Origin of the sequence: Breznakibacter xylanolyticus (genome assembly GCF_003254275.1) — a bacterium.
Classification (GTDB): domain Bacteria; phylum Bacteroidota; class Bacteroidia; order Bacteroidales; family Marinilabiliaceae; genus Breznakibacter; species Breznakibacter xylanolyticus.
The window spans coordinates 173,015-230,685 of record NZ_QKZK01000002.1 but is presented as its reverse complement, the minus strand read 5'-3'; the positions used below and the strand labels follow the sequence as shown (position 1 = coordinate 230,685).

43 protein-coding genes and 2 riboswitches (2 of these 45 running past the window's edge) are annotated in these 57,671 nt (G+C 49.9%); of the genes, 32 read left to right on the top strand and 11 right to left on the bottom strand.

Translation table 11 applies throughout. The features are described from left to right. The 4 genes from abc-f to LX69_RS02095 form a co-directional block, all read left to right on the top strand. Positions 1–789 carry the 3' end of a ribosomal protection-like ABC-F family protein gene (gene abc-f / locus LX69_RS02110; protein WP_111444156.1) on the top strand. It extends 1,161 nt beyond the left edge of the window, so 789 of the gene's 1,950 nt are visible here — the last part of the coding sequence; its start codon lies beyond the left edge, outside the window; its stop codon occupies positions 787–789. A gap of 152 nt (positions 790–941) precedes the next feature. Further along, positions 942–1,697: a 23S rRNA (guanosine(2251)-2'-O)-methyltransferase RlmB gene (rlmB, locus tag LX69_RS02105; RefSeq protein ID WP_111444155.1), complete on the top strand. Its 756-nt coding sequence runs from the start codon at positions 942–944 to the stop codon at positions 1,695–1,697. An 8-nt stretch (positions 1,698–1,705) separates the two neighbouring features. Next, on the top strand, positions 1,706–2,371 hold the full coding sequence (locus tag LX69_RS02100; RefSeq protein ID WP_221621247.1) for a class I SAM-dependent methyltransferase: 666 nt from the start codon (positions 1,706–1,708) through the stop codon (positions 2,369–2,371). Between the two features lie 71 nt (positions 2,372–2,442). Next, positions 2,443–4,677: a patatin-like phospholipase family protein gene (locus LX69_RS02095; protein ID WP_111444153.1), complete on the top strand. Its 2,235-nt coding sequence runs from the start codon at positions 2,443–2,445 to the stop codon at positions 4,675–4,677. A 214-nt stretch (positions 4,678–4,891) separates the two neighbouring features. On the opposite strand, the gene LX69_RS02090 is transcribed toward LX69_RS02095, so the two are convergent. Continuing rightward, a complete protein-coding gene (locus tag LX69_RS02090) occupies positions 4,892–5,284 on the bottom strand; it encodes a hypothetical protein (RefSeq protein WP_111444152.1) in 393 nt (130 codons plus the stop codon). Between the two features lie 236 nt (positions 5,285–5,520). On the opposite strand from LX69_RS02090, the gene LX69_RS02085 reads away from it, so the two are divergent. The 4 genes from LX69_RS02085 to LX69_RS02070 all read left to right on the top strand — a co-directional run bounded on the left by LX69_RS02085 (position 5,521) and on the right by LX69_RS02070 (position 12,595). Further along, positions 5,521–8,415, top strand: a complete 2,895-nt coding sequence (locus tag LX69_RS02085) for a glycosyl hydrolase 115 family protein (RefSeq protein WP_245934916.1) — start codon at positions 5,521–5,523, stop codon at positions 8,413–8,415. Between the two features lie 324 nt (positions 8,416–8,739). Beyond that, positions 8,740–10,029 carry an aminotransferase class I/II-fold pyridoxal phosphate-dependent enzyme gene (locus tag LX69_RS02080; RefSeq protein ID WP_111444151.1) on the top strand — a complete coding sequence of 430 codons (1,290 nt, stop codon included), beginning with the start codon at positions 8,740–8,742 and terminating at the stop codon, positions 10,027–10,029. A gap of 348 nt (positions 10,030–10,377) precedes the next feature. Continuing rightward, the gene (locus tag LX69_RS02075) at positions 10,378–11,409 is read left to right on the top strand and encodes an agmatine deiminase family protein (RefSeq protein ID WP_111444150.1); all 1,032 of its coding nucleotides are present in this window, start codon (positions 10,378–10,380) and stop codon (positions 11,407–11,409) included. A 301-nt stretch (positions 11,410–11,710) separates the two neighbouring features. Then, positions 11,711–12,595 (top strand): carbon-nitrogen hydrolase, encoded by an 885-nt coding sequence (locus tag LX69_RS02070; RefSeq protein WP_111444149.1) that lies wholly within the window; start codon positions 11,711–11,713, stop codon positions 12,593–12,595. A 469-nt stretch (positions 12,596–13,064) separates the two neighbouring features. Here LX69_RS02070 and LX69_RS02065 read toward each other — a convergent pair whose 3' ends face one another. The 6 genes from LX69_RS02065 to LX69_RS02040 all read right to left on the bottom strand — a co-directional run bounded on the left by LX69_RS02065 (position 13,065) and on the right by LX69_RS02040 (position 26,144). Beyond that, on the bottom strand, positions 13,065–14,105 hold the full coding sequence (locus LX69_RS02065; protein WP_111444177.1) for a glycoside hydrolase family 53 protein: 1,041 nt from the start codon (positions 14,103–14,105) through the stop codon (positions 13,065–13,067). A 433-nt stretch (positions 14,106–14,538) separates the two neighbouring features. After that, positions 14,539–16,221, bottom strand: coding sequence for a DUF5114 domain-containing protein (locus tag LX69_RS02060; protein WP_111444148.1), 1,683 nt, complete (start codon positions 16,219–16,221; stop codon positions 14,539–14,541). A gap of 359 nt (positions 16,222–16,580) precedes the next feature. Beyond that, positions 16,581–18,155, bottom strand: coding sequence for a RagB/SusD family nutrient uptake outer membrane protein (locus LX69_RS02055; RefSeq protein ID WP_111444147.1), 1,575 nt, complete (start codon positions 18,153–18,155; stop codon positions 16,581–16,583). Positions 18,156–18,230: 75 nt separating this feature from the next. After that, positions 18,231–21,176, bottom strand: coding sequence for a SusC/RagA family TonB-linked outer membrane protein (locus LX69_RS02050; protein ID WP_111444146.1), 2,946 nt, complete (start codon positions 21,174–21,176; stop codon positions 18,231–18,233). A 34-nt stretch (positions 21,177–21,210) separates the two neighbouring features. Then, on the bottom strand, positions 21,211–23,529 hold the full coding sequence (locus tag LX69_RS02045) for a glycoside hydrolase family 2 TIM barrel-domain containing protein (RefSeq protein WP_170124197.1): 2,319 nt from the start codon (positions 23,527–23,529) through the stop codon (positions 21,211–21,213). A gap of 86 nt (positions 23,530–23,615) precedes the next feature. After that, positions 23,616–26,144 (bottom strand): cellulase family glycosylhydrolase, encoded by a 2,529-nt coding sequence (locus LX69_RS02040; protein WP_111444144.1) that lies wholly within the window; start codon positions 26,142–26,144, stop codon positions 23,616–23,618. A gap of 391 nt (positions 26,145–26,535) precedes the next feature. On the opposite strand from LX69_RS02040, the gene LX69_RS02035 reads away from it, so the two are divergent. After that, positions 26,536–30,477: a hybrid sensor histidine kinase/response regulator transcription factor gene (locus tag LX69_RS02035; RefSeq protein ID WP_170124196.1), complete on the top strand. Its 3,942-nt coding sequence runs from the start codon at positions 26,536–26,538 to the stop codon at positions 30,475–30,477. A gap of 96 nt (positions 30,478–30,573) precedes the next feature. Here the strand turns inward: LX69_RS02035 and LX69_RS02030 are convergent, their stop codons facing one another. Beyond that, positions 30,574–31,500 carry a carboxypeptidase-like regulatory domain-containing protein gene (locus tag LX69_RS02030; RefSeq protein ID WP_111444142.1) on the bottom strand — a complete coding sequence of 309 codons (927 nt, stop codon included), beginning with the start codon at positions 31,498–31,500 and terminating at the stop codon, positions 30,574–30,576. A 1,036-nt stretch (positions 31,501–32,536) separates the two neighbouring features. On the opposite strand from LX69_RS02030, the gene LX69_RS02025 reads away from it, so the two are divergent. The 5 genes from LX69_RS02025 (at position 32,537) to LX69_RS02005 (ending at position 36,652) form a co-directional block, all read left to right on the top strand. Next, positions 32,537–33,082 carry a class I SAM-dependent methyltransferase gene (locus LX69_RS02025; RefSeq protein ID WP_170124195.1) on the top strand — a complete coding sequence of 182 codons (546 nt, stop codon included), beginning with the start codon at positions 32,537–32,539 and terminating at the stop codon, positions 33,080–33,082. Positions 33,083–33,238: 156 nt separating this feature from the next. Further along, a complete protein-coding gene (locus LX69_RS02020; RefSeq protein WP_111444140.1) occupies positions 33,239–33,742 on the top strand; it encodes a pyridoxamine 5'-phosphate oxidase family protein in 504 nt (167 codons plus the stop codon). A gap of 62 nt (positions 33,743–33,804) precedes the next feature. Continuing rightward, positions 33,805–34,890, top strand: coding sequence for an SGNH/GDSL hydrolase family protein (locus LX69_RS02015; RefSeq protein ID WP_111444139.1), 1,086 nt, complete (start codon positions 33,805–33,807; stop codon positions 34,888–34,890). A gap of 155 nt (positions 34,891–35,045) precedes the next feature. Next, on the top strand, positions 35,046–35,969 hold the full coding sequence (locus LX69_RS02010; protein WP_111444138.1) for an alpha/beta hydrolase: 924 nt from the start codon (positions 35,046–35,048) through the stop codon (positions 35,967–35,969). A 164-nt stretch (positions 35,970–36,133) separates the two neighbouring features. Beyond that, positions 36,134–36,652 (top strand): hypothetical protein, encoded by a 519-nt coding sequence (locus LX69_RS02005; protein WP_111444137.1) that lies wholly within the window; start codon positions 36,134–36,136, stop codon positions 36,650–36,652. An 82-nt stretch (positions 36,653–36,734) separates the two neighbouring features. On the opposite strand, the gene LX69_RS02000 is transcribed toward LX69_RS02005, so the two are convergent. After that, positions 36,735–37,556 (bottom strand): nitroreductase family protein, encoded by an 822-nt coding sequence (locus LX69_RS02000; protein ID WP_111444136.1) that lies wholly within the window; start codon positions 37,554–37,556, stop codon positions 36,735–36,737. 141 nt (positions 37,557–37,697) lie between these two features. On the opposite strand from LX69_RS02000, the gene LX69_RS01995 reads away from it, so the two are divergent. The 5 genes from LX69_RS01995 (at position 37,698) to LX69_RS01975 (ending at position 41,630) form a co-directional block, all read left to right on the top strand. Continuing rightward, positions 37,698–38,258 carry a TetR/AcrR family transcriptional regulator gene (locus LX69_RS01995; protein ID WP_111444135.1) on the top strand — a complete coding sequence of 187 codons (561 nt, stop codon included), beginning with the start codon at positions 37,698–37,700 and terminating at the stop codon, positions 38,256–38,258. A gap of 97 nt (positions 38,259–38,355) precedes the next feature. Continuing rightward, positions 38,356–39,492 (top strand): MBL fold metallo-hydrolase, encoded by a 1,137-nt coding sequence (locus LX69_RS01990; RefSeq protein ID WP_221621246.1) that lies wholly within the window; start codon positions 38,356–38,358, stop codon positions 39,490–39,492. Positions 39,493–39,590: 98 nt separating this feature from the next. Beyond that, positions 39,591–39,968 (top strand): hypothetical protein, encoded by a 378-nt coding sequence (locus LX69_RS01985; protein WP_146260608.1) that lies wholly within the window; start codon positions 39,591–39,593, stop codon positions 39,966–39,968. Between the two features lie 101 nt (positions 39,969–40,069). Further along, positions 40,070–41,338 carry a DEAD/DEAH box helicase gene (locus LX69_RS01980; RefSeq protein WP_111444132.1) on the top strand — a complete coding sequence of 423 codons (1,269 nt, stop codon included), beginning with the start codon at positions 40,070–40,072 and terminating at the stop codon, positions 41,336–41,338. Between the two features lie 25 nt (positions 41,339–41,363). Then, on the top strand, positions 41,364–41,630 hold the full coding sequence (locus LX69_RS01975; RefSeq protein WP_111444131.1) for a hypothetical protein: 267 nt from the start codon (positions 41,364–41,366) through the stop codon (positions 41,628–41,630). A gap of 14 nt (positions 41,631–41,644) precedes the next feature. Here LX69_RS01975 and sfsA read toward each other — a convergent pair whose 3' ends face one another. Continuing rightward, complete coding sequence (gene sfsA / locus LX69_RS01970) at positions 41,645–42,340, bottom strand: DNA/RNA nuclease SfsA (RefSeq protein WP_111444130.1); 696 nt, start codon at positions 42,338–42,340, stop codon at positions 41,645–41,647. Between the two features lie 193 nt (positions 42,341–42,533). On the opposite strand from sfsA, the gene LX69_RS01965 reads away from it, so the two are divergent. After that, positions 42,534–42,845, top strand: coding sequence for a YkgJ family cysteine cluster protein (locus tag LX69_RS01965; RefSeq protein WP_245934915.1), 312 nt, complete (start codon positions 42,534–42,536; stop codon positions 42,843–42,845). A 73-nt stretch (positions 42,846–42,918) separates the two neighbouring features. Here LX69_RS01965 and LX69_RS01960 read toward each other — a convergent pair whose 3' ends face one another. Further along, positions 42,919–44,328: a glycoside hydrolase family 28 protein gene (locus tag LX69_RS01960; RefSeq protein WP_111444129.1), complete on the bottom strand. Its 1,410-nt coding sequence runs from the start codon at positions 44,326–44,328 to the stop codon at positions 42,919–42,921. 316 nt (positions 44,329–44,644) lie between these two features. On the opposite strand from LX69_RS01960, the gene LX69_RS01955 reads away from it, so the two are divergent. The 12 genes from LX69_RS01955 to LX69_RS01905 all read left to right on the top strand — a co-directional run. Beyond that, positions 44,645–45,118, top strand: a complete 474-nt coding sequence (locus LX69_RS01955; RefSeq protein ID WP_111444128.1) for a phosphate-starvation-inducible PsiE family protein — start codon at positions 44,645–44,647, stop codon at positions 45,116–45,118. 263 nt (positions 45,119–45,381) lie between these two features. Beyond that, positions 45,382–45,589, top strand: a riboswitch (cobalamin riboswitch). 120 nt (positions 45,590–45,709) lie between these two features. Continuing rightward, the gene (locus LX69_RS01950) at positions 45,710–47,623 is read left to right on the top strand and encodes a TonB-dependent receptor plug domain-containing protein (protein ID WP_111444127.1); all 1,914 of its coding nucleotides are present in this window, start codon (positions 45,710–45,712) and stop codon (positions 47,621–47,623) included. Positions 47,624–47,692: 69 nt separating this feature from the next. Further along, the gene (locus LX69_RS01945; protein WP_111444126.1) at positions 47,693–48,703 is read left to right on the top strand and encodes a FecCD family ABC transporter permease; all 1,011 of its coding nucleotides are present in this window, start codon (positions 47,693–47,695) and stop codon (positions 48,701–48,703) included. After that, positions 48,700–49,527, top strand: a complete 828-nt coding sequence (locus tag LX69_RS01940; RefSeq protein WP_111444125.1) for an ABC transporter ATP-binding protein — start codon at positions 48,700–48,702, stop codon at positions 49,525–49,527. Before LX69_RS01945 ends, LX69_RS01940 begins: the two co-directional genes overlap by 4 nt. 269 nt (positions 49,528–49,796) lie before the next feature. Beyond that, positions 49,797–50,330, top strand: a complete 534-nt coding sequence (gene cobO, locus LX69_RS01935; protein ID WP_111444124.1) for a cob(I)yrinic acid a,c-diamide adenosyltransferase — start codon at positions 49,797–49,799, stop codon at positions 50,328–50,330. Between the two features lie 297 nt (positions 50,331–50,627). Beyond that, positions 50,628–51,503, top strand: a complete 876-nt coding sequence (locus LX69_RS01930) for an ABC transporter substrate-binding protein (RefSeq protein ID WP_111444123.1) — start codon at positions 50,628–50,630, stop codon at positions 51,501–51,503. 140 nt (positions 51,504–51,643) lie between these two features. After that, positions 51,644–51,799 (top strand): hypothetical protein, encoded by a 156-nt coding sequence (locus LX69_RS17935; RefSeq protein WP_221621245.1) that lies wholly within the window; start codon positions 51,644–51,646, stop codon positions 51,797–51,799. Positions 51,800–52,027: 228 nt separating this feature from the next. Continuing rightward, positions 52,028–52,783 (top strand): DUF6261 family protein, encoded by a 756-nt coding sequence (locus LX69_RS01925; RefSeq protein ID WP_111444122.1) that lies wholly within the window; start codon positions 52,028–52,030, stop codon positions 52,781–52,783. 212 nt (positions 52,784–52,995) lie between these two features. Continuing rightward, a riboswitch (cobalamin riboswitch) is annotated at positions 52,996–53,200 on the top strand. Positions 53,201–53,332: 132 nt separating this feature from the next. Further along, on the top strand, positions 53,333–54,250 hold the full coding sequence (locus LX69_RS01920; protein WP_111444121.1) for a sirohydrochlorin cobaltochelatase: 918 nt from the start codon (positions 53,333–53,335) through the stop codon (positions 54,248–54,250). Between the two features lie 278 nt (positions 54,251–54,528). Then, on the top strand, positions 54,529–55,644 hold the full coding sequence (locus LX69_RS01915) for an ABC transporter substrate-binding protein (protein WP_111444120.1): 1,116 nt from the start codon (positions 54,529–54,531) through the stop codon (positions 55,642–55,644). A gap of 3 nt (positions 55,645–55,647) precedes the next feature. Beyond that, the gene (locus LX69_RS01910; protein WP_111444119.1) at positions 55,648–56,709 is read left to right on the top strand and encodes an iron ABC transporter permease; all 1,062 of its coding nucleotides are present in this window, start codon (positions 55,648–55,650) and stop codon (positions 56,707–56,709) included. Between the two features lie 172 nt (positions 56,710–56,881). Continuing rightward, positions 56,882–57,671, top strand: the 5' portion of a protein-coding gene (locus LX69_RS01905; protein WP_111444118.1) for an ABC transporter ATP-binding protein. The gene runs 269 nt beyond the window's last position; only the first 790 of its 1,059 coding nucleotides appear in the window; it begins with the start codon at positions 56,882–56,884; the stop codon falls past the right edge of the window.

The following is a 57,671-nucleotide window of genomic DNA, read 5'->3' as shown; positions in this document are numbered from 1 at the left end:
AACGTCACCATTGGATATTTTGCGCAAAACCAGGCCGAGCGTCTCGATCCCAATCTGACGGTGCTCGATACCATCGATCGGGTGGCTGTTGGCGATATCCGCACCAAAATTCGTGACCTGTTGGGGGCTTTCCTCTTTAGTGGCGAAGATGTGGAGAAAAAGGTGGGCGTGCTTTCGGGGGGCGAAAAAACCCGTCTGGCCATGGTGATGCTCTTGCTAAAACCGGCCAACCTGCTCATCCTCGATGAGCCAACCAACCACCTGGATATGCGTTCCAAGGAGTTGCTTAAGCAGGCGCTCATCGATTTTGACGGAACGGTGCTGTTGGTGTCGCACGATCGTGAATTTTTAGATGGCTTGGTCAATAAGCTTTTTGAGTTCCGGGATAAAAAAATTAAACAACACCTGGGTGGGGTTTATGACTTCTTGCAACGCAAAAAAATGGAATCGTTTGCCGAGCTGGAGGTAAAACAAACCGAGCGTAAAGAGCAAAACGCTCAGGCGGCACCTTCGCAGGGCAAAATCAGCTTTGAAGAGCGGAAGGAGTTGAGCCGTAAGATCAAAAAGGCACAAAAGACCGTTGACGAGAGCGAGCAGGCCATTGCCCGTATCGAAAAGGAGATGGCCGTTTTGCATCATCAGATGGAACAGCCCGAGCATGCTGCCGACATGGCTTTGTTCAATCAATACGATGCCCTACAGAAATCCCTCGATCGGGAAATGGAAAGCTGGGAGGTTGCTCACGGCGAACTGGAGGAGCTTGAAAAACTGCGATTGGAGATGGATTGATGATTGGGGCAATCCATTTGCGTTGTCTGGTTATCGTGCTTATTGGGATTTGAACATTCCAAATCATCCATTCGAAAAAGATAGAACAACGAACTTTGCAGTAAACAGATACATCTACACATTATTGCTATATCACAACACAAATAAAACACATGGAACAACACCCTTCAAAATCAACCGCCACCCTGTTATTTGGCCTTCGTGCCATTATCGAAGCCATCCACGCCGGCAAAGAGGTGGATAAAGTATTGTTGAAGAAAGGTCTGGAGGGCGACTTGTTCAAAGAGCTGTTTGCCCTGATTAAGCAGCGTGGCATCCCATACCAGATGGTGCCCATTGAGCGCATTAACCGCGTGACGACTAAAAATCATCAGGGAGCGTTGGCATTTGTGTCGCCCATCGAGTATCAGCACATCGAAGATGTGTTGATGAATGTTTTTGAACGTGGTGAAAGCCCGTTGGTGGTGGTGCTCGATGGCATCACCGATGTGCGCAACCTGGGTGCCATTGCCCGTTCGGCATACTGTGCCGGGGCGCATGCCCTGGTGGTGCCCGAAAAGGGTGCAGCGCTGATCACCCCCGATGCCATCAAAACCTCGGCCGGTGCTTTGCTCGAGATCCCGGTTTGCAAGGCCAAGCATTTGCCCCGCATGGTCGATTACCTCAAAGAGAGTGGTTTGACCATTGCCTGTGCCACCGAAAAGGGAGCGCGCAACTATTTTGAGTGTAATTTTTCAGGGCCGTTGGCTTTGGTGATGGGCGCTGAAGATGTGGGCATTTCTCCATCCATCTTGCGCGTGGGCGATGAGATGTGTAAGATTCCCGTGACAGGTGCCATCGGGTCGTTGAACGTGTCAGTTGCCGCCGGGGTGTTGTTGTTTGAAGCCGTGAAGCAGCGTTTGGCCTGATGATGTCCATGGGTGATTTGCACAACGCCTTGCATGGGGTGGTTTGCCCACTTTGTCAATATGCTGGGGATGCAGTTCGTGTGTCGGGTCCCGACACACGACACTATTATGAGTGTTCGCGTTGCCGACTGATATTCGTACTTCCCGGCGAATACCCCGATGCCGACCGTGAGAAACAGCGTTATTTGGCACATCAAAATACCGAAACCAATCGAGGGTATGTTCAGTTTCTGGAGCAGGCCATTGATCCTGCTTTGCCGTTTTTGAGAGCCGGCGATCACGGCCTTGACTACGGTTGTGGCCCTCATCCCACGCTGAGTGGGTTGATGGGCGAACGCGGCTGGATGTGCGACAATTACGATCCCTTTTTTTATCCCGAGCTTCCGGCGGTGAGTTATGATTATATTTTTGCCACCGAGTGCATCGAACATTTCTTTTTTCCTCATCGCGACTTTGGGCAAATGTTGCAATGGCTTAAACCGGGAGGCATTCTCACCCTGCTCACGGGCATGTGGCAGTCGCACGCGCAGTTCGCCACGTGGAGTTACGCCCGCGACTTTACCCATGTTTGTTTTTATCATCCCCAAACCATGCGGCACCTGGCCGAAAGTCTGCATCTGACGATGCTCTACAATGATGAGCGGCGGGTGTGCGTGTTAAAAAAGAAGGTATAAAGTTGTGAGAATCCCTTGAGGTGGTTATTTTAGATGCCGTTTGCATTGTTTCGCATCAATAACCTTCCTCTATGTCGTTTCGCTCCCTTGTCATCACCTTGCTTTTTTGTGTGGTTGTATTGTTACCTCCCATGTGGGGGCAACGTCCCAAAATCGGTTTGGCGCTCAGCGGCGGTGGCGCCAAGGGGCTGGCGCACATTGGTGTGCTCAAGGCCATTGACAGTGCGGGTTTGCAGGTCGATTACATTACCGGCACCAGTATGGGAGCTATCATTGGCGCCATGTATGCAGCCGGTTATTCGGGCAATGAAATTGAAGCCCGGGTGAAAGCCCTCGATTGGGACAAACTGCTCAACGGCCGGCCCAATTACAGTCAGGTGAGTTTGGACGAAAAGGACGAGCTGGATAATTACACGGCCGAATTGCCCGTTCGTCATGGAAAGCCGGTGCTTTCGACCGGTTTTTTGGAGTCGGAAGAGGTGTGGCTTACTTTTTCCGAGATATTTTTTCCCGTTCATCACATCAAGGATTTTTCGCAATTTGATATTCCCTTTAGTTGCATCGCCACCGATTTATCCACGGGGCAGCCGGTGGTGATTAATCAAGGTGAAATTGTGTGGGCCATTCGCAGCAGCATGGCGCTTCCTTCGGTATTTGCTGCCACTACGTGGGGCGACACCAAACTGGTGGACGGGGGCATCGTGCGTAATTTCCCCGTGAGTGATCTCAAAGCCATGGGCGCCGATTATTTCATTGGGGTGAACCTTTATTCGGGACTTTCGCAGGCCAAGGATTTGAAAACCATGCTCGATGTGATGTATCAAATCACCAACTTTCGCGATGCCGAATATCTTCAGTTCGAGCGGGGATTGTGCAACATCCTCATCGAACCTGCCATGACCACTTATTCGGCTGCCAGCTTTAATAATGCAACAGAAATCATCGATATCGGCAACCAAACGGGGCAGGATTACTACCCCGTGTTTAAGCAATTGGCCGATTCGCTAAATCGTCTTTATCCCCCATCGGCTCAATCACGCCCCAAGCGCGTGAAATACGACAGGGTGGTGATTGACGGTATCAGCATCGAGGGGCAGGTGTACACCAGTCGCACCATGTTGTTGCAAACCCTCGATGTGGAAACCGGCAAGTCCTACACACCCGAGGAGTTGAGTGCCCGCTTTCGAAAGGCCTATGCATCGCTTTACTACCAGTATGTCTATTACGAGCTGGAGCCGACCACGCCCGGACATTGCCGTTTGCATTGCATCTTACGCGAAAATGAGATGCAGCATGTGAAGTTTGCTTTGGGCTATCACTCCTTTTATAATGCGTCGATGACGCTGAATTATACCTGGCGCAACCTCTTGCTCGACAAATCGGTATCGTCGGTAAAGGTGGCCATTGGTCAAAACTGGAAAACACGCATTCAGCACAAGCAGTTTTTTGGCAATCAACTCAATAATCTGGCCGATTTCTCAGCCCGGTTGGAGCGGCTCAAGATGCCCATCTACAACAAAAACCTTTTGTACGATATTTACCAGGGCTACGACTTGCGTTTGAACCTTGAATATCTTCGGTTAAAAGGCATTCATTGGGGCTATGGTGGCGGTGTTGGTGCCGGTTTTACCTATTTTGAGCCCGATGTGATGACGGCCAATCATTTTGAAGGGTCGCTAGTGATGCCCTACACATATATTACCGTGCGGCACAACTCGCTCGACCGACGTTTTCTGCCCACCTCGGGTAAGCTGCTTAATATTAAGTTTTCTGCCGGCATCTCCCGACAGATTGATTACATGACCCTCTCGGGTGGACAACGCGTCGATACCCTCTACTATCCGCCCAATCCCTTGTTTTCGTTTGCGATGCAATACGAGAGTTATCGGCAAACCGGCAGTCGAACCACCCTTTTTGCGCAAATGCATGGTGGTTACACGCAAAACAACGAGAATCTCATTTTCGATCGCATTGTGTTGGGAGGCATTCAAACGCATCTTGCCAATCAAATCCCCTTTGCCGGCCTGCTGGATGCCCAATTGACTTCCACGTCGGTGCTGGCCGCTTCCATTGGATGTCATTATCGCATGTTTGGCGACCTTTTCCTGATAGGACGAGCCAATGCTGCTGCCCATGGCTTTCGGTTTCCCATGGGAAATGAAAAGCCGGTGGCTCCTAAATTCATCAGTGGGTTTAGTTTGGGGACGGCTCTCAATTTCTCACTGTTGCCCATGGAGTTTAATCTCATGTATTCGCCCTACATCAATAGCATCTACTCGCATTTGCGGGTGGGATTTTTGTTCTGACAGGATGCAAATCGGGGCTGTGGCAGCGCTGATCTCAAATTTATATTCCAATGTCGTTCAGTTAGTGCGATTCACAAAAGAGACAAGAAGATGATTAGACTAAAGACAGATAGATTAGACTGAAGAGACGAAGAGAACGGATCTAAACATCTGTTTTCATCTCATCATCTGTCTCTTAGTCTGACATCTTTTCTCTTAACTAAACGACATTGATTTATATTCCCAACTCTTCTTTAATCCGGTTGATGATAACCATGCGATTGAACGAGTACGTGCTGCTTTGTGCTTCGGCTTCGCTGAGCAGGTGCAGAGCTTTCAATTTCAGGTTTTCGGCAATGTCGTGTCGATGGTGTTGATGGGCGATGTCGGCCGCAGTGTTCAGGAACTCCCCCATGCTGTCGGCAATGCCCGACGATGCTGGCCAGTCGGGTTGCTGCAGTTCATTGTCGGGCAGGTTTAGGAATTCATCCAACGTCATTTTATAGACTGATTCAAGCGTGCGCGTCATCTCGTCAAACGCCTGATGGGGTTGTTGTATTTTGAGTAGTCGAGCCAAGGCTTCGGCCAGGTCGGCCAGTAAACGGAGGATGTAGTCTTTTTGAATCATGGGGCGTGATGGTGTGGGGTTTGTGGCGTAAACTTATTTGTAATAAGTGATTTGTTTGCTGGCTTTGAAGGATTTTATTGGGAATGACGTGATGGGGCAGGTGCCAGCTTTATCGTCCCTTTTGACGATTTTAATGACCCATACTCCTGTCAAATGCGTGTAAATTGTGAACTGTTTTGACACTCATAAAAATGATGAAATTTTGATGGTGTCACAAACTTTAAAACGCTTAAAATATGACAAGAAAAAAAAGGAATGTTTCGTTCGTTCAAACCATGATGATGGTTTGGGGGATGATGTGGTTGTTTCCGCTGACAATGGGAGCCATCAATCGTCTCGATTATGTGTCGACCACCGCATCGGCGGGGGATTTCCCGTTAATTGTCAATGGGGTGCCGGCCGCCATTGTTGCTTCGCAAGACGATGAAGCCGGTGTGAAACGCGTGGTGGGATTGTTACAAAATGATGTGGCCATGGTGGCCGGTCAAAAGCCCGAGTTGATGTGGGACAAAACCGGCAATCATACGCACGTGATATTGGCCGGAACCCTTGGGAGCAATCCCATGATTGACCGCCTGGTGGCCGAAGGCAAGCTCGATGGGGCGATGCTTCGCGGTAAGTGGGAAGCTTATGTGGTGCAGGTGGTTCCACAACCGATGCCGGGCGTTGAACAGGCTTTGGTGATTGCCGGCAGTGACAAACGAGGTACCATCTTCGGCATTTTTGACCTTTCGGCGCAGATGGGCGTGTCGCCCTGGTATTTCTGGGCCGACGTTCCGGTGGTGGCTCAGCGGAATTTATATGTGAAACCCGGCGTGCATACCATGGGTGAACCGTCCGTGAAGTATCGCGGCATCTTTATCAACGATGAGGCGCCTGCTCTGGCCGGTTGGGCTCATAAATATCATGGTGGTTTCACCCATACCTTTTATGAAAAAGTGTTCGAATTGATTCTTCGCCTCAAGGGTAACTACCTGTGGCCGGCCATGTGGGGGCGTTCCCTGTTTGACGACGATCCGCTTAATGCTCCCCTGGCGCACGAGATGGGGGTGGTGATTGGCACATCGCACCACGAACCCATGATGCGTGCGCACGATGAGTGGCGACGGTATGGTTCCGGAAAGTGGGATTATACCACCAATGCACCGGCTTTGGAGCGTTTCTGGCGCGACGGGCTTACCCGCATGGGCAACCACGAGAGCCTGGTGACCATTGGCATGCGTGGCGACGGCGATGAACCCATGACCGAGGGCACGGCCATTGATTTGCTCGAAAATATTGTGGCTTCACAGCGAAATATCATCGAGGAGCTGACCGGCCAAGCGGCCGCGCAAACGCCTCAGGTGTGGGCATTGTATAAAGAGGTGCAGGATTATTACGACCATGGCATGCGTGTGCCCGATGATGTGACCCTGCTGTTGTGCGACGATAACTGGGGCAACCTCCGTAAATTGCCACAACCCGGCGAGGCCAAGCGTGCCGGGGGATACGGCATTTACTACCATTACGATTATGTGGGAGGGCCTCGCAATTACAAATGGATCAACACCAATCAGATTTCGCGCGTGTGGGAGCAAATGCACATGGCCTGGGAACATGGCGTGGATCGACTGTGGATTATCAACGTGGGCGACATCAAACCCATGGAGTTTCCCACCGAGTTTTTCCTCGATTATGCCTGGAACCCCGATGCCATCACCGCCGCTATGTTGCCCGATTACACCCGTCGATGGGCGCGTCAATACTTTGGCGGTCATCACACCGATGACATTGCCCGCATTGTAGATGACTATTCGCGCTTCAATTCACGCCGAAAGCCCGAATTGCTCGATTGGACGACCTACAGTCTGGTCAATTACCGCGAATTTGAACGCGTGGTGGAGGACTACAACCAACTGGCTGCATTGGCCACCAAGGTGGGAGAGCAAATGCCTGCTGCATACAAGGATGCCTATTTTCAATTGGTGTGGTATCCGGCCGTGGCCAGTGCCACCATCAATGAGTTGTATTTGCGCGTGGCTCAAAACCATTTGTTTGCCCGTCAGGGACGTTCAACCACCAATGCCATGGCCAAGGCAGCCTTCGAACTCTTTAACCGCGATGCCGAGTTGTCGCGTCAGTACAACGAAGATTTGGCCGGCGGCAAGTGGAGCCACATGATGGATCAAACCCGCATTGGTTATACCTATTGGCAACAGCCCGACTCGAACCGCATGCCCGATGTGAAAACCATTGAGCTGCCCAATGAGGTATTGCTGGGGGTAGCTGTCGATGGTTCCGATCAATGCTGGCCCGTGGATGTGACAACTTTGCGCTTGCCCGCTTTTTATACGTCTTACCCGCAGAAACACTACATCGATGTGTTCAATCGCGGCAGTCGCGATGCGATGTACTTCATTAAAAACAAGGCACCATGGGTAAAGCTGAGTCAAACACAGGGCGAGGTGGGTGACGGTGTGCGCGTGTGGGTTGAGATTGATCCGGCCCGAGTGCCGAAAAAGGGTGGGGTGACCACGCTTGACATCTCCGGACCTCAGGGGCAGCAAACTACCGTAACTGTCGAGGCAATTCAGTCGTTACCCGCGATTCCGGCCGATTTCAAAGGGGCTGTGCAGGTGAATGGATATGCAGCCATGGAGGCTGAACAGTTTACCCGCAAAACCGAAACACCCGGCATGCGTTGGGAAGTGGTGCCCGGTTTGGGGCGGACACTTTCGGGCGTGACGCCACAGCCGTCGACCCTGCCATCGCAAAAGGCTGCACTAGCCAATAATGCTGCTTTGCATTACGATGTGTGGATGCACGAGGCCGGCGATGTGGAGGTGCATGCTTATGTGTCGCCCACGCTCGATTATCTGTCGCGTGGCGGCATTCGTTACGCGGTGTCGGTCGATGGCGGCGCCCCCGTTGAGGCGGTGATTCACCCGCTCAAATCGGAACGTGAATGGGAAAAGGCTGTGGCCGACAACATCGTGGTGACCACCACGCGTCACCGCATCGCCAAGCCCGGCAAGCACACGGTGACCATTCACCTGATTGACCCCGGCGTGGTGCTGCAAAAGGTGGTGATGGCTTCCAGGCCGTTGCCGCAGTTGTATCTGGGGCCCGATGCAACAGTGAGGGGCAAGTGATGTGTGCGATTCTGGAATATCGCTTTTTATCAATAGCCGTCTGCTTTAGTGGATGGGTATCATGAACTGCATCAGTCGGGCTTTAGCCCATTGTCATTCGTATCGGGCTATGCCCTACGTCAATTCTAATCATTGTCGATGAGGTTGAGTGTTTTTCATTCATCATTCGTTGTACTTATAAATCCACAGGCGGTCATCTTTTTGCGAAGGTGGCCGCCTTTGCTATTTCGGTGAGCTTAAATGAGCGAAAAACTGTTTTTGGGGCTGTTGCGGGTTGTGCGAAAAAGCGTATTTTTGCCCCGTTTGAACATTAAACACTTTACAATGAACCCACAGGCACAGGAACTCAACAACATTATTCAGTCAAAAAATCCGGTCGTATTAGAACTGCTGTCGCAGAAAGGAAAAAATATTTTCTTCCCCAAGAAAGGGATTCTAGGGCAAGGCGCCGAAGCCAAAGGCACGCGCATCAATGCCACCATTGGCGCGGCCATTGAGGACGACGGGACGCCCATGCGCCTGAACTCCATCGACGAAAAAATCAATCTCGATCCCATCTTTTCATTTCCCTACGCGCCCAGCTTTGGTCGTCCTGACATTCGCAAGCGCTGGCAAGAGATGCAAGTGGAGAAGAACCCCGATTTGAAGGGCAAAACTTTCAGCTTGCCTGTGGTGACCAACGCCCTGACGCATGGCATCAGCATGGCCGGTTATTTGTTTGCCGATCCCGGTCAGGAAATTTTGGTGCCCAATCTGTTTTGGGGCAACTACAATCTGGCGTTGATCAATGGTTACGATGCCCGCATTGTGACTTACAACCTCTTCAGGGGCAACGGGCTCGATGTGGAATCGATGTATGAGTCGTTGATGACCGCCGGTGAGAAAAAAGTGTTGTTGCTCAACTTCCCCAATAACCCCAGTGGCTATTCACCCACCTTTGATGAGATGAAGGCTTTGGTATCGGCCATCAAACAGGCCGCTGAGAAGGGTAAAAAGATTGTGGTGATTTGTGATGATGCCTACTTCGGACTGGTATTCGAGAAGGGCATCGATGGTCAGTCGCCTTTTGCCTACCTGGCCGATATTCACGAAAACGTGTTGGCCGTTAAAGTCGATGGCCCTACCAAGGAAGATTACGTGTGGGGATTTCGCGTGGGATTCATCACCTTTGCCGTGAAAGGTGGCGATGCCTCACTGTACGAAGCGCTGGAAAACAAGGCGGCGGGTGCTGTGCGTGGAAATATCTCCAATGCATCTAACCTTTCGCAGTCGTTGTTGCTCAAGGCATTTGATTCACCCACTTACAAGCAGGAAAAACAGGCGAAGTTCGAGATCATGCAGCAGCGTTACGAGGCTGTGAAAGAGGTGTTGAAGGATACTCGTTATCAGGAGTTTTTCACCACATTGCCTTACAATTCGGGCTATTTCATGTGCGTGAAACTGCGCGAAGGTCTCGATGGGGAAGCCGTGCGTCATCTCTTGATTGAGAAATACAGCATCGGGGTCATCAACCTGAATAACATGTTACGTGTGGCCTTTGCCGCCGTGGCTGCTTCGGACATGAAAGCCCTGTTTGATGGCATGTACAATGCCTGCAAGGAACTGAGTAAATAATCCCAAAGTCCCTCACTACCTCTCCGAGGGGGAGGGGACTGTACGATATTTTAATGAGAAAATGAAAAGGGAGCTTGTTTCCCTTTTTTTTTGTAAATCCTAAATCAATGTCGTTAAGTTAAGCCCTGAAAGGGCGATAAGCAGCAGCGTTGGGCATCGCCCAACGATGAATGCAGACTCAATCTTAGAGCCCTGAAGGGGCGTAAGCTTACGCCCCTTCAGGGCTTGAGTTTGTTTTTTAATTTAAACAGGGCTTTGCCCTGCTCTGTTGCTGGCGCCCCATTGGGGCTTAACTAAACGATATTGAAACACAAAACACTCAAGTCAACGTCCCAAAACATTATCGTCATGCCAACCACACACACCATATTTCCGGCAGAATGGGCACCCCAAAGTGGGGTGATGCTCACCTGGCCGCACATCAACACCGATTGGGCCGATATTCTCAACGAAGCTGAGCATTGCTTCATCAACATTGCCCGTGAGATTCTCAAACGCGAAAAATTGTTGATTGTGTGTCACGATGTGTCGCATGTGCGGGCGTTGTTTCCCGAGGTGGATGACCATCGGTTGATGGTGGAACACGTGGAGAGCAACGATACCTGGGCGCGTGATCATGGGCCGCTCACGTTGATGCGGAATGGCCGTCCGGTGTTGCTCGATTTTAAGTTCAACGGTTGGGGATTGAAGTTCGCTTCGGGAAAAGACAACCTGATTACGTCTCGATTGTTCGACCGCGAGGTGTTTGCCGAGGGGGTGGGTTACGAAAATCATCGCAACATGGTGCTCGAAGGGGGCAGTTTGGAGTCGGATGGCGAGGGAACCTTGCTGACCACCTCGGAATGTTTGCTTTCGCCCAATCGCAACGATGAGTGGAACCGTCACGATGTGGAGCAACAATTGATTGAACGCCTGGGCGTGAAGCGGGTCCTGTGGCTCAACCATGGTTACCTGGCCGGCGACGATACCGACAGTCATGTGGACACTCTGGCGCGTTTTTGCTCGGTCGATACCATTGCTTACGTCAAGTGCGACGACCCCAACGATGAGCATTTTACCGAGTTGGATGCCATGGAAAAGGAGCTGATGGCCTTAAAGCAGCTCAACGGGCAACCCTACAAACTGGTGCCATTGCCCATGGCTGATGCTGTGTTTTACGAAGAGGAGCGCATTCCTGCCACCTATGCCAATTTCCTAATCATCAACGGCGCTGTGTTGTTGCCCGTGTATGGCAGCGCAAAGGATCGGGAGGCTGTGGATGCGTTGCAGGTCGCCTTTCCCGATCGCGAGATTGTTTCCATCGACTGCATTACCCTAATCAAGCAACATGGATCGCTGCATTGCGTGACCATGCAGTTCCCCGAAGGGGTGTTGGGGTGAGGGGATGGAAAGTAGCAAAGCGGCAAAGTAGCAAAGTGCCTGAGTGAAGAGAGTGGAAGAGTGGAAGAGTGGAGGAGTGGAAGAGTGCAAAAGTAAGAAAGTAGCTAAGCAGGAGAGTGCAAGAGTGCAAGAGTACAAAAGTGCAAAAGTGCAAAAGCAAGAAAGTAGCTAAGCATGAGAGTGCAAAAGTACATGAGTGCAGAAGTGCAAGAGGGAGTGAAGGTGAGGTTACTCCACAATAATAAAATCGAAACATTCCAAAGTCCCCCTTTGGGGGATTAGGGGGCTAAATTATAATCACATGAAAACCTTAAAAGTCGGATTGGTACAACAAGCCATCACTGCTGATGTGGAGGCCAACAAGAAAAAGCTGGCATCCAATGTGCGTCAATTGGCGCAACAGGGGGCGCAGTTGGTGGTGTTGCAGGAGTTGCACAACAGTTTGTACTTTTGCCAAACCGAAGATACCTCCCTGTTCGATCTGGCTGAACCCATCCCGGGGCCTTCGACTCAGTTTTATGGAGCCTTGGCTGCCGAATTGAAAATTGTGCTGGTGACATCGCTCTTTGAACGACGGGCACCGGGGCTGTATCACAACACGGCCGTGGTGTTTGAAACCGATGGGACAATCGCCGGCAAGTATCGTAAGATGCACATTCCCGACGATCCGGCTTATTACGAGAAGTTTTATTTCACGCCTGGCGATTTGGGGTTTGAACCCATTGCCACATCGGTGGGTAAACTGGGCGTATTGGTGTGCTGGGATCAGTGGTATCCCGAAGCTGCCCGCCTGATGGCTTTGCGTGGTGCCGACATGCTCATTTATCCCACTGCCATTGGCTGGGAGAGTTCCGATACCGACGACGAGAAGTCGCGTCAACTCAATGCCTGGATCATCTCGCAACGCGGACATGCCGTGGCCAACGGTTTGCCTGTTATTTCGGTCAACCGAACCGGTCATGAGCCCGACCCATCGGCGCAAACCAATGGCATTCAGTTTTGGGGCAACAGCTTTGTGGCCGGCCCGCAAGGCGAAATGGTGGCATCGGCTCCCCATCACGACGAAGTGAATTTGCTGGTTGAGGTTGACATGGCTCGCAGCGAAGATGTGCGCCGCATCTGGCCTTTTTTGCGCGACCGACGCATCGATGCTTATGGGAATATGGTAGAACGGTTCATTGATTAACGGCTTTTAAGGTGAGTATCTGTGTCGGGTCAAACGGCGACCGTTTGAGCCCAATCATTTTTACTTGAGCCTAAACGGCGACCGTTTGAGCCCAATCGTTTTTACTTGAGCCTAAACGGCGGCCGTTTGAGCTCAATCTTTTTTACTTGAGCCTAAACGGCGGCCGTTTGAGCCCAATCATTTTTACTTGAGCCTAAACGGCGGCCGTTTGAGCCCAATCATTTTTACTTGAGCCTAAACGGCGGCCGTTTGAGCTCAATCGTTTTTACTTGAGCCTAAACAGTGGCCGTTTGACCTGAATCTGTCTTGTTGAAACAGTCTTGTATCTTGCGTCTTGAGACTCACATCCGATCTCAATAATATTGAAACAGCGGCATTGATTGTCGTTTCAATATAAAAAGACGGGAGGTTGATGGTGTAAAATCCATCAACCTCCCGTCTTTTTTATGTGCATTTGTGGCTTCGGGCGTTATTTGAATGCATCCATGGCCGCAGTGGGTTGGCCATTGGTGTCGAACGCCCCCATGTTGTAACCATTCCAGCTGTTGTAGGCCTGAGGTTCCCAGTAAAACACACCCAGACACTTGTCGTTGGCGATGGCCTTGGTGCGGCCGATGAGGTCGCTCAGGAATGCCTTTGCCGTCAGGGGATCCGACACGTCGTAACCCACTTCGCAAATCATGACTTCGCTGTTGTAACGGCTTATCATGTCCTCAATATTGGTGACACAGTTGTCGTTGGTGGTTTTCCAGGGGGTGTCGGCAAGCAGATTGGGGTACAGCGACATGCCAATGACATCCCATTTGCCTCCATTGTTCTTCAGACCGTCAAAGAGCCATCGAAACAGGTTGTTGTTGTGCCCGTTTTGCAAATGCACAATCACCTTGGCGGAAGGGAACACGGCCTTCACGGCATCATAGCCGGCATTGTTGAGGGCAGCATATTGTGCCATGTTTTCCGATGCTTTCCCATCGCTCCACAACATGCCGTTACCGGTTTCGTTGCCCACCTGCACCCATTCGGGGGTGATGTTGTGTGTTTTGAGCAGGGTGAGCACCTGGGTGGTGTGAGTGGCCACGGCTGTTTTGAGCTCATCAAAGGTGAGCGATGCCCAAGCGGCAGGTTTGTCTTGCTTGGCGGGGTCGGCCCACGAGTCGCTGTAATGAAAATCAATCATCAATCGCAAACCCAGTTCGTTGGCACGGATGGCTTTCACCAACATGTCGCCCGCATTGCACCAGCCGTCGGCGGGGTTCACCCACACGCGCAGGCGAATGGCATTCATGCCCAGCTCCTGCATCAGTTGCATGCCTTCGGTTTGACGGCCGTTGACATTGTAGAACTTCATGCCTTGTTTTTCCATTTGGGTGAGCCAGCTCACGTCGGCTCCCTTGGCGAATTTTTCGACCACCGGAACTTCGGGCGTCACCGGGGTGTCGTTGTCATTGTCACTGCAGGCGGTGATGCCCAGGGCGATGACGGCTGCAAGATATATGTTGCGTAGTTTCATAAAGGTTTTTTTGCCCCTCATCCCCCCGAAGGGGGATGTCGGGAAATTGTTTTTTGGATGTTGATGATTTGAAAACCGATTGAAGTTTTCCCCGTGGGGAGAACAACCGTTTGTCATCAAATCAAAGTTGTTTAAAAAATGGTATATCTCCTCGGTGACCCTCTGTGCCATCTCAGTGTTTCTACTATATAACTCTTTTGAGTTATCAGCTTTTTTATTTGAACACAGGTGTAATCGTATCTCTAACGCACAACACAACTTTAAAAAAAAACTCTGTGCCTCTGTGTTCATTAAAAACTACTATATGACTCTTTGAGTTATCTGCTTTGTTATTTAAACGCATGGCGCAATAAAATAACTCAGCGCCTTTGAGTCTCTGCGTTTATTCTTACTCTGTGAAACAATGAATCACACCGGGAATCACCGGGCTGAATTATTGCAATGTCATTTGATAGGTGCCATTGATGAGGTCAACGTTGATGGTGTAGGTTCCCGGGGTGGCATCATCGGTGATGTTGCCTCCCTTAAAGTAAAGCGTTCCTTCATAGCCCCCAAAGAAATCATCCCAGTTGCCGTTCTCAATGGCCAGTTTGAAACCCCATTCCGATTTTTGAGTGACCACTGCGGTGCCCGAATAGGTGCCGTTGCCTGTTTTGGCAATGGTGGTGTTGAAATTCCATGCATCATTAAGGCCGTAAAGATACAACACATCTCCTAGTGCCTTAAAGGAGTATGTCAATGTGTTGAGGTTGACGGTGAGGATGTAGGTGCCGGCGGCCGGAGCGGTGATGCTCTTCTTGGGAGAACCGTTTTTCACCAGCGTGCCTTCGGTTTCGCCCATCGAGAAATAGGTGCTGCTCCAGTCGTCTTTCACTGTGTGCATGATGAAGCCTTCGTTTGAGTCAACATAGACCACACCAATGAAGATGCCTTCGTCCGACGATTGGTTGATAAAGCTGTCAAACACCCATCCGCCTTTTGTTTTGTCGTCAATACCGGGCAAATACAGGGTGGTGATAACCTCTTCCTCTTCTTCTTCGATGCCCGAGGTGAGTTCATACGTCCATTGGGTGGGGTTGTTCAGGTCAATTTTCAGGGTGTAAGTTCCGGCTTTGGCAACAGCAATGTTGCCGGCTGCTTCGGCAAGGGTGAGCACGCCGGTTGAGCTTTCGGCAAAGAAGAGATGGCTTTCGGTCGATTGCGAAGCACCCGTTGTAACATCGTATTTGTCTCCTTTGCTGCTGAGGGTGATGTTGGCGTTGTCGGCAGTGGTGATCACGGTGCCTTTCCACAGGTTGTCTTTGGTGTCGAAGGCCAGGGTTGCGCTCACGTCACCCCCCACGGTGATGTCGGGCATGAAGGTCGCTGTCCACGCTTTGTTATTGGTGCTCATGGTGATGTAGTAGCACCCCTTGGAACCCGGGAACCAGCAGTTCCAATGTGTTTTGGTGTCCGACGAGAGGGCAAAGTCTTTGCCGGTGACGCCATCATTTCCCCACAGGGTATCGTCTCCTTCCATCATGTAAACGTTCATCCATCCGGTTGCCGATATAAAGCCGGCGTATTCGCCGTTGGCCGTGGGCGATGAGAGGGTGGCCAACGTGGTGGATTGATCTTTACTCAATACGAACAACTTGGTCATGTCGATAAAATACGGGGTCACGCTCACTTTTATCACCTGGCTGATGGCGGGCGCCAGGTTGTTGCCCAGTTGGGTGAGCATGCGAAAGTAGAGGGGCGAGGCCACATCGACGGGCAAGCCGGCAGTGTTGGCCAGGGTGTTGAGCTCGGCACCGGTAAAGCTGTGCGAGAGCGACGCCTCGGGATAGGCAATGACCTTGCTGAAATCTTCGGAGGCCGATGCTTGTAGGGTGTAAATGGGAAATCCTGACGGGATGGCCGCTGACTCATCACTGACGGTGAGGTCACTGCTGCTCCACACCAGTGAAAGCACCTGCTGATTGCGCAACGATTTGTTGAGCACCAAATTGTCGGTGGTGGCAGTGAGTTGTGAGGCCTCCAGCCCCGACACCACCATCTGATCGCCCTCTTTATCGCAGGCTGCTATGGTGAGCAGCAGGCTTAGGGCGGCTATGTAGCTTTTTATATGTCTCATGTGATTATTTTTTTGCCCCCTTATCCCCCAATTGGGGGACTTAAGGATGCTGATTTTAAACGTTTATTGGTTCTTTATGCATGAATGGCCATGAGCCTTTTGTCTTTGATTGTCCGCCGATTTCGCAGATGATTCGGTTCTCATTTGCAGTTAGCATTCAATGTTGTGTCGTCAAAGGAAGAAGGCGATAAATGATGTGATGAAGAACGGTTTTAAATCTGTTGCCTTTGTTTCTTCAGTCTCATCTATCTGTCAGATGTCTGCAAATCTTCTTGTCTGACATTCACTAAACGACAATGAGTGATCATTTCCAATTTCATGCGTTGCAATTTTGGTACGATATCCCTTAGTCACTTTTTTTAATAATTCTCATTCTTCAAATTGGGGTTGGCACTCAGTTCTGTGGCCGGGATGGGGTAGATATTGTATTTCTTGTCCACCGCTTTCCCTTCTTTGATGCCGCCTTTCCATTGCCAGATGTAATCGGCAGTGGTAAACATCCCGAAACGAATCAGGTCGGTGCGTCGCACGCCTTCCCAATAGAGTTCGCGGGCACGTTCGTCGATGAGAAATGGCAGGGTGAGGGCGCTTTTGGTAATTTGGCCTTTGGTGGCATAGTTGTCACCGTAAGCACGTTCGCGCAATTGGTTCACGTAGCCGGTGGCAATGTCGAGCGAGGTTCCTGCTCCGCCGCGTACATGAGCTTCGGCCAGCATCAAATACACATCTGCCAGGCGAAACATCGGATAGTCGGTACTCACGCCGTCTTTGGCGGTGTTCGACACGGCTTCGCCGGCATCGTTCAGGTTGGTCCATTTCAGGCTTAAATACCCGTGCACCTGGTTATCCATGGCTTCAATGAATTGGGTTTGTCCCTGCGTGTAGAACATGCCCCGGCGATCGTCGTCGTCAAACTTGTTGGTGAGTTCGCCACGTGTGCGGAACGAGTTCCATTCGCTGCTCACGCCCAACAATGTTTTTGAATCGGCGTTGGATGCGCCGCAAATGATGCTGGTAGAGGCACCCCAGCTCGAGGTGAGGGTGGCATCGACCACCAATGGGAAGATGATTTCGTTGGTGCGAAGGTGGTTGTCAGCATTGAACAGTTTGGCATAATCGCCTTCAATGGTATAACCGGCTGCAATCACCTTGTTACACCAAGTGATGCACTGAGTGTAATAAGCAGCATCTTCTTTTTCGAGATACACCTTGTGGTTGAGGTAAAGACGGCTCAGCAACGTCCATGCAGCAGCCTGCGGAGCATGACCATATTCGACCGTTTGGCGCGCGGGAAGGCTCTCGTTGATGGCCAGTAGTTCCGATTCGATGTATTGAAACAGCTTTTCGGCTGTGTATCGCGGGGGAATAAAGGCGCCCACAGGGTCGTTTTCCGTCACAAAGGGGGCATTGCGGTAAAGATCGAGCACATGATAGTAAGCCAATGCTCGCAGAAAACGTGCTTCGGTACGATAGGTGCGCAAAGAGGCCTGCTCGGCGTCGCTAAAACCACTGATTTTGCTGTCGGTGGCGTTGCGGATCAACTCATTGGCCAGCGCAATGGTGTAATAAGCCCGGTAATACATGTCCGAAACCCAAGGGTCGTTGGCATCCCAGTTCAAAAAAGTGACATCACGCAGTTTGTCGCCTTCCAGCCAGGTGGAAGCCACTTCATCGGTGCCACACTCCTGAAGGTTAAAGTAATAACGCATGTAATCGAAGCCCAGGTTGCTCGAAAGGTCTTTGTTGCCGTCTTTCTCTTGTCCTGCAATCACAAAAGAGGCGTAGAGTTTGCCCAGCACGGCTTTGTAATTGGCTGCCGTGGTGTAAACCTGTGACGACGTGGTGCTCGTGTTGGGCATCTGATCCAAATCGTCGGTGCATGCGCTCAGCGAAGTGGCGAGCACAATGGCGGCGAGATATAGTGTTTTTTTCATTGTTGTATATTTTATGGGCACAGGATGTTTCTGTTGTATGGATCAATGAAACCTGCTGTGCGATGATTGAAATGATTAAAAATCCAATCCCAGGCTCAGTGAGAAAATGCGCGGGCGCGGGTAGAACGAGCGATCCATTCCCTGGGGAACCTCGGGATCCACACCGCTGTAGTTGGTAATGGTAAACACATTCTGCACCATGGCCGTGGCGTTAAGGTTGAACCAGTTGTTGATGCGTCCAAAGTTGTAGCCCAGTGTGAGGTTATCCATCTTCAGGAACGATGCATTTTCCACATAGTAATCCGATAGGTATTGACGACTGGTGAAGCGTGTATCAAGATAACTTGCCGACAGGTTGTTGAGCTGGGCGCTGTTGTACGACATGGTGTTGAATGCGCCTGTGTTCATGGCCATGCCATTGTACACATAGTTGCCCACATTGGCACGCAGGCTCATGCCCAGGTTCCATTGTTTGTAGCGCAGCGTGCTGCTCAACCCGAAGATGTAGTCGGGAGCCGGCGAGTGGTAGCGGTACAAGTCGGATGAGTTGATGGTGCCATCGTTGTTAAGGTCGGCATAGGCTCCTTCGATGGGTTTGCCCTGCGGATCGTACAGTTGATGGTAAACGTAGAACATATAAGGCTCGTAACCTTCGGTGAGAACCTGAAAATTATAGCTGTCGATGGTGGGCCCCACCGGCGTGTTGGTGATTTCGGCGTTCTTGACCAGCGAAAGATTCTTAACCTTCATGCTTTGTGTGCTGGCATTTACGGTCAGGTTCCATGTCCAGTTATCATTGTCCACCGGTGTGGCGTTGATCACCATCTCCCAACCTTCGCTGTCAACATTTCCAACGTTGGTCATGATGGTTTTATCAAAATTGGTACCTGCTGCCGATGGCACACGCGCTAATAAGTCCTCGGTTTGACGGGTGTAGTAATCGATGCTTCCCGACAGGCGGTTGTTGAAGAATCCAAAGTCGAGACCCCAGTTGTAGGCAGTGGTGGTTTCCCACTTCAGGTTGGCGTCATAAGCCTGCGGACGATAGGTGTAACTGTTGAAATAGCCGGCACCGTTTTGGCTGATGGTATAAACGGGCAGATAAGCATAATTCCCAATGCCATCCTGTTGGCCGGTGACGCCATAGCTGCCTCGCAGCTTTAAATTGGTGAGAGCATCCCATTCATTCAGAAAGGCTTCTTCCGATAAGCGCCATCCCAATGCCACCGAAGGGAAAGTACCCCAGCGGTTATCCTGGCTGAAACGCGAGGTGCCGTCCTGACGTACGGTAGCCGTGAGCATGTATCGCGACATCAGGGTGTAGTTCAATCGGCCATAGTACGAGAGCAATACGTGGCGCTGGTCGTTGGCTGCCGTTGAGGTTTGCGATTCACCGGCCACGTTGGTTTGTTCGTATGCGCCGGTGTAGCTTTTCCAGTATTGATAGTCGTAACCGGCAATGGCGTCAATGGCGTGCATGCCGATGGTTTTGTTGTAGTTCAGATAGGTGGTGAGCAGACGGTTGGTGTTTTCCTGTGGACCATACGAATAGTCGCGACCGCCCGACATGAAGTACTGAGCGGCTGTGGCAGGCACTTCAATGTCGCCCTGACCCTTGGCATAATCGTATCCCAGTGTGGCATGGAATCGCATGTCGGGCAACACATGCAGTTTGTAATCCACATCAAAGTTCCCAATCACCCGATTGATGGTGCTGGTTGAATGATGTTGCTTGAGTAAGCCCACGGGATTGATTACTGCTCCGGTAACGGGCTCTCCGTTTGATTCAAGCGCTTCGTTGTATCCGCCATAGGCCGAAACGCCCGAATAGATGGGCTGCGTGGGGTTCCAGGTCGAGGCTCCCCAAATGGCATCGTTGATCGCAAATCGGTTGCTGTTGTGCGATGCCTTTACATTGATGTTCAATTTCAAAAAATCGTTTAACAGCGAGGGTGATAGCGACAGGTTGCCGGTGGCACGTTGGGCGTTGTCGGTCATCAGGATGCCATCCTGATTGTAGTAACCCACCGAAACGCGATAGGGTAGTTTGTTGTATGTGCCCGAGAGACTCACGTTGTTGTCGGTGCCATAGGCCATTTGAAAAATTTCGTCGTTCATATCGGTTTGTGCACTTCCCAACAGGTTTTTTTGTGCGTCCGAACCGTTTTGATTCACCACCTGAACGAATTCATCTCTCGACAACATCTCGGCCAGCTTGGTCTTGGTTTGGATCGAATTGGTGGAACTCACGTTGATTTTCATCTTGTCGGCCGCACCTTTCTTGGTGGTGATGATGATGACCCCGTTGGAGGCACGCGACCCATAGATGGCTGTTGACGAAGCGTCCTTCAGTACGGTCATGCTCTCGATGTCGTTGGGGTTGATCAGGCTCAAAAAGTTGTTGCTGTTGCCGCTGATGCCGCCAATCTCCAGGGGCACCCCATCGAGCACAATGAGCGGATCGTTGTTGGCATTGAGCGAAGCGCCGCCACGGATGCGTATGGAGCTGCCCGCTGTGGGCGAACCGCCATTGCTCATGATTTGCACCCCGGCAATTTTCCCGTTGATGAGCTGCTCGGGTGAGCCAATCATCCCTTGGTTGAAGTCCTTGCTGTTCACATTGGCTATGGAACCGGTGAGATCGCCTTTGCGTTGCGTCCCATAACCAATGACCACAACGTCGCCAAGCGAATGTGTTTCTTCATTGAGCTGCGCATTGAGTACCCGGTTGGCCGGAATGTCACTCACCACTGTTTCGTAACCCATGAAGGAGATTTGCAGTTGGGTAAACTCAGCGGGTACCGACAGTGAGTATTGTCCATCATTGTTGGTGATGGTGCCCAGGGTGGTGCCCGGAACCATGATGGTGACCCCTATCATGGGAATATTGTCCTGGTCGGTGATGGTTCCGGTGACAGTGCGGCTTTGTTGCGCCTGCATCGGACTCATCCATCCGACCAATGTCATGCACAGCATCAAACAGAGTGTGCACCAGCGTCGATTGAGAACGTTTAAATTCATAACGGATTTTTTTGATTTGATAGACCTTGGATTTTTATTGAACATTGATTTGAATTGGTTTCGCAGTGATGTGCCCTGTGGTGGCTTTGATGGTGATTTTTCCCGGAATGTTGCCGGTACGGATGATGATGGATGCAATGCCGGCGCGTGCCGGTGTGTGTGCCGGGCCAATGACTTGTGCACCCTCTACGTCGAAGGTCACATTTTCGTTGTATAAATGTGCCTGCATATTGTTGGCGTCTGCAACGGTGGCATGAACGATGATCACATCGTTGCGTTGGGGTGCCTTGCCGCTTTCATCAATGATGATGGTGAGTTGTTGTGGTTCCCCGGCTGTGGTAACGGTGTGTTCAGCCACGGCTTTGCCCTTCAGGTATCCAATGGCTTTGATGGTGCCGGGTTGTGTGCAGGCCACATCAAAGGTAAAGGGAGGGTGGTGCAGATGATTGGAGATGTTATTCTGGTCGGGCTTTTGTCGTCCCATGGAACGGTTGTCTACCAGTAGCTCTACTTCATCACAATTGCTAAACACCCTCACGCTGTTGCTGATGCCCGGTTGCCAATAGGTGGCAGCAAACACCATGGGGGCGCTCATAACCCGATTGGCATCGACACTGCGTTGGCTTTGGAAGAAATAGTAGCTGAATTTGGGCAGACGGAAGATATCCATGATGCCCGAGTATTCGTGATCGGGTGCCATGCCCCGGTTGTAGTCGTACATCACCCAATAACCATCGCCAAAAGCATGTGTGGAGAGGTTGTCGTTATGGGCTTCCTGGATGTTGATGGCTTGTTGCAGCATGCGTTTCTCGCCTGATTCGCGAGGTTGGCGACTGGTGCGCTCTTCTTCGAGCAAGTCTTGCCAATCTTCCTGATTGAACCCGGCATTTTGGGCATAATATTCCCAATCGCCGTATTCGCTCACCAATAATGGCTTGTCGGGATAAAGGCCATGGCGATGTTGGCGGGCTTCGATGTAAATATCGTAGGCCTGACGCACCCATCCGGCCGAATAGCAGCTGTTAAAGGGATATTCACGATGTGCGATGATGGATGCGCTGTCCATGAAACTGGCCGGCATGGTGGTTTCGTTGATTGAAAGTTCCCACGCCAGCACACACGGATGGTTACGGTCGCGTCGAATGAGCTCGCGGCTCGATTGCAGCGCCAGTTTCTCAAATGCATCGTCGCCAAAATATTGCCAGCCCAGGATGGCGTCCAACACCATGATGCCCAATTCGTCGCAGGCATGCATAAATGCGGGTGACATGGGGTAGTGCGATGCACGCACATAGTCGAATCCGGCTTGTTTGATTTTGTATGCATCGCGATATTGTGCCGCATCGCTTAAGGCATATCCCACATGGGGGTATTCCTGGTGACGATTCACCCCGCGCAAAAAGGTTTTCTCGCCATTGATCCACAATCCTTCGTTGGTAATTTTGATGGTGCGGATGCCCACACGGGTCATTTGCTCATCGCTGAGGATGCCATTGGCAAACACCTGTGTTTTGAGGGTGTAAAGCGCGGGTTGGGAGGGAGACCATAACCGGGGGTGTTGCAGAGATCCGACTACCGGCAGCTCGCCAATGGCTCCCGAAGCCAGTGTGATGGTTTCGGAAGGGTAGGAACCAACGGTTTGACCCTTGTCGTCTATCAGGAGATTAACCACGTGAATATTAACATTGGTAGATCCGGCGTTTTTCACCTGTGATTTGATGTGGAACTGTGCTGCATCCGTACTTGCCTGTGTGGTGGCAAAGAATACGCCTCCGCCGGCTTCGGTGTTGGCGGTGATTGGATTGGTGAGATGAACGGGATTTTTTACCAACAGATGCACATTGCGGTAAATTCCGCCGTACATGTTAAAGTCGAGGATATCCATGGGCTTGGGGCCGGTCACCGGATTGTCGCGATTGTCCAGGCGCACACGAATGGTGTTGATCGTATCAAAGCGAATGACGTCGTTCAGTTGGATGACAAAGGGAAGGTAGCCACCCAGGTGACGGGTCATGTGTTGGTCGTTTACCCACACATCAGCCACATTCATGGCTGCATCAAATTGAAGGGACAATGTTTTGTCGCGATCGTCAGGGGAGACCTTAAATTGTTTTTCGTAATAACAGATGCCTTGCCATTGTTTCATAATGACCAAAGGCTCCACGTTGGCTGTGTGAGGCAGGCTCACCGAATCCCATGTGGCATCCACGGGGGGATGCATCAGTGTGTCGTCGCTTTTGTGGAAACGCCATCCGTGATTGAAGTTGACGTTTTGGGGCAAACCGGGTGGTGTGTTGCAGGCTCCCAGGAGCAACCCGGTCGCGGCAATTATCCCGAAAAATGATTGTCTCATGTTGTTGCTTTTAAAATATGATGTGTGTGATGTGGATGTCATTGAGAGTGGATTGAGCGGGACTTCACCGCAATCATCATCTGTTCTTATTCCATCCATATTTTTTCAATGTCAATATTAACAATGGGTGATTCACCGGGCATCACTTCCAGTTGCAGTGTTTCAGTTTGCGAAAGGTCAATGGGATTTTGGTTTGAATTGGTTTCATAGGGCAGGAAATCGGGATATGGTCGTGGAATGATGAGATATTTCGCCGGCTGCAACGCCGAAAGGGGAAGACTGTAAACCGATTGCCCCGGCTTGAGTGTCACCCGAGCTGCCGCCACGCTGCCATTTTTGTCCGAAAGACCCACTTCGATGGGCTGAGCTGTTGGTTGGTTGTTGGTTACTTTCAGCATCAGGTGTTTTTTCTCTGTTATTTCATGTTGACGACCATTTAGACGATGCCCCGAGAAGAATTTGAAGGCATAACTTTTTTTGTCAGGGTTTATAACGTCGGGAGCAGGCAGTTCCGGAAAGGCAATGTTGAGGCTCACGGTGTGTTGTGCTGTGGGCATCAGGTTCACCGTTGGATACCATGTTTTATAGGAGTGTTCCCAATCATTTTCGGCTTCCCAAAGAACCAGTTGACTTGCTTTGGGAGAGAGGCGTAGTGTGTAGACGGGATTGTGAATGTTGTCCCAGCGCCATGGATCGCCCTGCTCTCCTGATGGAAATGTATATGTGCCAGTGGTGGTCTCGATGATGATGCGATATTGCAATAATCCAACCCTGGGCATGTCATTGGGCAGGTCAATGCGGTAACTGTTGGCTCCCGTGCTGTTTGCGGTGAGGGTTTCCCAGCGTTCGTTGAGGGTCGTTACGCATTTAACCGCAAGAATGGAATCGGGGCTGACAGCCGTGAATTGGATGTTGACGGATTGACCGGCGATCTGTTCGGCGGGTGTGTGGTTCCATAATGCGGTGTTTGGCAGGTCGCTGGCCGGTGCTACATATTCGTTGAGGCGGATGTGACGATATGTTTGGGTGATATCCATGTTCAGTGATTCGGCGCGGTTGCTGAGCAGGTAAACACCCGGACGGATGGTAAAGGCTCCTTCTTTTACTGTGGCTGAAAAGTGGTTGCCATCATTGATGGCACGCATGGTGAATTGCTTTCCCAGCGTGGGTAGCTCGATGCACATGTTGCGGGTCGCATGCATCACGGCTGCTTTTTGAGCCGAAGGGCTTGCTTTGCTGTAAGGATCGTCAATCCACCAGGCATCGGGCATCACTTCCAGGCGCCACACGTCATTGCTGATTCGATCGAGAAAGTAGCTGCCGGTGCCATCATATTGTATTACGGGCGAGGAGCCACATCCGGCAATCTCTTGTAATGCGGTGACATTAATGGGATGATGTGATGTGGTGTTGCTATAAAAGAATTTTTCGGGTGTGTTCCATTGTGTCAGGTCGTTGGGGTAGTCAATCAGCAGTGCATCCGGTTGTTTTTGGGAGCCCATGGGCATGTTGTGGAATACTGCGGATGCAATTTTCAGGCTAATGGCCTTAGCCGGAGCGTATGCCAGATTCATAAAATGGGTGCCGTAATTGGTGTTGAATGGAGCCCAGTCGATGGCGTCGTAAGCAAATTGGTTGGCCAACTGCATGCCTGCTTTGCGAAACGCTATGGCCATGGCTGGATACATCACGTTGGTTCCCACATCGGCCGGGTCGAATTCATAAACAATCTTGGCCATCTTACCGAACTTGGGATGGTTGGCAAATGGAATGACATAGTCGGCCACATGAGGTAAAAAGTTACCGTCAATTTGGTGATTGGCCACCAGGTTAGTGGGATACCATTGAAATGTACCGCCCTGTATGTTGGCATTCATATAAGCATCTGCCAAATGAATGCTGTGGCTCATGTTATAAAAGATGGGTGTTTGGGTTCCGCTTTTGCGCATGGCCTTCACCATGGTGTTAATGTATTGTGTGACCTCTTTTGCTGTTCCTTTATGATGCGGCTCATTGGATATTTCCAGAGCCACAATGTCTGTTTCATCTTTATAAGCAATGCCGGTGTATGCATTGACATGATTGAGGAACTGGAACAAATAATTGGCTTGCGCCTTGATGGCTTCGGGGTGTGTAAGGCAGTCGGCTTTGCCATATTTGTGAGAGAATCCTGGCGTGGGTTCATCATTTTCGGGCCATCCGTTTCCCCAAAACGCAATGGGGGTGATGATGAAACGCATGCCACGTTTTTTCATTTGATGAATGGTGTAGTCGAACAGACGCAGATGGTCATTTTGGATGAGGTTGCCCAACGAGTCGGAAATCTCGGTGTCCCATACATGTACCCGATACAAATCAATGTCTAAGCGAGTCATGTGGTACACATCGCGGTCAATGGCCTCTTCGATGCGGATGCCGCGTTGTTTCACCATTCGGTATTCATGTGCAAAAGGCAGAGAATAGTTCACTCCAAAGCCGTGGAGCTCGGAGCCATCTGTCGCTTTGCGCATGACGCCGCGGGAGTCGATGACCACATGTGGCTTTTTTCCTTGAGCTGGTGAAGAAACGAACAGGGTTGTCAGCAATAGCAGTGATAAAAGGCGTGTGTATGACATATATTGGATGTTTATTTATTTCGATTTTGTAACTGGTGCAAATTTTAGCTTATGGCTGGTGATATAATGTGTTCTTTCGTATGGCTTGCACTTTTTAAAATTACAAACTGGGCAAGGAAATGTCCTGTCGAGGCTTGTCAAAGCATGACATAAATCGGACATGGTGGATATATTTTGGACAAAACAAGCCACAAAATAGACAAGGATGGTGATGAAGGGGAAAATACTGTTGAGAAAGGTTAACAGGTGTGATGGATAGTGTATTTTTGTTTGATGTATATGAGGCGTCAGTATCTTGTTTGATGTCTTGATACTCACATTTGATATTTATTGCCAAATGAAATGTTTTCGTTCTAATACTATAAAAATAATTCGATCCTGGTTATCGTTGATGGTGATGTTTGTAATGGGGACGCCGTGGTTGTGGTCACATGGTTTGCGTTCCCATGAATTTACATCTGTGGATCGGCGGCAGGGGCTGAATGCTTCGGTGGTACACAGTATGGTTCAGGATTATTGGGGAATGATGTGGCTGGGTACCAATAATGGTTTGTATGGTTACGATGGCTACATGGCGCGTCGTTACGGGCAGGCTGATACCATGGGCACTGGTGCGGTTGATGGGGTTATTAATACCATGTTTATGCCGGACTCTATTCATCTGTGGTTGGGCGCGGAGACCGGATTGCTGGTGTACAATATTCAAGACGATCGAATAGAAACCATGCCTGCGGGATTGCCCGATAATATTCGTGCCATCGAGCACCTCGATGGATCTCACTATTGGTTAGGTAGTATGAACGGGTTGTTTCGTTATGATGCCCTTACGGGCAAGGCGCTGCGCGTTGCTGAAAGTTTGTTGCCTCATCAGGCTATTTATACCATCATGCGATATAGCGCCAATAGTTATTACATGGGGACTTACAACGGGTTGTGTCGTTATCAAAAAGACGAGGATCGTTTTGAGATGATACCTCTGGGCAGTGATAATGACACATCCAATCGTTTAATTCTTTCGTTATTGGTCGATGATGCCCGATCGTGTATCTGGGTGGGGGTTGAAGGTGGGCTGTGGGCTTATTATCCGGCCACGGGGCAGTCGCATGAGGTGGCTTTGTTGCGTGGTAACTCGGTTAAGTCGTTGTTTCTCGATAATCAGGGATGTCTTTGGACGGGAACGGACAATGGTTTGTTTGTGTATGATCCTGTGAGTGGGGAGCATCGCTTAATTCGTCACAATGCGCTGAATAATCGTTCTTTGATTAATAATATTGTATGGTCGGTGTATGCCGATCGCGATGCGAATATCTGGTTGGGGACAGATGGGGGAGTATCGTTGTATGTGCATCACGATCATATTGTGCGACAGTCGGTGAATGAACTGACCGGCTCGACCGAGGGAAATCAGATCATTTCTTTGTTGACCGACACGAAAGGACGACTATGGTTGGGGGGTACCAACGGACTCATAATGACGGATCGCAAAATTGGGCGAAGCGTATGGTTTCAGCAAAACAGTAAGGAGCATCCCTTGCCCCACAATAAAGTGAGGCATATTTATGAAGACCGAGACGGAGAGATTTGGATTGCCACCGATGGCAGCATTTGCCGTTATGATGAGACATCGTCGGAATTTGAGCGTTATCGGATTGAAGACACTTCGGGCATGCGTAATGCTAACTGGGCGTATGCCATTACACAAGACGATACCGGTGCTTTATGGATTGCCACTTGTTTGGGTGGGGTGTTTGTGGTGGATAAACAGCAGTTGAAACAATCGAGGGGGCGACCGGTCACGGCACTTCGAAACTATCATTCGCATGGCGGAGCCAGTGCCTTATCAGGAACGATGCCACAAAGTGTCGCAGCTGATGTGTATGGTCATATGTGGGTGGCTGTATATCGAGGCGGGGTGAATAAAATTGACCATTTCACCGGGCGGGTGATTCAATTCACAACTCAATCGTCCACTAATGCATTGCCATCGGATGATGTAACGGCCATGTTGGTTGACAAAGATGTTTATGTGTGGGTGGCTTTGGGGAATCAAGTGGTACGCATGCGTGTGGATGATTATACACAGGAACAAATCACAGATGCCCGATTGAGTCAAGCCTCCATTAATGGATTGGCTGATGACGATAATCAAGTATGGGTCAGTTCTACAGCCGGGTTGTTTGTCATTGATAAGCATACATTGGCTGTCAGACAGATTAGCGCCGGTATCAATTATTTCTCATCGGTAAGCTATCATGCTGCATCACGCGCAGTGGTGGCGGGAGGGATTAATGAATTGGTGACTCTGACCACTGAAGGTGCCTTGGGATATCTTAAATATCGCCCTGTTTATTTGACCGGTTTGTGGGTCAATGATGAGCTGGTTGATGGTATTGGTGCTCAGAATTTGGGAGTGTTGGGGAGTCTTCGGTTTGCCCGTGATTTGGAGCTCAGGGCTCATGAGAACAATGTGTCGTTTGCTTTTTCGGGGTTTCAATATGGTGAATCAGCCGCGATACAATATGCTTATCGGCTGCAAGGCGTAGATGCACAGTGGCGTTTTTTGGAACCGGGTGCTTGTCGTATTTCATACACGGATTTACGTCCGGGTAAATATTTATTAGAGGTGTCGTATGTGGGCAGCGATGGGCAGCCGGTTGGAGACGCTTATTTGATGAATGTGACTGTTCGTCATCCCTGGTATCTCACATGGTGGTCCAAATTATTTTATTCGGTGATCTTTGTTTTATTGGTTTTCGCATTGGTGAATTATTGGTTGGTGTTAAACCGTTTGCGATACGAGCGGTTGGAGAAAATAAAAACCATGGAACTGACGGCACACAAAATCGACTTTCTGACTAATATCTCGCACGAGTTGAAAACGCCGTTAAGCCTCATTATTGGGCCATTGGGCAAATTAATGGAGCAGGTAAAGTCGCCTGAGTTGAAGGAAGCCCTGGCTGATGTTCGACAGAATGCTCGTAAAATGGGTGATTTAATTCGTCAATTGGTTGATGCTGGTCGCCAAGAGGGTGGAAGTGCCGGATTAATGGTATCCTCCATAGATGTCGTGGCTCTGCTCCGAGGGCTCATCGCCGTATTCGATAAATCATTGTCCATGCGGCAGGTTACCATTGCTGTTCAAAGCGTTTGTGATGTTTTGCCTATTGAAGGGGATGTGTTGAAGTTGGAGGCTGTATTCAATAATATCTTGTCGAATGCGGCCAAATTTGCCCCTGATGGTTCTAAGATTCAAGTCGTGATTGAAGCGATGGGCGATGACGTGATGGTTCGCATCATCGATCAGGGGCCGGGCATTCATCCGGACGACTTGCCCCACGTGTTTGATCGTTTTTTCCGTTCGGAGCACACTTTGGCGCAGAACAGGGAAGGAAGTGGTGTGGGTATGTCCATCGTAAGGGAGTATGTGACGCAGCATCGAGGGCGTGTGACCGCTTTGTCAGATGGTGTGCGCGGCACCACCATCGAGGTGGTATTACCCCTCCGTCAGTTGGTTCACGATGAAGAGCATGAGACTCACCCCTTGTTGGCAGTGAGTATTCAAGATGAGAATCGAACAGACAGGCCTTTGTTGCTCATCGTGGAGGACAATCAGGAGATTCTTTCTTTTTTGTCGACACAATTGTCGCGCGAATATCGTTGCCTGACAGCACAAAATGGTCTGGAAGGGTTGGATGCAGCCATGAGTGAGTTGCCCGATATCATTGTAACCGATCTTATGATGCCGGTGATGGATGGGTTGACGATGTGCCGCAAACTGAAAGAAAACATCACCACCTCGCACATTCCCGTAGTGATGCTCACAGCACGCGATGATAGAGGGACGGAACTGACGGGTTATCGTACGGGGGCTGATGCTTTTATTGCTAAGCCATTTGAAATTGGTTATTTGGCCGATCGGCTTCATCAAGTGTTGCGAGCTCGACGATTGATGGTGCAGAAGGTACGGCAGCAGGCCATCATTGAGCCCACGACACCAGAGGTTGTATCGGGGGATGAAAAGTTTTTGCAAACCATTACTGCCATTATTGAAGAGGAGTTGACCAACCCGGAATTAAATGTGAATCGACTTAGCGAAAAGTCGGGCTACAGTGCCAAACAGGTGTATCGGCGTATTAAAGCGCTTACAGGACAAACGGCCGTTGATTATATTCGCAGTGTTCGGCTTAAGAAAGCAGCCACACTATTGTCGAAAAGGACTTTTACTGTGGCAGAGGTGATGTATTTGGTCGGGTTTAGTAATCATTCGTATTTTGCCAAACGTTTTCAAGAGATGTACGGGAAATCACCAAAACAATTTATGGAAGGGGAGTGAATGGTTGTGTTGTCTGTAGTGGCTCTTAAATAAGTAAAAGCCCGAAGACGAAAGTCTTCGGGCTTTGGTGTTATTGTTCCAATTTTGAATTCTACATCAATTAGAGGAGAGTTTGATGTTGAGTTCATTTTTTGTGCCATCCGTGATCACCACGCTCGAGACCTGTTCGGTATAGCCTTCTTTTTGAGCGGAAACGTTGTAGGTTCCATTGGCCATATTGCGGATGTAAAAACCACCTTTGTTGGCACTCTTTTTTACCAAAACGCGATTGGCTTTGGTGCGCGAGTTTGGTGATACTTCTGAAAAGGTGATGGTGACTCCTTTAATGGGTTCACCTGTGAGAGAGTCAATTACTTGTCCTCGCAAATCAAGTTTGCTACTGCCCAGATCCACCACGTGGCGAGCCTGTTTGTAGGCCGAATAAAAATCGGATTGACTATTGCGAACAATTTCCACCACAGTGTCCATGGCTATCAGAATTTTATCGGCTTCTTTGAAACAAGAGTGGAGCAGTCGCGTGTTTTGAGTGCTCATGTTTCGGTTCATGTGCGTGCTGTTGAGCGACTCCCAAAAGCGGTCAATCGCAGCTTGCAAGTCTTGTTGGCTTTGTTCGGAGACTTGAAAAGAGCGAAGATCGTTCATGTTTTCCTGAGCACGACTATACATAAGGCTTGCAAAGTCGCGCAGACGAATCGCTGACATCGTAGAGATGCGGCTGGGTGAAATGCTGCAGTCGCTCATGAGTTGCACATTTCCAGTAAGCTTGGCGCACGCTTTAATTTTGAATAGTTGCTCAACGATGAGCCTCTCAAGGATGCTTCGTACCTCTTTTTGTGAGGCTGTGAGACCTTTTCGGTTTTCCATTTGCCGGCTCGAATGCGCCGAAATGTTGTTGATGCACTCTTTTAGCATCATTCGGTTGTTGGTAAATTGCGGCAATGAATCGGTGACCGATTGATATTGATCGCATGTGGAGCATACCACACCATACATCTTCAGTTTATTCTCTTGAAGATTGTTCATGGCATTAAGTTTTAGTTAATAATTAAGTTAAAATTAATATAGTGGAACAATAACTTCTTTGTTGTGAGTGTTTGTGTTTGTTTCTATTGTGTTGATTGTATGTGTCAATTAACCTGTTGTTTGCATCATATTGTTAATGCAGGTTGTAATTGATGGTGATATATGTTTCTCAATTTAAAACAGTTTTTGGAATGTGCAACAAATAAATTGACGAATGTTATTTAATCATTGATTTTTTTTGGGTCTTTCATCTTTTGGAGTGAGTGACTGAAATCAAAAACCTTGTGGTTAGGGCGGTTTTGTGATTTGCATCATGTCATTCGCAATGATTGGCAGTGCCTGAATCGATGTTCTAATCGTTCTCATCGTATTCCGAAACAGGTTTGTCGATCTCCGAATGACATAAATCATGCATTTGCAGGCTGCTAATGATGTATTGAAGCGCTTGCATCATCCTGTTGCAAGCTCGTGATTGAGTATTTACAATCCAACATGAATGTTTGCAGGTGTCGAATGATGCGTCGAAATGGTCTCATCGAGGTATTGCAGTACCCGGAATTGCTAGCTAACACATCGAAATAGGGTGTTGAAACGAAAGAGACATTGATCGAAGGGAGATGATTGGTGTGCGAATGCTGAAAAATGGTAAGTGATACGTTCATCGACATGTGCGATGGCAGATACATAGGCATGATGAGGTTGTGATTGTTGCAGATGAAGCTGTTTTCTGCATCGAGTATTGTAAATCAATGTCGTTTATTTTTGAGGTAAAGACGTAAGACGATTTGACGGATGATGTGCTGAAGAAACGAGCCATGAGAATCTCTGCTCGGCAAAGCCAAATTGATGTTGTTTAACATGTTTATATTACGGAATTGTTTTATGATTATATTCGATGCTGATTGATTAAAGGAGGCAGAAGGCTTATAGCCATCTTTTTTTTAGTCAATTTAAATCATGAGACTACATCTCGCTTTTAAAGATTTCAATTTATTAAGGTTTTAACTTGAACTGTATAATGCCCATTGAATCAAGAATGCAAGAAACCGTCACCACCTATCACAACGCGGCGAAGCGTTATGAAGAAAAAATGATGGAGATGGATTTATATCACGACACGTACGATCAGTTTTGCAGCCTGGTAGCACGGCGAGGCGCTCATATATTTGAAATTACCACCGGGCCGGGCAATGTAACGCGTTACATGGGGGTGAAGCGGCCTGATTTTAGGATTTCCGGAATCGATTTGGCTCCCAATATGATTGATCTGGCTCGGAAGAATTATCCGCAAGGCGATTTTGAGGTGATGGATTGTCGATCCATTGGTTGCATTCATCGCACATTTGACGGGGTGATGTGCGGGTTTTGCGCTCCTTATTTGTCTAAAGCCGAATTAAAAGCATTGATCGAAGATGTTGCCAATTTGTTGGAGCCATCGGGCGTGTTTTATCTGAGCACGATGGAAGATGACAATGAAAAATCAGGCTTTGAGACCACCAGTTTCAGTGACGGAGAGCGTGTGTATGTCTTATTATCATCAGGCGGATTATTTGATGGGCTGTTTGACGGAAGCCGGTTTTGAGGTGTTGACCGTTGAGCGGAAGGCTTATCCGGAACCCGATGGTTCTTTTCTGACGGATTTGATCATCATTGCCAGAAAAATGGGCACTGTTTGAGACTCGGGATCATGAGGATTAAAGGCGTGTGCTATCTTTACCACAGAAAAATGAACTGTTGAATGATGGAAGTAACGAATTATCATAACGATAAGGTGCGTCGGCAGGATCGGTTGTTAGATGAGGCGAAGGCAACAGAGCTTCTCCGGAGTGGGGAGTATGGCACGTTGTCGATGAGTTGTCCGGACGAGGGTGCTTATGGTATTCCTGTGAACTATGTGTGGGATGGCGATCAAAGTTTATACGTGCATTGTGCCCCGGTTGGGCGCAAATTGCAATGTATGGAAAAGGAGCCTCGCGTGTCATTTTGCGTGGTGGGCAAGACAAACGTGCTCTCCGATAAGTTTACCACCGAGTACGAAAGTATTGTTTTGCAGTGTACGGCTCATCGTGGCTTGTCGGATGCCGAGCGCATGAAGGCATTGTCTTTATTGTTGGATAAATATTCGCCTCACGACAAAGCTGTGGGGATGAAATATGCTGAAAAATCGTTTCATCGTACCGAAATCATTCGGTTGCAAGTGACGGAATGGTCGGGGAAGTGTAAAAGAATGATGGTTGAATGATTGATGATATCAATTTGTTGCCGGATGTCGTTTGTGTTAATTAATTTACATATTGAAATAGAATGCTTAATAAATCACTGTTTGTAGCCGCCTGTATGTTATTGGGGGTTGCGCAAGCCCAAAAACCAACGATTGGTTTTGATCATGCTCAAATACGTTATGAAGGTCGTATTGTCAATCGCGCCGATGCGGCGGAATTGTCGTGGCCGGGCACTTCGGTGACCATTCGTTTTAAGGGCACCGGAGTGTCGGCAACGTTGCAGGATTTGGATACTGCCAACTATTACAATGTCATTGTTGACAATAAAGTTGTAGGCAAAATTCACCCGGATAACGAAAAGCGAAGCTATACCTTGGTTGCGGGGTTAAAAAAGGGGGAACATGAGGTGACGTTGTTCAAACGAACCGAATGGGATAAGGGAAAGACGCTTTTTTATGGTTTTGATGTGACCCGGGGAGGAAAAGTGTTGCCGCCTGCACCGGCCAAACAGCGCCGGATTGAGTTTTACGGTAACTCTATCACCTGTGGTTATGCCAACGAAGATTTTGCGGGAGAGGATAGATGGTATGGTTATTTTCAAAACAACTATGAGACTTATGCTGCCATCACCGCACGTCATTTTGATGCTGCTTACCATTGCATCGGAAAGAGTGGAATTGGTATCACGGTGAGTTGGTTTCCCATGGTGATGGGGGAGATGTACCATCGAGCCGACCCAACTGATTCGCTTTCGCAGTGGGATTTTTCGCAATATGTACCTGATGTGGTGGTGATTAATCTGTTTCAAAACGATTCATGGCTTGTCAATAAACCCGAACATGAGCAGTTTGTGGCGCGATTTGGTAGTCAGGCACCCGATTCTTCTGCAATCATCGCAGCGTATGGTCGTTTTGTGGGTGACATTCGTGCCCGATATCCGAAAGCCAATATCATTTGTGCCCTCGGTAGCATGGATGCGACTCGTGAAGGATCCTTCTGGCCGGGGTATATTGCTTCGGCCGTGAATTCACTAGGCGATGATAAGATTTACACGTTGTTTTTTCCCTTTAAAAACTCGTATGGTCATCCCAGTGTCAGTGAACAACAGGCAATGGCCAAACAGTTGATTGGCTTTATTGAGGATAAGGGCTTGTTTGGAGGGAAGTGAGCCGTTGCCAGTGGTTTGAAAGTACGAAAGAATAAAAGTGCAAAAGTGCGAAAGGACCAGAATACAGGAGTTCAAGCGAAGATAAGTATAGAAGTAGATCAGTGCCACTCATTCAAAGTTCCACTTTAGTGGATTAGGGTGCTTAATAAAGGCTTATGAAAACCATTTTATCATTCAGTATCATGTGCCTGCTGGCGGGTATAACGATGCTGACAGGTCAGACGCATCACGAGCCTTTGTGGCCCGATGGTGTGCCGGGAAGTAAAGATGTGCCGGGATATGAGGCAATTGTTGATTCAAGCGACAATTGGGTGAAGATGATGCGAGTGGCACATCCTGTGATGGATTATTATCCGGCACCGGGTGATGGGCGTCGTCATGCAGCGGTGGTGGTATGTCCCGGAGGTGCCTATGGTTTGTTGGCCATCGGGCATGAGGGTGTTGAAATTGCGCGTTGGCTCAATGGATTGGGTGTGACGGTTTTTGTGTTGAAATATCGGTTGCCCAACGATGCCATCATGAGTGATAAAAGCATCGGGCCATTGCAGGATGTGCAGCGAGCCATTCGTTTGGTGCGACAGCATGCCATTGAATGGAACATTGATGCAGCTCATGTGGGGGTGATGGGATTTTCGGCAGGTGGCCATTTGGCCGCTTCAGCCTCCACGCGATACGATGAGGTGGTTTATGAGGCTACAGAAGGTGTGAGTGCTCGTCCTGATTTCTCACTGCTGATTTATCCGGTAATCTCGATGGATGCTGCCATTACCCATGCCGGCTCGCGAGAGAATTTGTTGGGGGCAAATCCGACCGAACAACAGGTTCGTTTGTTTTCTAATGAGGTGCAGGTGAATGCGACTACGCCGCCTGCCTTTTTGGTGCATTCGATGAACGATGGCGCAGTTTCTGTTCAAAACAGTGTGCGTTATGCGATGGCTCTGCAACAACATGATGTGGCCTGTGAACTGCATTTGTATGAAACGGGAGGTCATGGTTATGGCTTGGGGCGTTCAACGAATACCGAATCGACCTGGCCGATGGCTTGTGAGAAGTGGATGAAGGCGCATGGGATTTTTTGAGACGTGCTTTGGTGAGTTATTGGGACGAATGCGATGAGCGAAGAAACTAATCAGCAAAGTATCAACGGTGCAAAGTGACAACGGAAATCAATGCTTGACTCTAAAAATATTGCGAAACACCCCTCAAGTCCTTTTTATGGGGATTAGGGGCTTAAAAACAGACGATGAAGAACGAACAAATGAAGAAAATCGGGAATTGGTTGAATCCAATTTTTGAACGAATTGAAATGGTTGTCCTGGTGTTTTTCCTGCTGGGAATGGCGTTGAAAACCTTTTTTGATATCAACGTGTTGTTGATGGTGTCCCTATCGGTACTGGGGCTGCTCTATTTTGTGAAAGCGTTTGCCGACCCGGAGGGCGAGAATATAACGGCATTTGATCGATTCATGCATCGGGTGGTTTTTTATTTGATGAGTGTTTCTGTCTTTGGCATCCTGTTTAATCTAAATCATTTTCCGGGGGCATCCATCATGAGTTTGGTGGGCGGCGTTGGTTTAATTATAGCTTTAATCGTGGTGTTCATCATCAAAGCGCGTCATGGTGATGCTTCGGTATACGACACGCGTTTTGTACGGCGGATGATTTATGTGGCAGCGCTAGCTTTGGTTTTGGTGGTGTCAACTTTATTCCTGCGAGCCAAGGAACGTGCTTCGAATGCACCCGTGCAAGTGGAGGCTGAGTAAGTGGTTCTGGGTTACTGAGAGAGGAACATTATAATCCGATTAATGAAACGGGTCGCTCACGATGGGCGACCCGTTTCGTTTTTTATAACCAGATGACTTTGGCTGCATCACGAGCGGGGATGCGTTTGTATTTGTACTTTGGATACCCCAGCATGAGGGCAGCATGCACAGTATGGTCGGCTGTGAGGCCAAGGCGTTGTTTTAGTAGCGGCATTTGCTCAATGGCAATCATTAAAAAGCCAGCCCAACAGCTACCAATACCCACTGAAGGCAGGAACAATTCGAGGTGAGCCGTGGCGATGACAGCATCTTTGGAACCGACAGGGTGTGCTGTGGGGGTGTAGCAGATGGCCAAATGGGGAGCATGGCGACAGATGCGGTCGATACCGGCTTCCCAATTGGCGATGATGGCTGAAAAATTGTAACGGGCACCCATCTCGGGGGCACCAGCAACCACCTGACGCATCCATTGAATGGTTCCATCTGCCAGATCATGAATCAGTGCATCGTCATTGATGAGAATCCAATGGTTGAGTTGTCTGTTGGTGCCGGTGGGGGCGTAGCGTACCGCATCCATGGCTTGTTGCAATGTGTCGGGGGTGATTTTTTGTGCCTTAAACTGTCGAATGGAACGGCGTTGTTGCATATATTGCCCCAATTGATGGGCTGAAATAGAGTGTTCACTCTGTTTGACGTCGCTCATTCCCTGTGTTGCGGCAGGATGAGAGAGTGCTTGCGTGGGGCAAACGGCTTCGCAATGGAAACATTGAATGCAATAGGCATTGCGTTGGGCGGTAAGGAGCGGGAAGCGGTTGTCGTCGGCTTCGATGATGTTTACCGGGCAAGAGTCAATGCAAGCCCCGCATCGAGTGCAGGCATCGTTGTTGATGTTCAGTTGGTTCATGTCGTTTTAATGAGGTGAGTTTTATCGATCATTCTGTTAATGGTATGCCTGTGGTGTGAAATAAATCAGGAGTGCATCATCTGAATGATGCGATAAAAGTACTATTTTTGTGGAGTGATTAGTCAATCTTAAATAAAATAAATGGATAAACAGGAACAGATATTGCAGGCTGCGTTGAAACTCTTTGTGGAATATGGATTTCACGGAACACCCACGAGCAAAATAGCTCAGTCGGCAGGCGTTTCTAACGGAACGTTGTTTCATTATTACAAAACGAAGGACGAATTGGTGGTTGCAGTTTATATCTATATTAAAGAGCATTTGGCATCGTGTACACATCTGTTGCCACAAGAGGAGATGACGCTTCGTCAATACTTTAAGCAGTTGTATATGGCGTGGTTGAAGTGGGCTTTAAGCCATCCGTGTGAGTATCAGTTTACCCGTCAGTTTGTGACTTCTCCCTATTTGATGAAGGTGTCACAAGGGGTGAGGGAAAAATACTCAGCCCCGCTTCTTGATTGTTTAAAACAGGCCATAGACGGTCGTGTGGTGAAACCGTTGCCGTTGTCGTTGCTTTTGTCGCTGATTTCGTCGCATATTGATGGTGTTTATCTTTATTTGGAATCATCCGATTTGGATGAGACACAAAGGGATGAATTGGTGAATCGTACTTTTGATTTGATGTGGGACATGATTGGTTGATTTGATGAGTTAATCATTTATTGTCTGAATTGAATCCAGTGGGTGGATCGCAGGGCATTGTCAAGTGAGTATCTGTTGCACGTGCTTAAATCGGTTTATGAAATTAGAAAAAGGAAATCGGATGTTGTACATCGTTGTATTATTGATGTGTGGGTTAATTTTTTCGGGGTGGATGTTTGTACGGATGCCCAAGTTTGGTCAGTTGCCAGAGGGGGAAAGATTGGAGCGCATCCGAAAGTCGCCGCATTACGACGGTCAACAGTTTATGAATTTGAGTCCGACTCCGGCTTTTGCCGAAGATGCCAGTGTGTGGAAGACGATGGTTGAGTTTTTCATCAAAGGGAATCCCCGTCGTGAGCCGGATGCTCCGGTGCCGTCGGTCAAGATTGATTTGCGGGGTCTCCATAAGGCAACCGATTGCTTTGTGTGGCTGGGACATGGGGCATATTATTTTCAATCGGGAGGGCGACGATTTTTGGTGGATCCGGTATTATCGGATCATGCATCGCCGGTATCGTTTACCACGCGCAGTTTTCCGGGCAGTGATGTGTATCAGCCCGATGATTTGCCCGATATCGATTACCTGCTCATTACGCACGATCACTGGGATCACCTCGACTTCGCTACTCTAAGGACGCTGAGGCCGCGCATTGGGAAAGTGATCACCGGATTGGGTGTTGGGGCTCACCTGGAACATTGGGGGTTTTCGCCGGAACAAATCATTGAAGGTGATTGGTACGACGGATATGAGTTGGAATCCGGATTTAAAGTGGTGTTGACGCCGGCACGTCATTTCTCGGGGCGTTTATTTAAGCGCAATCAGACGCTTTGGGTGTCGTTTGTGGTAAAGACACCTACGCTGAATCTGTTTTTGAGTGGGGATGGTGGCTATGATTCGCATTTTGAAGCCATCGGGCGTGAACATGGCCCTTTTGATTATGCGGTTTTGGAGTGCGGGCAGTACAATGAGAGCTGGCGATATATTCACATGATGCCGCATCAGGTGATAAAGGCTGCCATTGAATTGCAAACGGCTTGTTTCGTTCCCGTTCATTGGGGGAAATTTCAGTTAGCCAATCACGACTGGGATGAACCGATTCGTCGGGTCTCGGCTATGGCCGTGGAGCAATCACTTCCAATGATATCACCCGTCATTGGCGCATCGGTACCGATGATGCGTGCGGGCAATGTGCAGGAAAATACGTTGGCATTTGAATGTGATGCTACGCAATAATGAACCGTTTTGGGTGTCGGGTTGTTTAATGATTTCAAGAGAGACGAGTTGTTTGTCGCATTGGGTTTATGATAAGTTAAAATCGTTATTAAAAGATCGTGAAAAAATATAAATGGCTTCTGTATGCGGGCATGGTCAATATCTGGGCCGGCTTAATGTTGCGTATTTTTGGCGTGGAATTTCCGCCACCCGCACTCTTCTTTTCGTTGGGTGGTACGTTAAAAGTGAGTTATTTGGTTGTGGCCATTCGCCAGGGGCGTTTCAAGCCCGGCATTGAACTGGTGTATCTGGCTGCCGGGTTGGTGATGCTGGCGTTGGGGATATATGTACGCAAGGTCAATCCGGCTTCGGCCATCGGGATTGCTTTGGTCGTGAAGGCGGTATTGCTGAAAGCCACTTTTTTGTTTCTGATGTTACGGAAGATGCGTGCCGCACGTTTGCAGCCGATTGAGGTGACGGTGAAGGACGATAATTGAATCAATCACGTTATTATTGAATAGATATGTGTACCTTGCGCCACTTTTGGTGCGAGGTTTTATTTTTTTAAGCACCTTATTTTTCAATTTTATTATCATACATGCAATTCGAATCATTAAACCTGATTGACCCCATTTTAAAAGCTTTAAAAGAAGAAGGTTATTCAACTCCCACTCCCATTCAGGCGCAAGCGATACCACAAATACTGTCTGGCAAAGACCTATTGGGTTGTGCACAAACCGGAACCGGAAAAACGGCAGCATTTGCCATTCCCATCCTGCAGTTAGCGGTTCAAAATCATCCAAACGAAAAGAAACGTAAGATACGCGCACTGATTGTTACACCCACGCGCGAGCTGGCCATTCAAATAGACGAGAGTTTCAAAGCCTACGGTCGTTACACCGGTTTGAAGGCAGCCGTTATTTTTGGGGGCGTGAATGCAAAGCCGCAAATTGACACGCTGCGTGCCGGAGTGGACATTTTGGTGGCTACTCCCGGTCGTTTACTCGATCTGATGAATCAAGGCTGCCTGTCGCTTAGTGATGTGAAATACTTTGTGCTGGATGAAGCCGACCGTATGCTCGATATGGGGTTCATTCATGACATCCGACGGTTGCTGGCGGTGTTGCCGGCCAAGCGTCAGTCGTTGTTTTTCTCAGCCACCATGCCTCCTGAAATTGTAAAGCTGTCGGGAACCATCCTCAATCAGCCAGCCCGGGTGACAGTGACTCCGGTGTCGTCAACGGCCGATATTATCAATCAGCAAATCTATTTTGTCGATAAAGGCAACAAGAATGCCTTGTTGGTACATCTGCTTCAAAGTGATAAAATTCGTACGGTGCTGGTGTTTTCGCGCACCAAGCATGGTGCTGACAAAGTGGTGAAGGTATTGCGTCGTTATAATATTACCGCAGAAGCCATTCATGGCAACAAGGCACAAAATGCCCGTCAGAATGCGTTGAATAATTTTAAATCACAGGTGACACGAGTGTTGGTGGCAACCGATATTGCTGCGCGAGGCATTGATGTGGATGAGCTGGAGCATGTGATTAACTTTGATTTGCCCAATGTGCCTGAAACATATGTGCATCGTATCGGGCGTACGGGACGAGCCGGTGCGAAAGGAACTGCCATCTCGTTTTGTGATGGAGAGGAGAAGGCTTATCTGCGTGATATCGAAAAATTGATTGCTAAACGGATTCCTGTTGTGGAGGAACATCCTTTTCCCATGGCTGAGGGTGAGATAACACCACAAAAGACCACACCACAACGCTCGTCGGTATCTGCAAAACAAAAAGGGGGGCATCCTAATCCTCCCAAAGCTGTTGTTCAAAAGAAAATCATCACTCGGGGGCATGCCTCCCGATGATCTGTTGGCTTAAACTTACCGTTCTATGACCATGATGACCCAAGACGAGGAGCCTGACGCCACGTTGCAATCGAAACTGAATGATTTGTTGTTGCTGGCCGGCTGCCTGGTGTTGGGTGGCGCTATGCTTTTGTATCCGCACCTGTTCGACGATGTGCATGTGCACGGTCGACGGTCGCTCATGAAGCTGATATTTAAGTTCATTTGGGGGATTCCGGTGGGCATCATCGTTATCGCGATTGCCGGATGGCTAGGGTATCGGTTTTATGCCGATTATGTCAAAAGGAAGTGAGCTGTTGGTGGCGGTCATTGGGTGACAAACGGGAGTAATGCCCCTAATTCAATTCCTTCAGGAGACACAACGGCCTGAATGGGAAACACCTCAACCCCAGCAGCCATGGCTTCCTTTAAGCCATTGGCATAATCAGGGTCAATGCTATCGGCGGTACCAAAGACAGTGACATCCGTGCGTTGAATCACATACACCATCACGGCTCGCAGTCCTTGCGACTTGAGGCGTATGAGTGTATGCAGGTGTTTGAGGCCTCTTTCGGTGCGCGCATCGGGGAAGAGGGCAGCATCGCCATCTTTCATGGTGACGTTTTTGACTTCGATGGCGCAACGTTCGGTGTCGTTTTCGGCCAGCACATCAAGCCGACTTTCATCAAATTTTACCTCCCGGGTAACGCGATCGTACTTATTAAGACCGGCAATGCTTCGGTTTTTGATGGCTTCATACACCAACAGGTTGGGGTTAGAGGTGTTGATACCGACCCATTTCCCGTTGATGCGAATCATCTCCCAGGTAAACGGTGTTTTGCGTTTGGGATCAGCAGCCGGCGACAGGTATACCTCGGCATCTTCTTCGATACAGCACTTCATGGAACCGCTGTTGGTGCAATGTGCCGTGACGATGGTGCCATCATCGAGCCGAACATCGGCCAAAAAGCGTTTGTAGCGCCGGATGAGTGTGCCATGGGTGAGGGGGGAAGTAAATTGCATTGTTTGTCCTTTTAAGAAGGGTTGTTACTTTTGTGCCCGAAAATAAAGATTAGTTTCGGGTTTTCTCGGTGAGGGTAATTGTTTCTTGTTTCATGTTATGGATTAAATGGGACTTACTTGTTGTTTTATTTAATCCTTAGCAAGTTCATATAAGATACCCTGCCACCAGAGATGACTGACCATAACGAGAAGCATGAAATCAGAAACCATTACAATGGATTGTAGAGAAAACTGTGGCGCATGTTGCATCATGCCATCCATCTCATCGCCCATCCCGGGCATGCCCCATGGAAAACCGGGGGGTGTAAAGTGTATTCATTTGACCGATGACTTACGGTGTGGCATCTTTCATTCGCCGGATCGGCCATCGGTGTGCGACGGGTTTAAGGCTGATCCTCTGGTGTGCGGCAGTTGCCGCGAAGAGGCGCTGACCATTCTGGGTGAGTTGGAAGGGGTGAATGCATTGCGCATCAAAGAGGTGGTCGGGTGTATACGCAAAGCTTAATGACATAAAAAAGCAGATGCTTTCACTTTTCATCCATGAAAGCATCTGCTTGTAGTTGTTGCGCGATTGGACTTTACTTGGCCACCTTCACCTCGCTTAGGTTAAGGTTGAAGTTTTCGAACACAATGTTTTTAGCGCCCGATATTTTGGTGGGAATCTGCACGTTTTCGAAGTGGCAATCCACAAATTTCACGTCCGAGATCTGGATGCTCTCATCGAGCCCTTCGATGTAAACACCATATTTACTTTTGTGGCTGGTGACATTGCGCATCTCCACGTTGCGCACCACGGGCAGGAATGGTCCGGTGCCTTCTTTTTTCTCATATTTAAATTCCACACGGAACACCGCTTCGACGCACAGTCCCACTTCAACGTTTCGCACAAAAATGTTTTCAATCACACCGCCGCGCACGGTGTTCGATTTGATGCGAATCACCCGGTCGAGGTTTGGACTGTCCATTTTGCAGTTTTCAACAAACACATTGCGTACCCCGGCCGATATTTCGCTGCCCATGACCACGCCACCGTGGCCGTCTTTCATCTCGCAATTGCGCACAATGATGTTTTCGGATGGGATGGGAGTGTTGCGGCCGTCGTTGTTACGACCCGATTTGATGGCAATGCAGTCGTCGCCGGTGTCGAAGGAGCAGCCTTCAATCAATACGTTTTTGCATGACTCGGGGTCGCATCCGTCATTATTGGGGCCATGGCTGTTGATGTGCACGTCACGCACCGTCACATTGTTGCAGAACAAAGGGTGAACTACCCAGAATGGTGCGCGAATGATGCTCACTCCTTCGATAAGCACGTTGTTGCACTTGGTGGGGCTTACGAATTGTGGGCGCAGGCAGTCGGCTTCGGTCATCACGCGCTGAGCCAGCGGGGTATCGCTGAGCACCATTTGCATGAGCCGGTCGCGGCCACCGCCATGCTCTTGACTGTTGAGGCCATCTTTCCAACCGTATTCCTTTTTTCCTTTCATATACCACCAGGTTTCGTCGGTGGCTTGTCCGTCGAGAGTGCCTTTGCCGGTGATGGCAATGTTATCTTGTTGATAAGCATAAATGAGCGGACGGTAGTTGATGCAGTCCATGCCTTCCCATCGGGTCTCTACAAATGGATGATAATCCATGGGGTTGTTTGAGAACTTTAGCACGGCGCCTTCGGAGATATGCAGGTTGACGTTACTTTTGAGGGTGATGGGGCCGGTGAACCATTCGCCGGCAGGCACCACCACGCGGCCGCCTCCTTGTTTGGAGCAGGCATCAATGACTTTGGCAATAGCCTTGGTGTTGGCTTTCATGGCTGCGCTACCCGGTTTGGCGCCATAACGGGTGATGAGAAAATCTTTGTTGGGAAATGTGGGGGCTTTGATGTTCGAAAGAATGGTTTGAGCTTCGTCCCACGGGGTGCTTGTTGATTGTGCCGATGTGTTCACCCCAATGAGCATGCATATCAAGACAATAAGCGATTTTGTTTTCATCTTTTATGTTTGTTATTTGTTTTTTGCTTTTGCGATTAGTCTGTGTTTAAACAAATATAGTGTGTCCGAATGATATCTCTATCGGGGAGAAATGTTCATGTTGAGGGCGATGGTTTGTCATGGGTTTATTTATGAGTGTGTTATAAGGTCGTATTGTCGGCTTTGTGACGGTCTGGTATCTTAAATAGGTCAATTTTTACACCATTTTTTCGTATGTTTAATGGGCTCAATCCTCCGTTGTTGTGTTGTGGTATGCAACAAAGAAGTGTGAGAGGGTGTTATGATACTATATATGATCAATTAATCATTCAGACTCATGATCCATCGTTTGGCCAAACAACTTGAACGTTTTATTTTGTGGACCCTCATTGCGATGATGGCCATTGTGTTGGTGATTGCCACCATTGAATTGGGATATCATTTGCTGAAGAGTTTTCAGTCAAATGGCTATTTGTTGCTCGATTTGAATACATTGCCCGATTTGTTTGGCGCATTCCTGCTCATCCTTATTGGCATTGAGTTGCTGGAGACCATCAAGATTTATTTTCGTGAGAGCATTGTGCATGTCGAGGTGGTGGTGTTGGTGGCCATCATTGCCATTGCCCGCAAGGTCGTAGTGATTAAGATTGAGGATTTGTCGGGTGTGATGCTGATGGGCATTGGGGTGTTGATTGCGGCATTGGCATTGGCTTATTTCTTAATCAAGAAAGCCGGGCTGTTGCGGTATGACCTTAAACGGGGACTGCCTGAGAAGAAGGAATGTCCTAATACGCCCAAAAAAAATGATTGAGTGTCGATTTAAAGAGTGACATTGGTTATAATTAAACGCAAAAGCGAAGTGAAGCTGAGCAATATCGGGTTATATCTTGGATGTTCAAGCGAATTCGTTGCAATCATCATCCCGATTGTCGGTGTGGCATTTTAACAAGAATCTTTGTACCATCGTGTTTTAGCGTTTCTGATAGATATTGCGTTGGTCGAAAGCCTTCCGTTTGCGAAGGAATAATTCGATAAAAGGTTGTGCTCCCTTTTTGTAACTCCACCACCTATTTCTATCTTTGCCGCCGTTATGGTAAAACTGTTTCGCTCTGAAACGGTTTGCAAGGGAACCGGGTGAGAACCCCGGACAGTACCCGCTGCTGTAATCCTGTTCGCCAATGGCGAAAAAAACTTTAGCAACGCATGCCACTGAATCACCGTTGATTTGGGAAGGCGCTAAAGCCGGGAGAGTCAGAAGACCTGCCACAACATTCGTTCGTAGCTTTCGGGATGAAAAGCGAAGAATCGGGTCGGGCTGTCCGGAAAGCTCTTTCTCTGTTTCTGCTGCCTTCATGCTCTTCGGCTACAAATAATTTACTGTTTCAATCAATTATTTGTAATCATGAAGTTCATTTTTTCCATTCTTGTTTTGATGTTGACATCCGTGTGGGTGTCATTGGGGCAAATTACCGACACCATGTTTGTGTTGCCCGAGTTTAGCGTCAAGGAGCGTCGCATGCTCTATTTCAATGCCGGCAGCAACGGTTCGGCCATCGACACCACTTATATTCAGCGTAACCCGGCGGCAACGTTGGGTGATATTTTATTGCACAATTCAACGTTACATGTAGATGCCTATGGCGTAGGGACGGCTTCGGTGTCGGCACGCGGGCTGGGTTCTAAGCGCACACCCGTGATTTGGAACGGCTTTAACCTGCAAGGGGTGAGCGGTCACGATGTGGATGTGGCCACCATTCAGGGATTCATGGTCGATAACGTGCAGATTGAAACCGGAAGCAGCTCGGCTCTCTTTGGAAGCGGTGCCGCCGGCGGTGTGGTATACATCGACAACAAGCCGATGATTGGAACCCCCAATCAGGCACGGGTGAATGTTGGCATGGGAAGCTATGGCCGCTACATGGGCGGATCGATGGTGCAGTGGGGCAACCCTAATTATAAAGGCACCTTGCGCCTGATGTACGAAACGGCCGATAATGACTTTGCGTACCAAGCCGATTATCTCAATCCCAAGACCAAGGAGGTGACTCATGTGGACACCACACAGGTGAACGCTGCCCGCCATCAGTTTGAGCTCATGAGCGATCATCACATTCGCATCAATCCCTTTCATTCGTTGCAAGTGCATCTATGGTTTCAGGATGTGAACCGCCAAATTGCTCCCACCGTGAAAGATGTGGTGGGTAAGAAAACGGCCGATGCCCTGCAGTTGGATCAAAACTACCGCGCATCAACCCAATGGAGTTATCGCAAGGGCATTGTGAACACGGCTGTTCGCACGGCTTTGCTGACCACCCGCACGCATTATACCAAGCCATCGACCGGCGAAGATACCCAAACCGATGGCAACAGCTGGATCACGGAAGCCGAAGCCACGGTGAATCCCGCGGACGAGTTGTCGTTCAATATGGGCGTGCACTACACTTACGAAGATTGCGAATCGTCATCGTACGGCAGTTGGAACGAGCGGAACCGCGGTGCGGTGTTCGGTTCGACGCGCTATCAGAATGACCAGAGCGGCACACGGGTGACCCTCAACGGACGTTTGGAACACATCGAAATGGAGAAATACCCCTTTACCTGGACGGTAGGGCTCCATCAGGCCATCGTTGGTCCGCTGGCGTTGGTGGCCAAAGCAGGAACCAGTTATCGCGTGCCATCGTTCAACGACCTGTATTGGGTGAGCAGCTACGCCGTTGGAAACCCCAATTTGAAACCCGAAGAAGGCATTAACTACGAAGCCGGTTTGCAATTGAAGCTTGCATCGGATGGCGTGAAGCTGGAAGCAGGAACCTCGCTCTTTGGCATGGACATGAAGAACTGGATGAATTGGGCACCTCGCGAGGATGGCATGTACACGGTGATGAACATTGATTCGGCTAAAATCAGAGGCTTTGAGGCGCAAGGGGTGCTCACCCTTGGGACTGAGCAGCAGAGCATCGCCCTTCGGGGAGGATATACTTATCTGGATGCTCGGGATCCCAAAACAGACAACTACCTGTCATACGTCCCCATGCACAAGGGCTCGTTGTCGGTGACGGGCACATACAACGGGTTGCAATTGCTGGTCAACCGTACCGAATCGAGCAAGCTGCCCGTCAATGCAGCCAACTCTGATTACCTGCGAGGCTATGTGGTGTACGATTGTGGCATCTATAAAAGCGTGGCGCTGTCGACGGCCGATTTCAACATCGGCTTGAAGGTGCAAAACCTCACCGATCAACAATATCAAAACCGTCAATACTATCCCATGCCCGGGCGGCAATATTTGCTGACGCTGGCCGTGAGATTGATGTAAGCACATGCTTGCATCTTGATGCTACCATTTATGTTGAACCGACGCATAAGCTGAATTAAAACCCATTACATGATGATTAAAAACAAACGTGCCGCCATCGTCTGGAGTCTTTTCGGGGTTGTCATCACTGCAGTGGTGGGGGCATCGGTGGGTGCGTCGCATATCCCGGCCATTGAAATCATCAAGGCGATGTGGAACGTGTTTTCCGGATCAGTTGACCCGGAGGATGCGTCAACGCACTTGATATTGTTCGACATTCGATTGCCACGCCTGGTGTTGGCGTTCATCGCGGGAGCGGCTTTGGCACCTGTGGGAGCCGCCATGCAGGCCTTGTTTCGCAATCCCATGGCCGACCCATATGTGATGGGCGTGTCATCGGGCGCTTCGGTGGGGGCGGCCATTGCCATCGTCACCGGCATCACGGCCTCGTTTGGCATCAGCCTGTCGGCATTTACCGGCGCTATGGTTGCCATCAGCATCATCTATTTGTTTGGGTTCAACAGTCGCCGTTTCGATCAGCGCACGCTATTGCTCACGGGCATCGCCATGAGCATGATGTTCGCCTCGGTGGTGTCGTTGCTCATTGCCATGAACCGTAACAATGTCGAGGGCATCATCTTTTGGACCATGGGCGGATTTAACGCCGCATCGTGGCAACAGGTGGTGAGCACCGGCATTCCGGTGTCGGTGGGTCTGCTGTTGCTGATGATATGGTCGGGGCGGCTCAATGTGTTGTCGATGGGCAACGACACGGCCTATTCGCTGGGCATTGCGGTAAAGCTGACCACCTTTTTGGTGCTGCTGGTATCGGCGCTCATGATTGCGTTTGTGGTGTCGGCATCGGGGGTGATTGGTTTTGTGGGGCTCATCATTCCGCACGTGAGCCGTTTGTTGCTGGGGCCCGACAATCGGTGGTTGGTGCCCTTTTCGGCATTGGCCGGCGGATGGTTTGTGATGATGTGCGACACGCTGGCACGCACCATTGCCATTCCCGTTGAGCTGCCCGTGGGGTGTGTCACCGCATGCATTGGCGCTCCCTATTTTATTTGGATGTTATTGCGTAAAAATCAAAATACATGATCACCGTCAAACAACTGCATTATTGCATCAACGACCGTCCCATTCTCAACAACATCAACCATGTGTTTGAGCGGGGGCAGTTTTACGCCCTGGCCGGACCTAATGGGTCGGGCAAGAGCACCTTGCTCAAGTGCTTGTGTGGCATTGAGCGGCATCATACGGGCGAGGTGTGGCTCAATGGGCAGCCGTTGGCGGAGTACGCGCATCGCGACCGTGCCCGCATGCAGACCTATGTGCCCCAGCAGAGTCATGCGGGGTTCGATTTTTCGGCACGGCAGTTTGTGATGATGGGGCGGTATCCCTATCAGGGCACGTTTGCTGCCGTGACGGCTGCCGACCGTGAGCTGTGCCATCGCACAATGTCGTTGACCGACACGCTGCATTTGGCCGAGCAGTCGGTGCTGACCCTCAGTGGCGGCGAATACCAGCGGGTGGTCATTGCCCGGGCGCTGATGCAGCAAACGCCGCTCATTTACCTTGACGAACCTTTTTCGCAGCTCGATCTGTTTCATCAGTCGGCCATGCTGCATTTGTTTCGGGAGTTGTGCGTGACGCAGGGCACAACGGTGGTGTGCGTGTTGCACGACTTTAATCAGATATTGGCCTATGCCGACCGCGTGGTGCTGCTCAGCAACGGCGCCATCGTGGCACATGGCGAACCCTATCAAACTCTCACTCCCAAAGTCATTGAGCAGGTGTATCGCGTGAAAACACGTTGGGCATCGACCGGTGCCGATGCCCTGCCCGGCTTGTTGCCTGCCATGCCTGTGACCGATACCATTGGCGCATTGGAGAAGCAGGCGGAGGCTGTGGGGGCGAAGTAACATGCAGATTTGGAGGAGTGGAGAAGTGGAGGAGTTGAGGAGTTGAGAAGTGCAAAAGTACATAAGTGAAAAAGTGCAAGAGTGCCATCTTTCAGTCATCATAACTCCAAATTCGTGCAATTCGTGGACAAAAAAACTTGAAATCCCGCCACATATCACATCATCACCACCTGAAACGATCCATGTCTATCCCTTCCACCCATAGCACGAAGTTGAATGCAACTCATCGTCTTGCGTCTTGATACTCACATCTTGATACTTTTTAAACCATGAAAACATCCCTCAATATCATATTAACCGGCAACGGTAAAGGAAAAACCACCTCGGCACTGGGCATGGTGCTGCGTGCCTTGGGCAACGATCAGCGCGTGTGCGTGATTCAGTTCATCAAGTCGCCCGACTCGGAATATGGCGAGAAGCGCATGCTCGACCGGCTGGGGGTAGAGAACTACCAGATGGGCGCCGGTTTTACCTGGGTGGCCGACAAGCAAAAGAGCCTGGAGACGGCCGCCGAAGCCTGGGCGATGGCCTGCAAGCGCATCATGAGCGGTGAGTACGACCTGGTGGTGCTCGATGAGGTGAATCACATCTTCAACTTCAATAAAACTGTGGGGCAGGAGCTCATCTCGACCGACCAGGCCATTGACCTGATGCGCAACAAGCCCGCGCACACTCATCTGGTATTCACCGGGCGGTATGCCCCCCAGGCCATCATGGATGCTGCTGATACCGTGTCGGACATTCAGTGCGTGAAACACCATTATCAGCAAGGCGTGAAGGCGGCTCCCGGAATTGAGTTTTGAGGAGAGGGGTAAAGGGGCAAAGAAACAAAGTAGCAAAATAGCAAAGCAGGAGAGTTCAAGAGTGTAAAAGTGTAAGAGTATATACTCAAAGTAGCAAAGCCACAAAGCAAGAAAGTGACTAATCGACGTAGTCGCTTTGCAAAGCAAAGAAAGCAGGAGAGTTTAAGAGTGCACTGCCTTAAAATTCTCCACTCTTAAACTCCTAAACATCTCCACTCATCCACTCCTCCACTTCTAAACTTCTAAACTTCTCCACTCCTCCACTTTTAAACTTCTCCACTCCTAAACTAATAAAACATGTCATCATTTATCCAACGTAGTTATTTCCTCTTCATCATTCTGATGATGATGGTGGGGTGTGGCAGTCCGTCGAAGCCGGCGGGTGGTTGTGTCACCGATTCTTTGACTGCTGAACCTTTTGTGGCCAATCGCATCATCTGTTCGGCGCCGTTGCTCACCGAGGTGGTATTTGCCCTGGGGCAAGAGTATCGACTGGTGGGGCGCACCGATTACTGTAAATATCCCGAGGCATCGCAACAGGTGGCGTCGGTGGGCAGCGTGATGGATCCCTCCATTGAAACCATCATCGACCTTAAGCCCGATGTGGTGCTCACCTCCACCCATTTCAAGCGCGAGGTGTCCGACAAGTTGAACCGTTTGGGCATCCGCACCCGGCGCATCTTTCACCAAAGCTCCAGTGACGGGGCTTACCAGACCATTCGCGATGTGGCGGCGCTCACCGACTGTGTGGAACGCGCCGATTCTCTCATCACCCGCATGGAAGCGCGCAAAACTGCCATCCTGGCATCCATCCCCAAGGAGCGACCGATGCCTTCGGTCTATTATGTGGTGGGATTTGGCAAAAACGGTGATTTCACCGGTGGTGGCGACACCTTTATTCATCACCTGATTACCCTGGCGGGGGGACGTAACATTGCCGCCGACTCGCAGGGCTGGAACTACAGTTTGGAAAAGCTGATGACCCAAAACCCCGACATCATCATGCTGCGCCAAGGGTGGAAAGAGGCCTTTTGCTCCCAAACACCCTATAATCAACTGAAGGCTGTGAAGAACAATAGGGTGTACGAAATCAACAAAGACCTGCTCGAAATCAACGGTCCCCGCACTGTCGATGGGTTGGCATTGCTTGTGAGTCTGTTTTACCCTGAGTGAGGTTCGTGGTCAGGTTAATCATTTAAGCCAAGAGGTGCTGAGACACCGTTTTGGGGATGATGATGCTTGCAGGGCAGATGTCCTTTTCTGTGTTTAGATGGTGAGATGGTGATTTTTATCGTTGTGAACCTTCAAACAACTTGCAGCACCATGCAGCAACCCGTTTGAAAGGTGCAAACACCTTGCTGCACGATGCAGCACCCCGTTTGACAGGTGCAAACACCTTGCTGCACGATGCAGCGACCCGTTTGATAAGTGCAAACAGCTTGCTGCACGATGCAGCAACCCGTTTGTAGTGTATGAATGCCTTGCTGCATGATACAGCAAGGCATTTGATATTTTAAAAGGGGCATTATCGGCACATAAGGCATCATTCTACTGATTGCGTTGGCTCTATTTTTTATTCATCTTAACAAATTTGTTTGCCGATGGGAAAATGAATGGGATTTTTCATATTTTTAACAACCGAGTCTCGTGTTGGAGCTCAGTTGTTAAATTATTAACCTATTCAAAATTTAAGAATCATGAAGATTTCAATTCCTCATTTGGCCAAGTATCTGCTTGGCGATTTGCTCGATTATGCTTACAATGTGGTGATGTTTTGCCGTCAGCGGCAGCCTTCGCCATCGCCCATCGACCCGCAGGTGGATGCCGTGCAAAATGCTGCCGAAGCGCTTAACAAGAACTTTAAATTGGAACAGGCCAACGAACACAGTGGCCGTTTGGCGGTGCTCGATATGGAACGATATCGTTTGATTGTCGGCTTTCGTACCACCACCGAAGGTTTGACCTATCACTTCGATTCAAATACCTCATCAGCTGCGGTACAGGTGCTTGCTGCGATTGATAAATATGGTGGCATTGCTCGTCTGCCTTACGAGGCCGAGAGTGTATCGATTAATAGTTTGCTTAATGATTTGGCAACTAATGCAGCATTGATTTCAGCTCTCGAAACGCTTCATCTGATGTCTTGGATTGATCAGTTACGGTTGGTCAATAACCAATTTCAAGAGGTTTATTTAACCCGGGTGGGCAATGTCACCGACACCAAGCACACGCCCACGACAGAGTTGCGTGCAGGGTTGGTGCAAGCCATTCGTGACCTCAATAGCCATCTGTCGGCGCATGCCATTCTGCATCCCGACGCCGCTTTAAATGCGCTCATCACCGATATTAACACGCTTACCGCACGTCATAACCAAATTGCCGATCATCGCACATCGCGCAATAAAAAAACGGCCGAACAAACAGCCGCCAATGCCAGCGGTTCACAGGATTGACCGCTGATGTGGGTTCAAACACTTTGCGCAGGGCACTCCAACGGGGTGCTCTGCGTATTTTTGCGGCTCTACATGATTTATTGGAGTGTTTGATATCCTGTTTTTTTATATTGCCTATTCATCGACGATGACGGCTAATTGCTGACTGATCACTACTAACTGATCACTGAATATGTTTCTAAACATCTTTTACACATCAAAACTCCTTCTATCTTTGCATCCTGAATCATGGTAAAGCGTAGCCCATCGGGGGCGCTTGCAAGGGAACCGGGTGAGAATCCCGGACAGTACCCGCTGCTGTAATCCTGTTTCAAAGCAATTTGAAACGTGCTTTTAACCAATGCAGCCACTGGCAATTGCCGGGAAGGCGTTAAAAGCAGGGAGAGTCAGAAGACCTGCCATCATTTGTTCCTCATACGTGACTTGCTTCCGGGTTTAGAAGCCGTTGTTTGCACATGATGCCTTGGTGGGGCATTATCCAGCCGACTCGTTTTCATATTTCCGTGCATGCAATCCCGCAGTGGGGGTGAACCTTTAAATCATTGACAAATGCATGCCACTGTTTTTTGTCGAATGGCCACGGGACGTTGGCCTTCGATGCGCCTTTTATCGGCTTTGATTGTTACACTGTTTTTATCTATCCCCATCATGGCACAAAAAGAAAAGACTCCCAAGACGGGCATTTTGCTCATTGCCTTTGGTACCAGCATTCCTGAGGCGCAACAGGCTTACAACCATATTGCCGAAAAAGTACAAGCGGCCTTCCCCGGCATGGAGGTGCGTTGGGGCATCACCTCGGCCATGGTGCGCCGCAAGCTCGCCAAAGCCGGTCAGCAGCTCGACTCGCCTGCTTCGGCATTGGCCCGCATGGCCGACGATGGCTTTACTCATGTGGCTGTGCAGTCGCTGCATGTGATTCCCGGCGCCGAGTATCACGACTTGCTGCGCACCGTCCATGCCCTGCAGGGGCTTCCCAAGGGGCTCACGCGTGTAACCGTGGGCGACCCCCTGTTGTGCACCCATCCCGACATGCTCAAAACCACCGATGCGCTGGTGGCCTGGGCAGCATCCTTCCGCAAGAGCGATGAGGCGGTGCTCTTCATGGGTCACGGCACGCACCATCCTTCCAACATCTATTATCCGGGCTTGAAATATTACCTGCAACAGCGCGACCCGTTGCTGTTCATCGGTACCGTGGAGGGCTATCCCGAGTTAGAGGATGTGAAGCAGAAACTCATCGACCGGCAAGTGAAAACGGCCTGGCTCGTGCCCCTGATGACCGTGGCCGGCGACCATGCCCTCAACGACATGACCGGCAAGGACGATCAGAGCTGGGAAAACATCCTCAACCAATCGGGCATCACCACCCGCCCCATGCTCAAAGGACTGGGACAGGTCGATGCCCTGGTGGATATTTGGGTGGAACATCTCCGTGCGGCCATCGATCAACTGGGCCTTCAGCATTGATGGGGATGAAAGATGCAATATCGTTGACTTAAGACAAGAAGACGTGAGACTGAGAGACTGATGATGAGATGAAGAGAGTTGTTTAGATCTGTTCTCTTTGTCTCTTTAGTCTAATCTGTCTGTCATCAGTCTCATCTGCGAATAAACTAACTAAACGACATTGACACCGGGCACCTGCTTCATTCCATCGGCTCTGTGTCACAGTGCCTCTGTGTTCTCTGCAAACTTTCAAATCATCTCCGCACCTTGGCGCCTCTGCGTTTAAACCTGAAATAAATATGATACGCCCCATTCACCTGTTCATCCTCGTCATTCTTATCACAACCGCCTGCCGGCCACGCACAGCCGCCGATGCCACGCAGACGTCGCAGGGCGAGACGTTGCAATATGCCCGCGGCTTTCGCATCTCCCCCATTGAGGGGGGCAAACTCTTGCGCATTGTCGATCCCGGCGATTCCCTGAGGGTGATGGCCACGCTGGCACTCATGGACGACGACACGCCACCGCCCGCCGGGGTCACGGCCGTGAAGGTACCGTGCCGGCGCATTGCCTGCCTGTCGTCCACTTACATGGCCTACCTCATTGAATTAGATGCCGTGGATGGCGTGGTGGCCATCAACAGCAGCCGCCATTTGATGAATGCCAAAGTCAATGCTCTCATCCATGACGGGCACATCCAAAAGGTGGGCAAGGAGGGAAACTTTAACACCGAAGCTCTGTTGGCATTGGCCCCCGATGTGGTGTTGGTGTCGCCATTTAAAACCGGGGGGTACGAAGCGCTGCAGCAGCTCAACTTGCCATTGGTACCCATGATGGCCTACGAGGAGGAGCATCCCCTGGGGCGCGCCGAATGGTTGAAGATGATGGGCTGTTTGGTGGGCAAGAAGCCATTGGCCGACTCGTTGTTTGCCAACATTGCTCAACAATACGACCACCTCAAACAATTGGCCGCCACAGCACCGCACCGTCCCTCCGTGTTCTCCGGCAAAATGAAATCAGGAACCTGGTATGTGCCCGGGGGACGAAGCTTTTATGCCCACTACTTTCGCGATGCCGGCGCGCAATATGTCTTTGCCGATGATGACAACCGTGGCGCCACGGCCGTCGATTTTGAAATTGTGTACCAGCGCGCGGCCAAGGCTGATTTCTGGCGCATCTATTCCAATACGCCCGGCGATTTGACGCGGGAACAGCTGGCCGCCGAAGATGCCCGCTACGGCCACTTTAATGCTTTTGAGAAAGGGAATGTGTTGTATTGCAACATTGCTGAAAAAGCATATTACGAACAAGGGCCGGTGAAGCCGCATGTGATGCTGGCCGATTACATTCATTTTTTCCACCCGGAATTGCTGCCCGCGCATGAGCCGGTTTATTATCAACGCATACAAGAGTAATTGATGGATATTTCCCAAACATCATCGACTCCCAGGTCAGCCCGTCATCGTTCCCAACTGTTGTTTGTCGCGATGGCGGGATTGGTGTTTTTGTTGTTTATGACCAACCTGGCATTGGGGTCTGTGTCGATCCCTTTAGCGCAGGTGTGGCAAATCATCATCCGCGGAAGCACTGATCATGCGGTGTATACCAACATTGTGATGCAAACGCGCCTGCCGCAGGCCATCGTGGCGTTGGGTGCCGGCATGGCTTTGGGCATTGCCGGGTTGATGCTTCAAACCCTGTTTAAGAATCCACTGGCGGGACCTTCGGTGTTGGGCATCTCTTCGGGTGCCAGCCTGGGCGTGGCTTTTGTGGTGCTGTTGTCGGGGCAGATGTTTGGATTGACATTGAGCGGCCTGCCCTTTTGGGGCGATATGGCTGTGATTGCGGCTTCGTTGGCCGGAGCATTGGGGGTGCTGATGATTATCCTGACCATTTCCAGTCGCGTAGCCGGTTCGCTGGCCGTGCTCATCATTGGCGTAATGATGGGGTATCTCTCCAATTCCATTGTGGGGGTGTTTAAATATTTCAGCCTCGAGGCCGATGTGCACAGCTACGTCATCTGGGGCTTGGGCAGCTTCAACCGCTTGTCGTTGCCACGGGCCATCCTGTTTGGGGGTGTTGCCGTTGCCGTGTCGGCGATGATGGTATTTTTGAGCAAACCGCTCAACTTGTTGGCCTTGGGCGACCGCTATGCGCAAAACCTGGGGCTGCACACCCGCCGGACGCGCCTGCTGGTGATATTGGGCGCCGGCTTGCTGACGGCTGTGGTCACGGCTTTCTGTGGCCCCATTGCCTTCATTGGCATGGCGGTGCCGCATTTGGCCAAGCTCACGTTTCGAACTTCGAACCATTTGACGCTCATCGTGGCTGCCGGCCTCATCGGGTCGGGTACCGCGCTATTGTGCGCCATCCTGTCGCGCCTGCCGGGGCTCGAGAGTGCCCTGCCCATCAATTCGGTGACCGCATTCGTGGGCGCTCCGGTGGTGATTTCGGTGATCCTGAAACGGCGGAGTGTGTGAAGAGAGGGGCAAAGGGGCAAAGGGGCAAAGCAGGAAAGTGGAGGAGTGGAGAAGTGGAGAAGTGGAGGAGTGCAAAAGTGTAGGCATGCACAAGGGCAATTACACTTTTAAAACAATGACGAAGTAATCCCAAGTCCCCCTTCGGTGGATTAGGGGGCTTTATAATAAACACATGGATATTTGCCAATTGTCTCATCTCACCACCGGTTATCGCACCGGTCAGGGGGTGAAAACCATATCTCAGGGGTTGGATGCCACGTTGCCATCGGGGCAGATGACCTGCCTGTTGGGTGCCAATGGAACGGGCAAGAGTACCTTGCTGCGAACCATTTGCGGATTCCTGAAGCCATTGTGCGGGCACGTGTCCGTTGCGGGACGCGAAGTGGCCGGGTTGTCGGCTCGTGAGATGTCGCGCCTGGTGGCCGTGGTGCTCACCGACCGGGTGGAGATTCCCAATGCCACCGTTACCGAATTGGTGCAGCTGGGGCGAAGTCCTTATACCGGCTTCATGGGGCGACTGGGGAGTGATGATGTGGCCATTGCCTGTCGGGCCATGCAGCAGGCGGGCATCTGGCACAAACGTCATCAAACCGTCACCAGCCTGAGCGATGGGGAGCGACAAAAGGCGCTCATCGCCAAGGCGCTGGCGCAGGAAACGCCCTTGATTGTGCTCGACGAGCCCACGGCGTTCCTCGATTTGCCGGCGCGTGTCGAAATCATGCAGTTGCTCCGTTCGCTCTGCTCCGATAAGGGCGTCAGCATATTAATGACCACCCACGACCTCGACCTGGCCTTGCAAATGGCCGACCGACTGTGGCTGTTGCAGCCCGACAGGCCGCTGGTGACCGGCAGCCCCGAGGATTTGATGCTGCAAGATGCCTTTGCTGCCATGTTTGCGCAATCGGGCATCGAGTTCGACATTCGCACGGGGCTGTTTCAGATTCAGCATCCCTATCGGCATC

Bases quoted from the DNA above. Each gene is read 5' to 3' on its own strand.
- LX69_RS02045 (WP_170124197.1), bottom strand. From the start codon at position 23,529: ATGAGACAATCATTTTTCGGGATAATTGCCGCGACCGGGTTGCTCCTG.
- LX69_RS02030 (WP_111444142.1), bottom strand. From the start codon at position 31,500: ATGAACAATCTTCAAGAGAATAAACTGAAGATGTATGGTGTGGTATGC.
- LX69_RS02005 (WP_111444137.1), top strand. From the start codon at position 36,134: ATGAAGAACGAACAAATGAAGAAAATCGGGAATTGGTTGAATCCAATT.
- LX69_RS01950 (WP_111444127.1), top strand. From the start codon at position 45,710: ATGAAGTTCATTTTTTCCATTCTTGTTTTGATGTTGACATCCGTGTGG.
- LX69_RS02080 (WP_111444151.1), top strand. From the start codon at position 8,740: ATGAACCCACAGGCACAGGAACTCAACAACATTATTCAGTCAAAAAAT.
- rlmB (WP_111444155.1), top strand. From the start codon at position 942: ATGGAACAACACCCTTCAAAATCAACCGCCACCCTGTTATTTGGCCTT.
- LX69_RS02090 (WP_111444152.1), bottom strand. From the start codon at position 5,284: ATGATTCAAAAAGACTACATCCTCCGTTTACTGGCCGACCTGGCCGAA.
- LX69_RS02050 (WP_111444146.1), bottom strand. From the start codon at position 21,176: ATGAATTTAAACGTTCTCAATCGACGCTGGTGCACACTCTGTTTGATG.
- LX69_RS02010 (WP_111444138.1), top strand. From the start codon at position 35,046: ATGAAAACCATTTTATCATTCAGTATCATGTGCCTGCTGGCGGGTATA.
- LX69_RS02020 (WP_111444140.1), top strand. From the start codon at position 33,239: ATGATGGAAGTAACGAATTATCATAACGATAAGGTGCGTCGGCAGGAT.
- LX69_RS02075 (WP_111444150.1), top strand. From the start codon at position 10,378: ATGCCAACCACACACACCATATTTCCGGCAGAATGGGCACCCCAAAGT.
- LX69_RS02040 (WP_111444144.1), bottom strand. From the start codon at position 26,144: ATGTCATACACACGCCTTTTATCACTGCTATTGCTGACAACCCTGTTC.
- LX69_RS01930 (WP_111444123.1), top strand. From the start codon at position 50,628: ATGTCATCATTTATCCAACGTAGTTATTTCCTCTTCATCATTCTGATG.
- LX69_RS01965 (WP_245934915.1), top strand. From the start codon at position 42,534: ATGAAATCAGAAACCATTACAATGGATTGTAGAGAAAACTGTGGCGCA.
- LX69_RS02095 (WP_111444153.1), top strand. From the start codon at position 2,443: ATGTCGTTTCGCTCCCTTGTCATCACCTTGCTTTTTTGTGTGGTTGTA.
- LX69_RS02100 (WP_221621247.1), top strand. From the start codon at position 1,706: ATGGGTGATTTGCACAACGCCTTGCATGGGGTGGTTTGCCCACTTTGT.
- LX69_RS01915 (WP_111444120.1), top strand. From the start codon at position 54,529: ATGATACGCCCCATTCACCTGTTCATCCTCGTCATTCTTATCACAACC.
- LX69_RS01975 (WP_111444131.1), top strand. From the start codon at position 41,364: ATGACCATGATGACCCAAGACGAGGAGCCTGACGCCACGTTGCAATCG.
- LX69_RS01910 (WP_111444119.1), top strand. From the start codon at position 55,648: ATGGATATTTCCCAAACATCATCGACTCCCAGGTCAGCCCGTCATCGT.
- LX69_RS02025 (WP_170124195.1), top strand. From the start codon at position 32,537: ATGCAAGAAACCGTCACCACCTATCACAACGCGGCGAAGCGTTATGAA.
- LX69_RS02035 (WP_170124196.1), top strand. From the start codon at position 26,536: ATGGTGATGTTTGTAATGGGGACGCCGTGGTTGTGGTCACATGGTTTG.
- LX69_RS01920 (WP_111444121.1), top strand. From the start codon at position 53,333: ATGCATGCCACTGTTTTTTGTCGAATGGCCACGGGACGTTGGCCTTCG.
- sfsA (WP_111444130.1), bottom strand. From the start codon at position 42,340: ATGCAATTTACTTCCCCCCTCACCCATGGCACACTCATCCGGCGCTAC.
- LX69_RS01925 (WP_111444122.1), top strand. From the start codon at position 52,028: ATGAAGATTTCAATTCCTCATTTGGCCAAGTATCTGCTTGGCGATTTG.
- LX69_RS01940 (WP_111444125.1), top strand. From the start codon at position 48,700: ATGATCACCGTCAAACAACTGCATTATTGCATCAACGACCGTCCCATT.
- LX69_RS02070 (WP_111444149.1), top strand. From the start codon at position 11,711: ATGAAAACCTTAAAAGTCGGATTGGTACAACAAGCCATCACTGCTGAT.
- LX69_RS02085 (WP_245934916.1), top strand. From the start codon at position 5,521: ATGACAAGAAAAAAAAGGAATGTTTCGTTCGTTCAAACCATGATGATG.
- LX69_RS01995 (WP_111444135.1), top strand. From the start codon at position 37,698: ATGGATAAACAGGAACAGATATTGCAGGCTGCGTTGAAACTCTTTGTG.
- LX69_RS02060 (WP_111444148.1), bottom strand. From the start codon at position 16,221: ATGAGACATATAAAAAGCTACATAGCCGCCCTAAGCCTGCTGCTCACC.
- LX69_RS01955 (WP_111444128.1), top strand. From the start codon at position 44,645: ATGATCCATCGTTTGGCCAAACAACTTGAACGTTTTATTTTGTGGACC.
- LX69_RS01990 (WP_221621246.1), top strand. From the start codon at position 38,356: ATGAAATTAGAAAAAGGAAATCGGATGTTGTACATCGTTGTATTATTG.
- LX69_RS01945 (WP_111444126.1), top strand. From the start codon at position 47,693: ATGATGATTAAAAACAAACGTGCCGCCATCGTCTGGAGTCTTTTCGGG.
- LX69_RS01980 (WP_111444132.1), top strand. From the start codon at position 40,070: ATGCAATTCGAATCATTAAACCTGATTGACCCCATTTTAAAAGCTTTA.
- LX69_RS02000 (WP_111444136.1), bottom strand. From the start codon at position 37,556: ATGAACCAACTGAACATCAACAACGATGCCTGCACTCGATGCGGGGCT.
- LX69_RS02015 (WP_111444139.1), top strand. From the start codon at position 33,805: ATGCTTAATAAATCACTGTTTGTAGCCGCCTGTATGTTATTGGGGGTT.
- LX69_RS01960 (WP_111444129.1), bottom strand. From the start codon at position 44,328: ATGAAAACAAAATCGCTTATTGTCTTGATATGCATGCTCATTGGGGTG.
- cobO (WP_111444124.1), top strand. From the start codon at position 49,797: ATGAAAACATCCCTCAATATCATATTAACCGGCAACGGTAAAGGAAAA.
- LX69_RS02065 (WP_111444177.1), bottom strand. From the start codon at position 14,105: ATGAAACTACGCAACATATATCTTGCAGCCGTCATCGCCCTGGGCATC.
- LX69_RS02055 (WP_111444147.1), bottom strand. From the start codon at position 18,155: ATGAAAAAAACACTATATCTCGCCGCCATTGTGCTCGCCACTTCGCTG.